Origin of the sequence: Mesorhizobium sp. M0239 (assembly GCF_040321815.1) — a bacterium.
GTDB lineage: Bacteria > Pseudomonadota > Alphaproteobacteria > Rhizobiales > Rhizobiaceae > Mesorhizobium.
Genome location: NZ_JAMYSG010000010.1, coordinates 1 through 54,594 on the forward strand (window position 1 = coordinate 1; position 54,594 = coordinate 54,594).

At 63.5% G+C, this 54,594-nt stretch carries 58 protein-coding genes and 1 pseudogene; 27 read left to right on the forward strand and 32 right to left on the reverse strand.

Annotated elements, in window-relative coordinates; translation table 11 throughout:
- Positions 1–231: 231 nt before the first annotated feature.
- Complete coding sequence (locus NKI99_RS12130) at positions 232–792, forward strand: fasciclin domain-containing protein (protein WP_352440596.1); 561 nt, start codon at positions 232–234, stop codon at positions 790–792.
- Positions 793–975: 183 nt separating this feature from the next.
- Here the strand turns inward: NKI99_RS12130 and NKI99_RS12135 are convergent, their stop codons facing one another.
- From NKI99_RS12135 to NKI99_RS12145, 3 genes and pseudogenes are all read right to left on the reverse strand, one after another.
- Complete coding sequence (locus tag NKI99_RS12135; protein ID WP_352440597.1) at positions 976–2,517, reverse strand: DHA2 family efflux MFS transporter permease subunit; 1,542 nt, start codon at positions 2,515–2,517, stop codon at positions 976–978.
- On the reverse strand, positions 2,514–3,806 hold the full coding sequence (locus NKI99_RS12140) for an HlyD family secretion protein (RefSeq protein ID WP_023810787.1): 1,293 nt from the start codon (positions 3,804–3,806) through the stop codon (positions 2,514–2,516). Before NKI99_RS12140 ends, NKI99_RS12135 begins: the two co-directional genes overlap by 4 nt.
- 258 nt (positions 3,807–4,064) lie before the next feature.
- Positions 4,065–4,262: pseudogene (locus NKI99_RS12145) on the reverse strand (MarR family winged helix-turn-helix transcriptional regulator); the annotation flags it as partial.
- A 178-nt stretch (positions 4,263–4,440) separates the two neighbouring features.
- Here NKI99_RS12145 and NKI99_RS12150 point away from each other — a divergent pair.
- The 3 genes from NKI99_RS12150 (at position 4,441) to yihA (ending at position 6,174) form a co-directional block, all read left to right on the forward strand.
- A complete protein-coding gene (locus NKI99_RS12150) occupies positions 4,441–4,755 on the forward strand; it encodes a hypothetical protein (RefSeq protein WP_352610946.1) in 315 nt (104 codons plus the stop codon).
- A 124-nt stretch (positions 4,756–4,879) separates the two neighbouring features.
- Positions 4,880–5,518 (forward strand): CatB-related O-acetyltransferase, encoded by a 639-nt coding sequence (locus NKI99_RS12155; RefSeq protein WP_352610947.1) that lies wholly within the window; start codon positions 4,880–4,882, stop codon positions 5,516–5,518.
- Positions 5,515–6,174, forward strand: coding sequence for a ribosome biogenesis GTP-binding protein YihA/YsxC (gene yihA, locus NKI99_RS12160; RefSeq protein ID WP_352610948.1), 660 nt, complete (start codon positions 5,515–5,517; stop codon positions 6,172–6,174). Before NKI99_RS12155 ends, yihA begins: the two co-directional genes overlap by 4 nt.
- A 152-nt stretch (positions 6,175–6,326) precedes the next feature.
- Here yihA and NKI99_RS12165 read toward each other — a convergent pair whose 3' ends face one another.
- Positions 6,327–7,061, reverse strand: coding sequence for a TetR/AcrR family transcriptional regulator (locus NKI99_RS12165; protein ID WP_352610949.1), 735 nt, complete (start codon positions 7,059–7,061; stop codon positions 6,327–6,329).
- A gap of 132 nt (positions 7,062–7,193) precedes the next feature.
- Here NKI99_RS12165 and NKI99_RS12170 point away from each other — a divergent pair, with 132 nt between their 5' ends.
- Together NKI99_RS12170 and NKI99_RS12175 are read left to right on the forward strand one after the other, a co-directional pair.
- Entirely contained in the window at positions 7,194–8,393 is a 1,200-nt protein-coding gene (locus NKI99_RS12170) for an HlyD family secretion protein (protein ID WP_352610951.1), read from the forward strand.
- 22 nt (positions 8,394–8,415) lie between these two features.
- Entirely contained in the window at positions 8,416–10,011 is a 1,596-nt protein-coding gene (locus tag NKI99_RS12175) for a DHA2 family efflux MFS transporter permease subunit (protein WP_023810781.1), read from the forward strand.
- Between the two features lie 111 nt (positions 10,012–10,122).
- Here the strand turns inward: NKI99_RS12175 and msrB are convergent, their stop codons facing one another.
- The 4 genes from msrB to NKI99_RS12195 form a co-directional block, all read right to left on the reverse strand.
- On the reverse strand, positions 10,123–10,626 hold the full coding sequence (gene msrB, locus NKI99_RS12180) for a peptide-methionine (R)-S-oxide reductase MsrB (RefSeq protein ID WP_352553164.1): 504 nt from the start codon (positions 10,624–10,626) through the stop codon (positions 10,123–10,125).
- A 210-nt stretch (positions 10,627–10,836) separates the two neighbouring features.
- Positions 10,837–11,394, reverse strand: a complete 558-nt coding sequence (locus tag NKI99_RS12185) for a fasciclin domain-containing protein (protein WP_352440603.1) — start codon at positions 11,392–11,394, stop codon at positions 10,837–10,839.
- Positions 11,395–11,617: 223 nt separating this feature from the next.
- Entirely contained in the window at positions 11,618–12,346 is a 729-nt protein-coding gene (locus NKI99_RS12190; protein ID WP_023810778.1) for an anti-sigma factor, read from the reverse strand.
- Positions 12,343–12,882 (reverse strand): sigma-70 family RNA polymerase sigma factor, encoded by a 540-nt coding sequence (locus NKI99_RS12195; RefSeq protein ID WP_352611048.1) that lies wholly within the window; start codon positions 12,880–12,882, stop codon positions 12,343–12,345. The genes NKI99_RS12190 and NKI99_RS12195 overlap by 4 nt, the downstream gene beginning before the upstream one ends.
- Before the next feature lie 152 nt (positions 12,883–13,034).
- On the opposite strand from NKI99_RS12195, the gene NKI99_RS12200 reads away from it, so the two are divergent.
- Together NKI99_RS12200 and argB are read left to right on the forward strand one after the other, a co-directional pair.
- Positions 13,035–14,534 carry an amidase gene (locus NKI99_RS12200; RefSeq protein ID WP_352610952.1) on the forward strand — a complete coding sequence of 500 codons (1,500 nt, stop codon included), beginning with the start codon at positions 13,035–13,037 and terminating at the stop codon, positions 14,532–14,534.
- A gap of 159 nt (positions 14,535–14,693) precedes the next feature.
- On the forward strand, positions 14,694–15,587 hold the full coding sequence (argB, locus tag NKI99_RS12205) for an acetylglutamate kinase (RefSeq protein WP_013528489.1): 894 nt from the start codon (positions 14,694–14,696) through the stop codon (positions 15,585–15,587).
- A gap of 8 nt (positions 15,588–15,595) precedes the next feature.
- Here the strand turns inward: argB and bchE are convergent, their stop codons facing one another.
- Both bchE and NKI99_RS12215 read right to left on the reverse strand, forming a co-directional pair.
- Positions 15,596–17,164, reverse strand: a complete 1,569-nt coding sequence (bchE, locus tag NKI99_RS12210) for a magnesium-protoporphyrin IX monomethyl ester anaerobic oxidative cyclase (RefSeq protein ID WP_352610953.1) — start codon at positions 17,162–17,164, stop codon at positions 15,596–15,598.
- Positions 17,165–17,280: 116 nt separating this feature from the next.
- Positions 17,281–17,757: an Lrp/AsnC family transcriptional regulator gene (locus tag NKI99_RS12215; protein WP_128304179.1), complete on the reverse strand. Its 477-nt coding sequence runs from the start codon at positions 17,755–17,757 to the stop codon at positions 17,281–17,283.
- A 138-nt stretch (positions 17,758–17,895) separates the two neighbouring features.
- Here NKI99_RS12215 and phhA point away from each other — a divergent pair, with 138 nt between their 5' ends.
- Positions 17,896–18,732 (forward strand): phenylalanine 4-monooxygenase, encoded by an 837-nt coding sequence (gene phhA, locus NKI99_RS12220; RefSeq protein ID WP_352610955.1) that lies wholly within the window; start codon positions 17,896–17,898, stop codon positions 18,730–18,732.
- Between the two features lie 22 nt (positions 18,733–18,754).
- On the opposite strand, the gene NKI99_RS12225 is transcribed toward phhA, so the two are convergent.
- The 3 genes from NKI99_RS12225 to NKI99_RS12235 form a co-directional block, all read right to left on the reverse strand.
- The gene (locus tag NKI99_RS12225; protein ID WP_352610956.1) at positions 18,755–20,194 is read right to left on the reverse strand and encodes a GMC oxidoreductase; all 1,440 of its coding nucleotides are present in this window, start codon (positions 20,192–20,194) and stop codon (positions 18,755–18,757) included.
- The gene (locus tag NKI99_RS12230) at positions 20,191–20,367 is read right to left on the reverse strand and encodes a hypothetical protein (protein WP_023810772.1); all 177 of its coding nucleotides are present in this window, start codon (positions 20,365–20,367) and stop codon (positions 20,191–20,193) included. The genes NKI99_RS12225 and NKI99_RS12230 overlap by 4 nt, the downstream gene beginning before the upstream one ends.
- A 195-nt stretch (positions 20,368–20,562) precedes the next feature.
- A complete protein-coding gene (locus NKI99_RS12235) occupies positions 20,563–21,324 on the reverse strand; it encodes a GGDEF domain-containing protein (protein ID WP_023810771.1) in 762 nt (253 codons plus the stop codon).
- A gap of 160 nt (positions 21,325–21,484) precedes the next feature.
- Here NKI99_RS12235 and NKI99_RS12240 point away from each other — a divergent pair, with 160 nt between their 5' ends.
- Positions 21,485–22,210, forward strand: coding sequence for a pyrimidine 5'-nucleotidase (locus NKI99_RS12240; protein WP_127272323.1), 726 nt, complete (start codon positions 21,485–21,487; stop codon positions 22,208–22,210).
- A gap of 81 nt (positions 22,211–22,291) precedes the next feature.
- Here NKI99_RS12240 and NKI99_RS12245 read toward each other — a convergent pair whose 3' ends face one another.
- On the reverse strand, positions 22,292–23,137 hold the full coding sequence (locus NKI99_RS12245; protein ID WP_013528481.1) for an LOG family protein: 846 nt from the start codon (positions 23,135–23,137) through the stop codon (positions 22,292–22,294).
- Between the two features lie 226 nt (positions 23,138–23,363).
- On the opposite strand from NKI99_RS12245, the gene dapD reads away from it, so the two are divergent.
- The 5 genes from dapD to NKI99_RS12270 all read left to right on the forward strand — a co-directional run bounded on the left by dapD (position 23,364) and on the right by NKI99_RS12270 (position 25,809).
- Positions 23,364–24,218: a 2,3,4,5-tetrahydropyridine-2,6-dicarboxylate N-succinyltransferase gene (gene dapD, locus NKI99_RS12250; protein WP_023810768.1), complete on the forward strand. Its 855-nt coding sequence runs from the start codon at positions 23,364–23,366 to the stop codon at positions 24,216–24,218.
- A gap of 72 nt (positions 24,219–24,290) precedes the next feature.
- Positions 24,291–24,548 carry a DUF805 domain-containing protein gene (locus NKI99_RS12255; protein ID WP_352610957.1) on the forward strand — a complete coding sequence of 86 codons (258 nt, stop codon included), beginning with the start codon at positions 24,291–24,293 and terminating at the stop codon, positions 24,546–24,548.
- The gene (locus NKI99_RS12260; protein ID WP_245490480.1) at positions 24,479–24,652 is read left to right on the forward strand and encodes a DUF805 domain-containing protein; all 174 of its coding nucleotides are present in this window, start codon (positions 24,479–24,481) and stop codon (positions 24,650–24,652) included. Before NKI99_RS12255 ends, NKI99_RS12260 begins: the two co-directional genes overlap by 70 nt.
- Complete coding sequence (locus NKI99_RS12265; protein ID WP_023810766.1) at positions 24,645–25,022, forward strand: DUF805 domain-containing protein; 378 nt, start codon at positions 24,645–24,647, stop codon at positions 25,020–25,022. The genes NKI99_RS12260 and NKI99_RS12265 overlap by 8 nt, the downstream gene beginning before the upstream one ends.
- A gap of 13 nt (positions 25,023–25,035) precedes the next feature.
- Positions 25,036–25,809: a hypothetical protein gene (locus tag NKI99_RS12270; RefSeq protein ID WP_352553150.1), complete on the forward strand. Its 774-nt coding sequence runs from the start codon at positions 25,036–25,038 to the stop codon at positions 25,807–25,809.
- Here NKI99_RS12270 and NKI99_RS12275 read toward each other — a convergent pair.
- Positions 25,712–26,752, reverse strand: coding sequence for a 2-dehydropantoate 2-reductase (locus tag NKI99_RS12275; RefSeq protein ID WP_352440609.1), 1,041 nt, complete (start codon positions 26,750–26,752; stop codon positions 25,712–25,714). The genes NKI99_RS12270 and NKI99_RS12275 overlap by 98 nt on opposite strands.
- 127 nt (positions 26,753–26,879) lie before the next feature.
- Here NKI99_RS12275 and dapE point away from each other — a divergent pair, with 127 nt between their 5' ends.
- The gene (dapE, locus tag NKI99_RS12280; protein WP_352440610.1) at positions 26,880–28,073 is read left to right on the forward strand and encodes a succinyl-diaminopimelate desuccinylase; all 1,194 of its coding nucleotides are present in this window, start codon (positions 26,880–26,882) and stop codon (positions 28,071–28,073) included.
- Between the two features lie 5 nt (positions 28,074–28,078).
- Positions 28,079–28,714, forward strand: coding sequence for a transporter (locus tag NKI99_RS12285; protein WP_352440611.1), 636 nt, complete (start codon positions 28,079–28,081; stop codon positions 28,712–28,714).
- Here NKI99_RS12285 and truA read toward each other — a convergent pair.
- The 6 genes from truA to def form a co-directional block, all read right to left on the reverse strand.
- On the reverse strand, positions 28,681–29,451 hold the full coding sequence (truA, locus tag NKI99_RS12290; protein WP_023810761.1) for a tRNA pseudouridine(38-40) synthase TruA: 771 nt from the start codon (positions 29,449–29,451) through the stop codon (positions 28,681–28,683). The two genes, NKI99_RS12285 and truA, sit on opposite strands and share 34 nt — an antisense overlap.
- Positions 29,452–29,572: 121 nt before the next feature.
- Positions 29,573–30,079 carry a GNAT family N-acetyltransferase gene (locus tag NKI99_RS12295; RefSeq protein ID WP_023810760.1) on the reverse strand — a complete coding sequence of 169 codons (507 nt, stop codon included), beginning with the start codon at positions 30,077–30,079 and terminating at the stop codon, positions 29,573–29,575.
- On the reverse strand, positions 30,076–31,029 hold the full coding sequence (gene fmt, locus NKI99_RS12300; RefSeq protein ID WP_023810759.1) for a methionyl-tRNA formyltransferase: 954 nt from the start codon (positions 31,027–31,029) through the stop codon (positions 30,076–30,078). The genes NKI99_RS12295 and fmt overlap by 4 nt, the downstream gene beginning before the upstream one ends.
- Positions 31,030–31,072: 43 nt before the next feature.
- Positions 31,073–31,489, reverse strand: a complete 417-nt coding sequence (locus tag NKI99_RS12305; protein WP_023810758.1) for a type II toxin-antitoxin system VapC family toxin — start codon at positions 31,487–31,489, stop codon at positions 31,073–31,075.
- Between the two features lie 5 nt (positions 31,490–31,494).
- Positions 31,495–31,755, reverse strand: a complete 261-nt coding sequence (locus NKI99_RS12310; RefSeq protein WP_023810757.1) for a hypothetical protein — start codon at positions 31,753–31,755, stop codon at positions 31,495–31,497.
- A 116-nt stretch (positions 31,756–31,871) separates the two neighbouring features.
- On the reverse strand, positions 31,872–32,402 hold the full coding sequence (def, locus tag NKI99_RS12315) for a peptide deformylase (RefSeq protein ID WP_023810756.1): 531 nt from the start codon (positions 32,400–32,402) through the stop codon (positions 31,872–31,874).
- A 103-nt stretch (positions 32,403–32,505) separates the two neighbouring features.
- Between def and NKI99_RS12320 the strand changes: the two genes are divergently transcribed.
- Positions 32,506–33,777, forward strand: coding sequence for a DNA recombination protein RmuC (locus NKI99_RS12320; protein ID WP_128304190.1), 1,272 nt, complete (start codon positions 32,506–32,508; stop codon positions 33,775–33,777).
- Between the two features lie 20 nt (positions 33,778–33,797).
- Here NKI99_RS12320 and NKI99_RS12325 read toward each other — a convergent pair whose 3' ends face one another.
- From NKI99_RS12325 to NKI99_RS12335, 3 genes are all read right to left on the reverse strand, one after another.
- A complete protein-coding gene (locus tag NKI99_RS12325; RefSeq protein ID WP_023810754.1) occupies positions 33,798–34,202 on the reverse strand; it encodes a GFA family protein in 405 nt (134 codons plus the stop codon).
- 62 nt (positions 34,203–34,264) lie between these two features.
- Positions 34,265–35,230, reverse strand: coding sequence for a cation diffusion facilitator family transporter (locus NKI99_RS12330; RefSeq protein WP_352610959.1), 966 nt, complete (start codon positions 35,228–35,230; stop codon positions 34,265–34,267).
- 143 nt (positions 35,231–35,373) lie between these two features.
- The gene (locus tag NKI99_RS12335) at positions 35,374–36,183 is read right to left on the reverse strand and encodes a transglutaminase-like domain-containing protein (protein WP_023810752.1); all 810 of its coding nucleotides are present in this window, start codon (positions 36,181–36,183) and stop codon (positions 35,374–35,376) included.
- A 211-nt stretch (positions 36,184–36,394) separates the two neighbouring features.
- Here NKI99_RS12335 and NKI99_RS12340 point away from each other — a divergent pair, with 211 nt between their 5' ends.
- Complete coding sequence (locus NKI99_RS12340; RefSeq protein WP_013528464.1) at positions 36,395–36,520, forward strand: hypothetical protein; 126 nt, start codon at positions 36,395–36,397, stop codon at positions 36,518–36,520.
- A gap of 207 nt (positions 36,521–36,727) precedes the next feature.
- The gene (sugE, locus tag NKI99_RS12345) at positions 36,728–37,042 is read left to right on the forward strand and encodes a quaternary ammonium compound efflux SMR transporter SugE (protein ID WP_013528463.1); all 315 of its coding nucleotides are present in this window, start codon (positions 36,728–36,730) and stop codon (positions 37,040–37,042) included.
- Between the two features lie 139 nt (positions 37,043–37,181).
- Here sugE and NKI99_RS12350 read toward each other — a convergent pair whose 3' ends face one another.
- Positions 37,182–37,610: a DUF6481 family protein gene (locus NKI99_RS12350; RefSeq protein WP_023761392.1), complete on the reverse strand. Its 429-nt coding sequence runs from the start codon at positions 37,608–37,610 to the stop codon at positions 37,182–37,184.
- Between the two features lie 301 nt (positions 37,611–37,911).
- Here NKI99_RS12350 and NKI99_RS12355 point away from each other — a divergent pair, with 301 nt between their 5' ends.
- The 3 genes from NKI99_RS12355 (at position 37,912) to NKI99_RS12365 (ending at position 41,324) form a co-directional block, all read left to right on the forward strand.
- A complete protein-coding gene (locus NKI99_RS12355; RefSeq protein ID WP_352610960.1) occupies positions 37,912–38,967 on the forward strand; it encodes an LLM class flavin-dependent oxidoreductase in 1,056 nt (351 codons plus the stop codon).
- 117 nt (positions 38,968–39,084) lie between these two features.
- Positions 39,085–40,254, forward strand: coding sequence for an AI-2E family transporter (locus tag NKI99_RS12360; protein ID WP_352610961.1), 1,170 nt, complete (start codon positions 39,085–39,087; stop codon positions 40,252–40,254).
- A gap of 68 nt (positions 40,255–40,322) precedes the next feature.
- The gene (locus tag NKI99_RS12365) at positions 40,323–41,324 is read left to right on the forward strand and encodes an LLM class flavin-dependent oxidoreductase (protein ID WP_023810748.1); all 1,002 of its coding nucleotides are present in this window, start codon (positions 40,323–40,325) and stop codon (positions 41,322–41,324) included.
- 32 nt (positions 41,325–41,356) lie between these two features.
- Here NKI99_RS12365 and NKI99_RS12370 read toward each other — a convergent pair whose 3' ends face one another.
- Complete coding sequence (locus NKI99_RS12370; RefSeq protein WP_023810747.1) at positions 41,357–42,376, reverse strand: LacI family DNA-binding transcriptional regulator; 1,020 nt, start codon at positions 42,374–42,376, stop codon at positions 41,357–41,359.
- Positions 42,377–42,597: 221 nt separating this feature from the next.
- Between NKI99_RS12370 and NKI99_RS12375 the strand changes: the two genes are divergently transcribed.
- From NKI99_RS12375 to NKI99_RS12385, 3 genes are read left to right on the forward strand one after another with little or no spacing between them, the layout of a single operon-like run.
- A complete protein-coding gene (locus tag NKI99_RS12375) occupies positions 42,598–44,181 on the forward strand; it encodes a sugar ABC transporter ATP-binding protein (protein WP_352610962.1) in 1,584 nt (527 codons plus the stop codon).
- Positions 44,178–45,494, forward strand: a complete 1,317-nt coding sequence (locus NKI99_RS12380; RefSeq protein ID WP_352610963.1) for an ABC transporter permease — start codon at positions 44,178–44,180, stop codon at positions 45,492–45,494. Before NKI99_RS12375 ends, NKI99_RS12380 begins: the two co-directional genes overlap by 4 nt.
- Positions 45,491–46,459 (forward strand): substrate-binding domain-containing protein, encoded by a 969-nt coding sequence (locus NKI99_RS12385; protein WP_127411071.1) that lies wholly within the window; start codon positions 45,491–45,493, stop codon positions 46,457–46,459. Before NKI99_RS12380 ends, NKI99_RS12385 begins: the two co-directional genes overlap by 4 nt.
- 40 nt (positions 46,460–46,499) lie before the next feature.
- Here NKI99_RS12385 and NKI99_RS12390 read toward each other — a convergent pair whose 3' ends face one another.
- Genes NKI99_RS12390 through NKI99_RS12415 form a run of 6 tightly spaced genes read right to left on the reverse strand, consistent with a single transcriptional unit; the run spans position 46,500 to position 53,648 of the window.
- A complete protein-coding gene (locus NKI99_RS12390) occupies positions 46,500–46,961 on the reverse strand; it encodes a MarR family winged helix-turn-helix transcriptional regulator (protein WP_352440585.1) in 462 nt (153 codons plus the stop codon).
- Positions 46,958–47,542, reverse strand: a complete 585-nt coding sequence (locus NKI99_RS12395) for an amino acid synthesis family protein (RefSeq protein WP_352610965.1) — start codon at positions 47,540–47,542, stop codon at positions 46,958–46,960. The genes NKI99_RS12390 and NKI99_RS12395 overlap by 4 nt, the downstream gene beginning before the upstream one ends.
- Positions 47,535–48,419 carry a UPF0280 family protein gene (locus NKI99_RS12400; protein WP_352610966.1) on the reverse strand — a complete coding sequence of 295 codons (885 nt, stop codon included), beginning with the start codon at positions 48,417–48,419 and terminating at the stop codon, positions 47,535–47,537. The genes NKI99_RS12395 and NKI99_RS12400 overlap by 8 nt, the downstream gene beginning before the upstream one ends.
- A complete protein-coding gene (locus tag NKI99_RS12405; RefSeq protein ID WP_352610967.1) occupies positions 48,419–49,960 on the reverse strand; it encodes a 6-hydroxynicotinate reductase in 1,542 nt (513 codons plus the stop codon). The genes NKI99_RS12400 and NKI99_RS12405 overlap by 1 nt, the downstream gene beginning before the upstream one ends.
- Positions 49,957–52,791: a molybdopterin-dependent oxidoreductase gene (locus NKI99_RS12410; RefSeq protein WP_352610969.1), complete on the reverse strand. Its 2,835-nt coding sequence runs from the start codon at positions 52,789–52,791 to the stop codon at positions 49,957–49,959. Before NKI99_RS12410 ends, NKI99_RS12405 begins: the two co-directional genes overlap by 4 nt.
- On the reverse strand, positions 52,788–53,648 hold the full coding sequence (locus NKI99_RS12415) for an FAD binding domain-containing protein (RefSeq protein WP_352610970.1): 861 nt from the start codon (positions 53,646–53,648) through the stop codon (positions 52,788–52,790). Before NKI99_RS12415 ends, NKI99_RS12410 begins: the two co-directional genes overlap by 4 nt.
- Positions 53,649–53,952: 304 nt before the next feature.
- Between NKI99_RS12415 and pncA the strand changes: the two genes are divergently transcribed.
- Positions 53,953–54,567, forward strand: a complete 615-nt coding sequence (gene pncA, locus NKI99_RS12420) for a bifunctional nicotinamidase/pyrazinamidase (protein WP_023810735.1) — start codon at positions 53,953–53,955, stop codon at positions 54,565–54,567.
- Positions 54,568–54,594 lie beyond the last annotated feature (27 nt).

Genomic DNA, 54,594 nt, shown 5'->3' on the forward strand with positions numbered 1-54,594 from the left:
GGGGCGATCATGCCCCCGTGTCGTCAAAAAGCTACCAGCCAAATATCCTGTCAGAACACTGAAGGTGCCTAAGTGAACTGCATTACCGCTCGCGCGGGGCTTTTTCCGTTTAAGCAACTCCGGGATCACGTTCCCGTGATCGGCGAAACTTGCGCCTCGCCGGGGGCGTGACTGCCTGTGCGTTTCCAAAGGCTATCAATTCCGATCAGCCCTCACCCGGAGGAAGACCACATGCGCTTGCCGTCATTCAGGACCATCGCCTTTTCCGCGCTCATCGCCGGCGTGGCGATTGCCGCGCCCGCCTATGCCAAAAACCCGAATGTCGGCGGCGCGCCGATGTACACCACCAAGAACATCGTCGAGAACGCCGTCAATTCGAAGGATCACACGACGCTGGTCGCCGCGGTCAAGGCCGCCGGCCTGGTCGACACGCTGCAGGGCGCTGGCCCGTTCACAGTCTTTGCCCCGACCAATGCAGCGTTTGCGAAATTGCCCAAGGGCACCGTCGACACGCTGCTGAAGCCGGAGAACAAGGACAAGCTCACCAAGGTGCTGACCGCGCATGTCGTGGCCGGCAAGATTTCGGGCGCCGAAATGATGAAGAAGGCCAAGGCGATGGGCGGCAAGTACGAGATGAAAACCGTCTCCGGTGACACGCTGACCGCCGAAGTCAAGAAGGGCAAGCTCTACATCATGGATGAGTCAGGCGGCGAGGCGCGAGTGACGATCGCCGACGTCAACCAGTCGAACGGCGTCATCCATGTCGTCAACAAGGTGCTGTTGCCGAAGTAACGGCTTTCGGCAAAGGGGATCAAGGCAGGTCCGTTGGGGCTTTCTCGGCCTGCCGTCCCACCTCATGACGAGGTGCCATGTTTCTTGGGAAGTCGTATCGGCATCGGCCGGGGTCCTGTAGTCCCTCACAGGACCCCGGTTTCTTTTCGGCTGTTGCTTGTCCTGCCGGATGAGCTTCGACCGTCACTCCATCACGGCGCTGTGGTCGATCTTGGCCGGAGTCGCCGGCTTGCGCAGCAACAGAACCAGCGGAATGGCGGCAAGCGACAGGATCATCATCAGCTTGAAGTCGTTCATGTAGCTGATGATGGTCGCCTGCAGCGTCACCACGCCGTCGAGCGCGGCACGCCCGGCGGCGCTGTAGGGGTCCATCGCCTGGAAGATCGCCGGATTGCCGAACGCCTGGTTGTAGGGCGTCACATAGGTGGCGATGCTGGCGTGGTTGATCTGCACGTTCTCCGTCAACAGCGCGGTGACCACCGATATGCCGACGCTGGAGCCGATGTTCCGCGACAGATTGTAAAGGCCTGTGCCTTCCGCGCGCCGCTCCGGCGCCAGCGTGGCGAAGGTGATGGTGGTCAGCGGTACGAAAAGGAAGCCCAGGCCAGCGCCCTGGATGAAGCCGGTGCTGATGATCGTCCATTGCGACACATCAGGGGTCCAGCCGGTCATGTCGTACATCGCCCAGGCGGTGACCAGCAGGCCGGTCAGCAGCAGCCAGCGCGTGTCCACCTTGCCGATCAGCCTGCCGACCAGGAACATGCAAGCCATGGTCCCAAGCCCACGCGGCCCCATGACGATGCCGGCCGTCACCACCGGATAGCCCATCAGCGTCTGCAGATAAGGCGTCATCAGGGCCAGCGAGGCCAGATAGGTGATGCCGATGATGAAGATGAAGATCATGCCGACTGCGAAATTCCTGTCGAGGAACAGCCGCGGGTTCACGAAGGTGTTTTTGGCGGTGAAGGTGTGGACGAGGAAGATGTAGAAGGCCGACGCGCAGATCAGCGCCTCGACGATGATCTCGGACGACGAGAACCAGTTGAGCTGCTCGCCGCGATCGAGGAACATCTGCAGCGCGGCGATGGTTATGCTGAGCATGCCGAAGCCCAGCCAGTCCAGCCTGGCCTTGAGGTCCGTCTTGGTTTCCTGGACGAACATCGACACGCCGGCGAAAGCCAGCGCGCCGATCGGGACGTTGATGTAGAACACCCAGCGCCAGCTGACATTCTCGGTCAGCCAGCCGCCGATGACCGGTCCGAGCACCGGCCCGACCATCACCGAAACGCCGAACAGCGCCATCGCCGAGCCGCGCTCCTCGACGCTGTAGATGTCGAGCAGGATGCTCTGCGCCAGCGGCACCAGGGCCGCGCCGAACAGGCCTTGCAGCAGGCGGAAGCCGACGATCTGGGGCAGCGACTGCGCGAACCCGCACAGCACCGATGCGACGACGAAGCCGGTGATGGATATCAAAAGGATGCGCTTGCGGCCGAAACGATTGGCAAGATAGCCCGAAGGCGGCGTCATGACGGCCGCCGCGACGATGTAGGACGTCAGCACCCAGTTTATCTGGTCGGCGCTCGCCGAAACGCTGCCCTGGATATAGGGCAGCGCCACATTGGCGATGGTCGTGTCCAGCGCCTGCATGATGACGGCGAGGATCACGCAGGCGGTGATGGCGCCGCGATTGGCGACCACGCCACCTGTCGCGGACGCGCCGGTCATGACTTTTGTCCGAACCGGCCGAGGAGGTCCGTCACGAAGTCCGGCAGGCCGCGCGCATGGCCGGTATCGATGCCGACCACGACGCTCATCCCGCCACGCAACGGCGGCTTGCCCTGGAGATCGTCCAACGTCACGCGCATCGGAATGCGTTGTACGACCTTGACCCAGTTGCCGGTGGTGTTCTGCGCCGGAAGCAAGGAGAAGCTCGACGACGACGCCGGGCTGATCGAGGCGACCGTACCGTGCCAGACGGCACCCGGGTAGCTGTCGACGCTGATCGTCGCCGTCTGTCCCGGCCGCACATAGGTCAGTTCGGTTTCCTTCGGCTCCGCCGCGATCCACAGATCGGTCGCCGAAATCAGGCTGAAGGCCGGCTGCGAAGCCGGCAGGTACTTGCCGACCTGAAGCGCGTCGACATTGGTGACGATGCCGTCGAACGGCGCCTTGACGATGGAATCGGCAAGGTTGCGCTGGGCGTCGTCGACCGCCGATTGCGCCTGAAGGTAGAACGGATTCTTCTCCACCGGCTGGCTGGCGTCGCCGCCAAGCTGGGCAAGCGTCGCCTGTGCCTGCGCTTGGGCAACGGACACTTTCTGGCGGGCGGCGACGAGGTCGTGTTGGGCGCTGTCGAAGGTCGCCTTGGAGGAGGTGGAGGTCTTGAGCAGATCCTGCTGGCGTTGGAAAGCGGCCTCGTAGTAGGGGATGTCGGCCTGCGCCTGCTCGATCAGCGCCTGCGACTGCAGGTAGCTCGCCTGCAGGGTCAGCACCTGGTTGCGCACCGTGCCGAGCTGCGCCTGGGCGGCGGCAAGAGCGGTTTCGAAAGAGGCCGGCCGCAGCCGGAAAAGCACCTGGTCCTTCTTCACCGCCTCGTTCTCGTGCACGTCGATCTCGGACACAGTGCCGGAGACATCGGTGGAAACGCCGAGCGATTGCGCCTGGATGTAGGCATTGTCCGTTGTCATGACCTGGCCGCCGATGACGTAGTAGTAGCCGCCGACGACCAGGGCGACCGGAAGCAGGGCAAACAGGATCGGCCGCGTCAGGCTGCGCCTGGGCTTGACCGTCGCCGGAGGCGCCACCGCAACCCCGGCCTGGCGTGGCTCCTTGGACGGAGCCTCGAGCGCCGCCGGCTCCAGGGCGACCGGTGCTTCGAGCTCGTCATTGTCGATGAGGGTGCCGGCTCGCCTTTGCTCGCGTTCGCTGTCCAGTCGGATGACCTGATCGCGCGCCCGGTCGGCGGCGGATCCATCTTCTTCGACAGGCTTCTTTGGTGAGGTTGATTCAGCCATGTGTTTTCTCCCGGTCGGCGGCAGGCTGGGCGCAAGCCGCGAGCAGATTGGATTTGATGAGGATAGGGTTTGCAGCAGATGCAGTTGCGCATCCGCGGAAAGGCCGACGAAGGCCTCGTCACGCGTCTTCTGCCCATTGCTGCGCATGATTTCGATAAGCGGATGGGCTTGCGGCTTCAGGTAAAGCAGCCATGCCAGGCGGTCGGCGGGATTGGGCCGGCGCTCGATGAAGCTGCGTGCCTCCATCCTGTCGAGCAGCCGGGCGAGCGTGATCGGCGTGATCTCGATAAGATCGGCCAGTTTGCTCTGGTGGATGCCTTCATTCAGGCAGAGATAGGCCAGCACCTGCCACTGGGCGCGGGTCAGCCCCGATGCCCGCGACCTCTGCTCGAACCGCTTTCGAAGCAGGCGCGCGACATCGTGCAGCACGAAGCTGATGTTGGGTGACGATGGCATGGGAGGCACTGGAGTTTTTCGGCGCGACTTTTAGTGAGCATGCTTATTATCATCATGCACATAATCCCGCTGGACGCGGTGCGCAAGACGGACTAAGCCCGCCTGGAAAAAATGACGCATGGGCTGCTACGCCACAAAAGCCTCAGGTAGCAGGCAGTTGCCGGGCAAGGATACGACGATGAATTGGCTGAAGATCGCGACCGTGGCGGCCATCGCGGGATGGCCGGGCATTGCGTTCGCAAAGGACGCCGTCAGCTGCGGCGGCGCCGCCATGCTGGGTGGCGCGCAATTGAACTGCAGCCACGTCGAACCCCAGGCGCCGCCTCAGTTTTGCACCTATAGCTGGGCTCTCCACATGCCGACCGGAGACCAGAAAATCGTCGAAGGCAGCTTCATGCTGCCGCCCGGCGCCACGAATGTCACCGTCTATCAGGGCAGCGGTTTCGACAGTGCGCTGTCCGATCCGATCGTGATTTGCCGCGGCAGCAAATGAGCAAGGCCGTCAAGGAAAGCTCGCTCGTCGCCCGATTGGTGCTATAGGGCGGATCACGCTATTTTGAACGGGCGCATCCGAGTTTCGGATGGGCCTGGCTGCCATTTCTCTGACGGATTTCGACATGGACGGACCCAACCCAGACATCAAGCACCCGATCCCGATGCATACCCGCGTCGGCTTCCTCAAGGGGCTGGTGAACGCGCCGAACATCGAGGTCGGCGACTTCACCTATTATGACGACCCGAACGGGCCGGACAAATTCGCCGAGAAATGCGTCCTGCATCATTATCCGTTCATTGGCGACAAGCTGATCATCGGCAGGTTCTGCGCCATCGCCGAGGGCGCGCGCTTCATCATGAACGGCGCCAACCACGCTATGTCCGGCTTTTCGACCTATCCGTTCAATATTTTCGGCCATGGCTGGGAAAAGGGTTTTGACCCGGCGACCTGGTCCAGGGAAGTGCGCGGCGACACCATTGTCGGCAGCGACGTCTGGATCGGCATGGAGGCGGTGATCTTGCCCGGGTTAAAAATCGGCCACGGCGCCATCGTTGCCGCGAAATCGGTGGTGACGCACGACGTGCCGCCCTATGCGATCGTCGCCGGCAACGCGGCCAAGATCGTAAAGATGCGTTTCGACGACCGGACAATCAGGCGGTTGCTGGCGGTGGCGTGGTGGGACTGGCCGGTGGACAAGGTCAGCCGCAACCTCGATGCTATCCGGGGTGCCAATATTTCTCTTCTGGAGGCAGCAGCTTGAACGCTCTGAACAGCAGCATAATCGGCACCGAACTGTTCACGCGAGGATGGATCTTCATCCGCGGCGTGCCGGCCATGAAATTCTTGCCGCCGGAAGGGCCGCCGGAAATCGCCTTTGCCGGCCGCTCGAATGTCGGCAAGTCGTCGCTGATCAACGCGCTGGTCAACCAGAAGGGGCTGGCGCGCACTTCCAACACGCCGGGGCGCACCCAGGAGCTCAACTATTTCGTGCCGGATGGATTTTCGGGTGAGGGCGCCGACCTGCCGCCCTTGGCGCTGGTCGACATGCCCGGCTACGGCTACGCCACCGCGCCGAAGGAGAAAGTCGACGAGTGGACCAAGCTGGTCTTCGACTATCTCAAGGGCCGCGTCACGCTGAAGCGCGTCTATGTGCTGATCGACGCCCGTCATGGCATCAAGGCCAAGGACGATGAAGTGCTGTCGCTGCTCGACAAGGCGGCGGTGTCCTACCAGATCGTCCTGACCAAGACCGACAAGATCAAGACTGCCGGCGTGCCGAGGCTGATCGAGGATACGCTGGCAAAGATCAAGAAGCGGCCGGCGGCGTTCCCGTTCGTGCTGGCGACGTCTTCGGAAAAAGGCGAGGGCCTTCAGGAATTGCAGGCGGCCATCGTGCTTGCCGCCAATGGCGGCTAAGCTATGTCGATATTCAGGTGATGCCGGCCTGCAAACGACGGCTTTCTGCGCTTCCGGTGCTCACGGACCCGAATGTCCGCTCCGCTCCGGTTCTCGAAAGCCACCGTTTTCGGCTCGGCCTGACCTGAATCTCAACACACCTTAGAACTGGGTTAAGGCTTGGCCTCGATAGCAATCGTCTGATGGCCTTCTTCCGCCGCAAGCCTGTCGGTGCCGTATGCCTTCAGGAACATGCTGACGCCTGACCTGACGATGTGATCGATCTCGTCCTGGGTCGGGGCTTTCGTGCGATAGGCGAAGATGCACTGGCGGAACAGACCGGCCAGGCACAGTTCGGTGAACTGATAGGCGGCAAGATCGACATCGTCGATGCGCAGCAGGTCGCGCTCGATGGCGGCATTGAGAAAGGCCGCGACCTTGTCGTGGCCACGCTTGGGGCCGCGCTCGTAAAAACGCGCGCCCATGTCGGGTATCCGGTCGGATGCCCCGATCACCGTGCGCTGCGCCTGGATGACCTTGGCCGACGTGATCTTGAGGGCCAGCACCTTGCCGAACTTCACCAGCGTCTCGCGCAGGTTGTCGGCGTTGTCCAGCACGTCATACATGTTCTTGAAGATGGTGCCGCGCTCTTCCTCGATCAGCGCCTCGAACAGCTCTTCCTTGTTGGCGAAGTAAACGTAGATCGTACCCTTGGAGACGCCGGCCTCGCGGGTGATATCGTTCATCGAGGCGGCTTCGAAGCCCTTGTCGATGAAGACACGACGGGCGCCGTCGATGATCTGGCTGCGCTTGACCGGATCCTGCCCCGCGGCCGGGCGGCCACGGCGCAAGCTTTCCAACAGGTCGTCGCACGACTCGTTTTCGACATTGGGCGGGGTCTCGGCCATGAAAGTCACACCTCGAAAATAATTCGAACCAAGCAGTTCGATTGCCCTTGATATGGTCCTCTTTACGCGCTATGTCAACGGCCGGATCGAACCGAACGGTTCAGTATCATATTATAACTTTAGAGAGATGTCATGTCCTCGAACGCGCCGACCACAGCCGAAGTCCGTCCCTTCCCCAACGCCAAGGTTGCGCCGGCGACGGAAGCACCGGATATGCCTGTCCAGCCCGTCTCGTCGCCGCCGGCAGAGGCCCCGGCCAAGAAGAAGCGCTCGGTGCGTTCTTTTCTGCTGCCGATCATCGGCGTCGCCTTGCTGAGCGCCGGCGCCTGGTACGGTTACGATTACTGGACAACGGGCCGCTTCATGATCTCGACGGATGACGCCTATGTCCAGGCGGACATGGCGTTCATCTCGCCCAAGATTTCCGGCTATGTCGATCAGGTCAAGGTCAGCGAGAACCAGCTGGTCAAGGCCGGCGATCCGCTGCTCGTCGTCGATGACGGCGATTACAAGATTGCCGTCGCCCAGGCCGAGGCGCAGATCGCCACCTTGAGCAAGACGCTCGACCGTATCGACGCCCAGACCGACGCAGCCCGCGCCTCGCTGCAGCAGGCCCAGGCGCAGAAGGTCGCCGATCAGGCCGCCGCCGACAATGCAGCCAAGGTCGCGGCGCGCGCCTCGCAGCTGCTCAAGACGCATGTCGGCACGCAGGCGCAGCTGGACGACGCCCAGACGGCGGTCCAGCAGGCCGATGCCGCCCTTGTCGGCGCCGACGCACAGATCGCCGCCGCGCAGGCCAATATTGGCGTGCTGCAGGCGCAACGCGCGGAATCGGCGAGCACGCTGGCGTCCCTGCAGCTCAGCCATGACAAGGCGCTGCGCGATCTTTCCTTCACCGTGCTCAAGGCGCCTTATGACGGCATCGTCGGCAACCGCTCGGTCGAACAGGGCGACCTTGTCAGCCCCGGCCAGAAGCTCGCCGTCATCGTGCCGATGGACAAGCTCTACATCGTCGCCAACTTCAAGGAGACGCAGCTTGCCCGGCTGGTGCCCGGCGAGAAGGTCAAGATCTCGGTCGATGCGACCGACGGCCAGGACTTCGAGGGGACCGTCTCGTCGCTGGCGCCGGCTTCGGGTGCCGTGTTCTCGCTGCTGCCGCCCGAAAACGCCACCGGCAACTTCACCAAGGTCGTGCAGCGCGTTCCGGTCCGCATCGATGTGCCCGCCGATGCGCTGAAGAGCGGCAAGCTGCGCGCCGGCCTGAGCGTCGTCGTCGCCGTCGACAGCCGTACCGCCCCATCTGGTTCGGCATCAGCGGCAGCGTCGAACTGAGCGGCCGCCGGGGAGCAATGCCATGGCAACCGCAACCCTGACAGCAGGAGCGCCGCCGGCGAGGCCGGCTGTGCCTGACACCATTTCGACGCGGCGCGTCATCGCCTTCCTGGCGATGGTGTTCGGCATGTTCATGGCCATCCTCGACATCCAGATTGTCTCCGCCTCTCTGTCGGAAATCCAGGCCGGCCTGAGCGCCAGCTCCGACGAAATCCCGTGGGTGCAGACCGCCTATCTGATCGCCGAAGTGGTGATGATCCCGCTGTCGGGCTTCCTCAGCCGGATGCTGTCGACGCGCGTGCTGTTCACGATCTCGGCGGCGGGCTTCACCGCGGCCAGTGCGCTGGCGGCGACCGCCACCAACATCGACCAGATGATTGTCTACCGCGCCGTCCAGGGCTTCATCGGCGGCGGCATGATCCCGAGCGTCTTCGCCGCTGCCTTCACCATCTTCCCGCCCTCGCGCCGCGCCTTCGTCTCGCCGATGATCGGCCTGGTGGCGACGTTGGCGCCGACCATCGGCCCGACTGTCGGCGGCTACATCAGCCATGCCATGTCCTGGCACTGGCTGTTCCTGGTCAATGTCGTGCCCGGCATCCTGGTCACAGCGGCGGCCTGGACGCTGATCGACTTCGACAAACCCAACCTCAAGCTGTTCAGCAAGTTCGACTGGTGGGGCCTCGCCGGCATGGCGGCTCTCCTGGGCTGCATGGAATATGTGCTCGAGGAGGGTCCCAACAATGACTGGATGCAGGATCAGGGCGTCTTCATCTGCGCCATTGTCATGACCATCGGCGCGGTGCTGTTCTTCTGGCGGGCGTTCACCGCCGAGGAGCCGATCGTCGACCTGAAGGCCTTCACCAACATCAACTTCGCCTTCGGCTCGCTGTTCTCCTTCGTCATAGGCATCGGCCTTTACGGCCTGACCTATCTCTACCCGGTGTATCTCGGGCGCATCCGTGGCTACGATTCGATGATGATCGGCGAGGCGCTGTTCGTCAGCGGCCTGGCCATGTTCTTCACCGCGCCGATCTCGGGCATCCTGTCGAATAAGATGGACCCGCGGCTGATGATGATGATCGGCTTCTTCGGCTTCGCCACCGGCACCTGGTGGATGACGCATCTGACCGCCGACTGGGATTTCTATGAGCTGCTCATCCCGCAAATCCTGCGCGGCTGTTCGATGATGCTGTGCATGGTGCCGATCAACAACATCGCGCTCGGCACCTTGCCGCCCGAGCGGCTGAAGAACGCTTCAGGCCTGTTCAACCTCACCCGCAACCTTGGCGGTGCGGTTGGCCTCGCCCTGATCAATACCGTGCTGATCGACCGCAATGCCTTCCACTACGCAAGGCTCTCCGAACATGTGCAATGGGGCAGTGAAGCCGCGCAGACCAAGCTGCAGAACATGACGCTCAATTTCGAGCAAACCCCCGGCCTCGACGCGACAAGTGCCGCGATCTCCAAGCTGTCTGGCATGGTCCAGCAGCAGGCGGCGCTGCTGTCCTTCATGGATGTGTTCTTCATGCTGACGGTGCTGTTTGCGACGCTTGGCATGTTCACCATGCTGATCCGCAAGCCGGCCGCGGCGGGCGGAGGTGGCGGCGGCGGCCACTGACGTGGGCAGCTGTTTCGGGAAGCTCCTCCAGTCCACGCCTGAAAAAGCTCTGACCGCGCAAAAAACTCCGGGCCCGCAAGCCCGGAGTTTTTCATATCCAGTTGGAATTTGTCAGGCTGTGGCGGGCTTGAAGGTCAGCGCGACGCCGTTGATGCAGTGGCGCAGCCCGGTCGGCGCCGGACCGTCGTCGAAGACATGGCCGAGATGGCCGCCGCAACGGCGGCAATGCGCCTCGGTGCGCGTCATGCCGAGCGAGCGGTCCACGGTCGTGCCGATAGCCTTGGGGATCTCTTGCCAGAAGCTCGGCCAGCCGGTGCCGGAATCGAATTTCGTCTCCGACGAATAGAGCGGCAGGTCGCAGCCGGCACAGGCGAAGATGCCCTTGCGGTGTTCGTTGAGCAGCGGGCTGGTGCCGGGATACTCCGTGCCTTCCTTGCGCAGCACGTTGAAGGCGGCAGGCGACAGGATGGCTTTCCACTCGGCGTCGGTCTTGGTGACTTCGAATTTTTCGGCGGCCTGTGCTGCCTGCGGATCGCCCATGCGCAGCATCGTTGCCGCGATCCCGACGACGCCGATGGCGGCGGCACCGCTCAAAAGAAAGTCGCGACGGTTCATGACCAGTTCCTCCTGATGTCCTTTTGCCAAACTATACCGTCGCGCGGAAATCAAAAGCCGGTGACGGAAGCCCCTCGAACGAACACTCCGCGCCCGCCCACATCCGAATGTGGGAGGCGCGGAGTGCGCGGGTCAATTGCGGAGCACAGAGCGGGATCGTGCAATCGACGGAGGGCCCTTGCTGCCAGTTCGCCGGCAGCAAGCCCCTTGTTACATCTTCGGCAAAAGAACCTTGTCGATGACGTGGATGACGCCATTGGACTGTTCGACATCGGCGATCGTCACATTGGCGACATTGCCGTTCTCGTCTGTGACGGTGACCTTGCCGCCGTCAGCCTTGAGCGACAGCTCGCAGCCGCCGGCCGTCTTGACCTTGTGGGTGCCGCCGTCAGCCTTGGCCATCGAGGCCACGTCCGCCCCCATCGCCTTGGCACCGATGACATGGCAGGTCAGGATCTTGGTGAGCTTGTCCTTGTTTTCAGGCTTGAGCAGCGTCTCGACCGTCCCGGCCGGAAGGGCTGCGAAGGCCTCGTTGGTCGGAGCGAACACGGTGAACGGACCGGCGCCCTGTAGCGTCTCGACAAGGCCGGCGGCCTTCACGGCGGCGACCAGCGTGGTGTGGTCCTTCGAGTTCACGGCGTTCTCGACGATGTTCTTGTCGGCAAACATCGCGGCGCCGCCAACCATCGGGTTTTCGGCATAGGCGGCGGTGGCAAGGGCCGAAACGGCGATCGTACCGGCGAGCAAAAGGGTGACGTATCTACGCATGATGTCGAACTCCTCGGGTTTTTCTCTTCCCATTTTTGGGGACGCGAGGAGATACGGGACAAAATCGCCCGAGTTTCAGAAATATCGTGATTTTTTATTTTATCTAACGCGCCCGGCGGATTTCCCAAGCAATCGGTCGCGGCCGACATGCTGTCTATGGGCATGTTCAGTGAGGGATAGACTTATGATAGTCTTTTGTGATTTTTCAAGCGCGCGGAGCCGGTCAGATGCTCTTCAGGTCGCCGGCGGCGACTACCGGTCCGGTCGGCTGTCCGGTCGGCGAACCGCCTGACGGCTCGAGGCTGACGGCAAGCACTGCGCCCTGGGCAAGCTTCTGCTGGGCCGCCGGCGAGACGACAATGTGCGCCGTAGCGCCGGCCGGAATGACGCCCATCGACACCGGCGGGTTCTTGCCCTCGATCATCCACAGCTCGAAGTCCTTGCCGGAAGCACGCTCACCGGAGACATGCGACAGGCCGATTTCGTGATGCGCGGCATCATAGACGGCGAGATATCTGACGTCGCTGCCTTCGGCGGCCAGCGAAGCGACGAGGCGCGCCTGCGGCTGCTCGACCGGGGGGTTGAGGACTGGCACGGCGATGTAAATCGCCAGTGCCGCAGCCGCGGCCGCGGCAAGGCCGCGCCAGAAGGCCAGGCTGGACCACAGGCCGCCGCGCGATTCGGCGGGCGTGGTCACGGCGGCAGCGTTGGCGAACAGGCGGCGGTCGACAGCGGTCTTCACCGAAACCGACGGCTCGACTTCCCGATAGGCGGCGGCAAGCGGTGAGAGACTGACCTCCCAACTCTCGACAAGACGAGCGAAAACCGTATCCGCATCGATGCGGCGGGAGACGATCTGGCGTTCGTCGGCATCGAGCACGCCGAGAACGTATTCGGCGGCGAGCAGGTCGTCGCCTCCACGTTCCGGTCCTGTGTCTTCTGCCAGCGTCATCTTTCCAGACATTCTCTGAGTTTCAACAGGCTGCGGCGCAGCCATGTCCGCATCGTGTTCAGCGGCACGCCATGGCGCTCCGCCAGTTCGGCATAGCTCTCGCCCTTGAGATAGGCGCCCCGGACGGCGGCTGCCCGGTCATTCTCCAATTCATCGAGACAATGGTGGATACGTTCGGATTCGTCGCCCGCCACCGCCATCGCTTCAGGCCCCGGCGCCGGATCGGCCACGTCGAGCGCGGCATCGATGTCGGCGGCGGGCTTGCGTCCCGCTCGTATGCGATCGATCGCATGGTTGCGCGCGATTGCCACCAGCCAGGAGATCGGGCTTAGATCGGAGACCGCAAAACGATCCGCCTTCGTCCATATCTTGACGAAGACTTCCTGCAGCGCTTCTTCCGCGTCTCCCCGATCGTTCAAGACACGAAGGCAGACGCCAAAAAGTTTCGCGCTGGTCTGCCGGTAAAGCAGATCGAACGCGGCCCGATCCTTCATCGAAGTCCGAACGATCAGCTTGGTGATGTCCTGCGGCGTCATTGCAGGCAAGTTAGGCGATTGCGATGTATTTGCAACGGCGGAAATAATCTTGTGCACGCTTAAGCTTTTGTGTGTCGCCAGCCCGGATCCGTCGACCGATTGCCAATGGAATCGCCACTGGCTAGCTTGCCCTCAGTGATGGGGGAGCGCGCATGTCGGTCGAACGGATTCTTTGGGAAGAAGATGCCACGGGCCTCGCCAATCTGGTCCGCAAGGGCGACGTTTCGGCCGTCGAGCTGACGGACACCGCGATTGCCCGCGCCGAGGCCACCCGTCCCGACATCAATGCCACGGCCGAACCGCTCTACGATGCCGCCCGGGCCCGCGCCAAGACCATCGACCGCTCGCTGCCGCTGGCCGGTGTTCCCTTCGCCATCAAGGATCTCGGCATCGCCATCAAGGGCGTGCCGACGCATGGCGGCAGCCGCATTCCGGCATGGCTGGCCGACGTCAATTCGGTGCTGACCGACCGCTATCTCGCTGCCGGGCTTATCCCGATCGTCACCTCGACATCGCCGGAGCACGGGCTTCGATTGATGACCGAATCCAGGGCCTTCGGCATCACCCGCAATCCGTGGAACACCGGCCTTACCAGCGGCGGCTCTTCGGGCGGTTCGGCAGCCTTGGTCGCAGCCGGCGTCGTGCCGGTGGCGCATGCCTCCGATGGCGGCGGCTCGATCCGCGTGCCTGCCGCCTGCACCGGGCTTGTCGGCTTGAAAACATCGCGCGGCCGCACACCGCTGACGCCGCTGGTGAGCGAAAGCTGGTACGGCATGGTCGTCGACCATGCGCTCACCCGTTCGGTGCGCGATTGCGCGCTGCTGCTCGACCTCATCCACGGGCCCGATCCTCTGTCGCCCTATGCCGCGCCGCCGCCGAAAGGCACGTTCGCGGCTGCCGCCGCGCGCGATCCCGGCAAGCTCAGCCTGGCCGTGTACCGCAAATCCCCGCTTGGCCTGCCGATCTCGGACGAGACGCTCAAGGCGCTCGACAAGGCGGTGGCGCTTGCCCGCGAGGGCGGCCACACGGTCGAAGAGATCGACCTGCCCTTTATCGGCCGCGATTTCTTCGCCGATTTCTGCAGGACGGTTGCCTCCGCCGTTGCCGGCACGATGCGGGCCGAAGCGCTGCGTGTCGGGCGCTCCGTTACCGGCGACATCGAGCGGGCGACGCGCGTGCTCGCCCGCTTCGGCGAACTGGTGTCGGCCGGCGAGACCTATGCCGACCTGCAGCGGCTGCATGCCGCCTCGCGACGCCTGATTTCGGAGACCGTGCAGTACGACGCCGTGCTGATGCCGGTCATTGCCCACCCGCCGCTCGCCTGCGGCGCCATGGATCCGAAAGGCGCCGACGAACTCATCGAGAACCTGCTCGACAAGCTTCATCTGACGCCTTTGCTGAAGCTGAAGCCGTTCTTCGGGCAGCTGATGGACAAGAGCCTCTGGTTCACCCCTTGGCCGGCGATCCAGAATGTCAGCGGCCAGCCGTCGATCGCGCTGCCGGTCCATGTGACTGACGCCGGCCTGCCGCTCGGCGTCCAGGCGGCCGGCCGTCCGGGCGACGAGGAGACGCTTTTGTCGCTCGCCGCGCAGATGGAGAAGATCTCGGGTTGGCTGGACCGCAGGGCGCCGCTGATGGTGCCGCCACAATGACGAGGTCGTGAAGCGCTCGAATATGACTGCAAAGCTATTTGCGGGCGACGCCAATTCCCGCTAAGACGCCGCCGTCCTTACCTGATGCATGTCGCCCAAAAGTGTCCAGCGGTTTTGCGACAACGACATGCTTAAAATAAAAAGCCGGGAACCAAGCCGATGACGGAAATAACCGCCACCGCCGAAATGCAGGCAGCCCTGTTGTCGCGGGCGCTGCCCTACATGCAGCGCTACGAGCACAAGACGGTCGTGGTGAAATATGGCGGCCATGCCATGGGCGACATCGAGCTTGGCAAGGCCTTCGCGCGCGACATCGCGCTGCTCAAGCAGTCCGGGGTCAACCCGATCGTCGTCCATGGCGGCGGCCCGCAGATCGGCGCCATGCTGGCCAAGATGGGCATTGAATCGAAGTTCGAGGGCGGCCTGCGCGTCACCGACCAGAAGACGGTCGAGATCGTCGAAATGGTGCTGGCCGGTTCGATCAACAAGGAGATCGTCGCACTGATCAACGCCGAGGGCGAATGGGCGATCGGCCTGTGCGGCAAGGACGGCAACATGGTGTTCGCCGAAAAGGCCCGCAAGACCATGATCGACCCGGACTCCAACATCGAGCGCGTGCTCGATCTCGGCTTCGTCGGCGAGCCGGTCGAGGTCGACCGCACCTTGCTCGATCTTCTGGCACGCTCCGAGATGATCCCGGTGCTGGCGCCGGTGGCGCCAGGACGCGACGGCCACACCTACAACATCAATGCCGACACCTTCGCCGGCGCCATTGCCGGCGCCTGCCAGGCGACGCGCCTGCTGTTCCTCACCGACGTGCCGGGTGTGCTCGACAAGAACAAGAAGCTGATCGACGAACTGACCGTGGCCGAGGCCAAGGCGCTGATCAAGGACGGCACGGTCTCGGGCGGCATGATCCCCAAGGTCGAGACCTGCATCGAAGCGATCGAACGCGGTGTCGAAGGCGTCGTCATCCTCAACGGCAAGACGCCGCATGCGGTGCTGCTGGAACTGTTCACCGAACATGGCGCCGGCACGCTGATCGTGCCCTGAGCGGCTCGTCAGCCGGCTAACTTTTTCGCCTCGGAATCTTCAATATTGCCGATGAGGGGAATGGCCGGCTTTCTGGCCGGGCGTCGAACGGACATCGATTCCTCCTCGGCGTCCTGCGGCGCGCCCCAGAATTCGGCCAGCGTCGGGCCGTCTTTCACCCTGATGTCGCGGACCAGAAAGCCCCAGACCTCGCGGAACCAGACGCGGCGGCCCATTTGCGTGTACCAGCGCATCGAATGCCGCTGCTCGGGATCCTTGTGGAACAGGATGCGCGCCAGCGCCTTCGGCCGCGACTGCACAGCCAGCTCGATCAGCTTGACGCTGAAGAACAGCATCCACGGCTTCAGACGCGTCATGTGAAGCACCTGGTGCTTGTAGTCCCACAGGCGCGCGTCCTGCTGGATCACCTTGCGCTCCCGCGCGATCCTGAAGAACGGTGTCCAGCGATGCGGCGTCACATACAGTGCCTGGATCTGGTCCGGGTCGTAGGCGATGAGCTGCCGGAAGCCGCGCCACAGGTCGCGAAACCCCTCATCCTCGAAGCCGGCCACCCAGGTCGCCATCGACAGGATGCCATGCAGGCGCAGCAGCCGTATCGCCTCGCGGTCGGATGAGGTGCTGCCGCCCTTGCGGATCAATTGAAGCGTCTGCTCGTCGGTGTTTTCCATGCCGAGCAGCCAGCGGATGACACCGGCCTTACGATAGAGATGCAGGATGTCGGCATCGCGCACGATGTCGTCGGCGCGGGTCGAACCGACGATCAGCACCGGCACGTTCTCGGCGATAAGGGCGTCGAGGAAGACGCGCCAGGCCTTCTTCGAGACCGTCGGATTCTCGTCGGCGAGATTGATCAGCTCGACGCCGTGCTCGCGGTGCAGCCAGGCGATCTCCTTGGCGAACTTTACGGGATCGCGATGCCGCCAGCGGGTCCAGAAGCCGCGCTGGCCGCAATAGTTGCACAGATGCGGACAGCCGCGCGAAAACTGCATGACCACGGCCCGCTTGCCGCCCCAGTAACTGTACCGCGAGTGCTCAATCAGCTCCCAGCCGACGCGGTAGGCATCGAGTTCTGCGATGGTCATGGCCGGCTGCGTGGCTACGGGACGGCTGAGATCGTCGCGATAGGCGATGCCGGCCACGCTGGCCGGTGGCTGGCGCATTTCCAGCGCCTCGACCAGCGCCACGACGGTCGCTTCGCCCTCGCCGCGCACGATGAAGTCGAACGTATCCGTTGCGGCCAGGATGTCGCGCCAATGATAGGTGGGGAAAACGCCGCCATAGATGATGATGGTCGCCGGTTCGCGCTGCTTGATCTGCTCAGCGATCAGCAAGGCGGTCGGATGCGCCGAGGTCGAGCCGGAATGGCCGATCAGGACGAAGTCGGGGTGATCGTCGAGTGCATCGCAAACGACCCTGTCGAGCGGCATCGGCCCGAATTCGGCATCGACGAGCCGCACTTCATGGCCGGCATCGATCAGCGGGCCGCCGAGCGCCAGCAGGCCGAGCGGCGGCAGGTGGTCGTCGGGCACGCGGCTGCCGATGGCGGTGTGCGGTGGATTGATCAGGACGATTTTCATTGCGGACCTCTGGGCGGTTGGTCCGCGCAAGCTGGCCGGCGATGTGGACACGCGCTTGGCCCGTTTCAGCAGTTTGCGTGCAGCTTTTGCTTAAGGGGTGAGGAAAGGAGGCATTCTCACTTCCGGAGATGCCCGAGCGGCACATGGCCCGGCCCCTTGATGTTCTGCAGCACCAACTGCGTGTGGACGTCGCGCACGCCGTCGAGCCGCATCAGCCGGTGCATGACGAAAGCGTTGAGCTCGTCGACCGACGGCACCATGACATGCAGCAGGAAATCATGGTCGCCAGTCATCGTCCAGCACGACGACACCTCGTCCATGCGCTGCACGGCGGCGATGAAGCTTTCGGGCGAGCCGTCGCTGTGGCTCACCAGGCGCACCTGGATGAACACCTCGACCATCAGCCCGACCGCGCGGCGGCTGATCACCGCGGCAAAACCCTTGATGATGCCGGCATCCTGCAGCGCCTCGAAACGCCGCGCGCACGGCGTCGTCGACAGGCCGATCTCTTGCGCCAGTTCGGAAACCGGCTTGCGCCCGTCGCGCTGCAGGACATCGAGCATCTTGATCTCGAAATCGTCGAACTGAGGCATTTTCACTCCGAGAGAGGGTTTTGTGAGTGGATATTATCTCGAATATTCCGTTCGAGCCATCATCAAAACCGATTTCCCTCGGCAAATCCGGGTAGCCTTTCGGCACGTCTGCCATTCATGATTTGCGAGGAGAAAACCATGACGACGATGAGCGTTGCCGAATACGCCCGCGACTGCGCGGCGCAAGGATTGCGCGGTGACTATTCGGTCTGCCGTGCCGATTTCACCGTGTCGCAGGGTTACGATTACAGCGAAGAAGAGCAGGCGGTGTGGCGCACGCTGTGCGACCGCCAGACCAAGTTGACGCGCAAGCTCGCCCACCATTCCTATCTCGACGGCGTCGAAAAACTCGGCCTGCTCGACCGTATTCCCGATTTCGACGAGGTCAGCGCCAAGCTGCGCAAACTGACCGGTTGGCAGATCGTCGCGGTGCCGGGGCTCATTCCCGCGGCCCCGTTTTTCGATCTTCTCGCCGATCGCCGCTTCCCGGTCACCAACTGGCTGCGGACCAGGCAGGAGCTCGACTACATTGTCGAGCCCGACATGTTCCATGATTTCTTCGGCCACGTGCCGGCGCTGTCGCAACCGGTGTTCGCCGATTTCATGCAGATGTATGGCGAGAAGGCCGGCGACATCATCGCGCTGGGTGGCGACGAGATGATTTCCCGGCTCTACTGGTACACGGCCGAATATGGCCTGATGCAGGAGGCCGGCCAGCCGCTAAAGGCCTTTGGCGCCGGCCTGATGTCGTCGTTTACCGAGCTGCAGTTCGCGGTCGAAGGCAAGGACGCCCACCACGTGCCCTTCGACCTGGAAACGGTGATGCGCACCGGCTACGAGATCGACAAGTTCCAGCGCGCCTATTTCGTGCTGCCGTCCTTCGACGCCTTGCGCGATGCCTTCCAGACCGCCGATTTCGAGGCGATCGTCGCCCGGCGCAAGGACCAGCCGGCGCTTGACCCGGCGATGCTCTAGGCAGCACGTTGCCCTGCAGCCGTCAGGCGGTGACCACCTTGCTCAGATGGTCGCCGAGCCGGCAGGCCAGCGCGGTGATTGTCGTCGTCGGGTTGCATTGACCTGACGTGCAGAACACCGAGGAGCCGCCGACATAGAGATTGTCCATGCCGTGCATCTTGCAGTTGGCGTCGACAACACTTTTGGTGACGTCGGTGCCCATGCGCGTGCCGCCCATGTGATGATGGCCCGCCGTCTCGTCGTTGGTGGGATAGTCCTGGCCGTTGCTGATCCAATCGGCAATGCGCACGCGGCCGAGATTCTTCTCGATCAGTGTCTTGCCGAACAATCTGAGCCCTTCGAGCAGTGTGCGGCGCTCCATTTCCGATTTCTTCCAGTGTAGCTCGATGCGCGGCACGCCGGCGTGGTCGACATCGGTCTTCGACAACTCGATCTGGTTGGATGCCAGCGGCGCCTGTTCCCAGGCGACGTAGAGCTGGGCGGCGCAACGCAGCCTCTGGCTGAGCTTGGAGGACATCCACTCGGCCATGTCGGGCGCCGTGCAGGCGAGGTCGGCGATAAGGCTCTTGACGCCGGGATACGGCGTCTCGATCAGCCGGATGCCAAAATTCATGATCTGCAGCCGCTCCATGGCGGCAAGTGTCGGCGAGAAGAAGGCCTCGTTGACGGCATCGACCTCGAACGCGTTGTAGTCGGTCAGGATGGCATTGCCGCCCTCGAAGGTCGGATGCTCCATCCAGTAGCGGCCAAGCGCCGTCGCATTCGGCACGACGCCGCCGTTCGAGCGCTGGTTGGACCACAGAAGCAGCCGCGAATTCTCCAGCCCACCGGTGCAGACGATGAAATAGTCGGCGCTGAAGGAGCCGGCATCCTGCCCGTTCGACCACAGTCTGGCGCCAGTCACGCGTCTGCCGTCGCCGGCAAGTTCGGTGGCACAAGTGTTGAGCACCACCGCGATGTTCGTGGCCTTGTCGAGTTCATCGCCGAATTTCTCGGCGAAGCGCACGGCCGGGCTCTTGATCAGCTGCACCCAGCGAATGTCGTTCGAGATCGGCATATCGGGCCGGAGGGCCGGAAGGTCGAGAATGTCGCGCACTTCCGGCAGATAGGGTTCGATGTCGGTGCGGCGGATCGGCCAGCCCGTATCGGGCACCCAGGCCTTCGGCTCGAAATCCTGCTTGTCGAGGACGCGGCACCAGCCTGCCCAGTGGTTGGAACTGCCCCCCATGAACCGCAGCCGGGTTATGTCGAGATCGAAATAGAAATCCCCGACCGTGCTGCCCCGGTAGAAGTCCTGCGACTCGTCGCTGAATTCGCGCGGACCGGCCTCCATCACCACCACCGGAATGCCGGCCGCACCAAGCTTGCGCGCAATCGTCGTGCCGGCCGGGCCGGAGCCGAGGATGCAGACTTTTGGAGTGAAGTTCGCGGCGCGATACGCCTCGTAGCTGTCAAAGATCATGCCAGGTCGCTCCGCTTCAGGATCCAGCCATTGACCTCGACGATCTCGTTCGGGTCGGGCTCTGGATCGGCGGCATCGGCATCAGGCAGCTTGCGGAACAAAGACAGGGCAGGCAATGCGATCAACGCCTGCACGAGCGCGCGGCGTGACATTCTTTTGATGATGAAACTCATGGCTGGTTTCTCGTCTGGGCTTCGGCACTGCATGGGCGTTCCCAGAACGGCAATTCCCGGAACGACACATGCATCACCGTGGAAGCCAGTATCGTGCCAAGTCTGGCCGTGAAGCAGTGAAAACCCGGCTAAGCGGTACAACCGAGTGCAAACAGGGTTAGAGTTTGCTTAACGGGCCGGTTGCGGCAGATCGGATCACGCCGCCTCGGAAATGCCGGTATCGATGATCGTCAGATTGCGGCCCTGGTGCTTGGCCTGGTAGAGGCGCCGGTCGGCGGCGCGCATCAGCTCCGACACACTGGCTTCCTCGCCGCAGATGGTGCCGCCGATGCTGACCGTGAGCGGGATGGTCCGCTCGTCGACGGGCCGGAAGCGGATCAGCTCGACTTCGCGGCGAATGCGCTCGGCGACGCGCTTGGCCTCCTGCTCGGTGGCGCCGATCAGAAAGGCGCCGAACTCCTCGCCGCCGATGCGGCCGAGCACATCGCCGCTGCGCACGCCGCGCTGGATCGCGCTGGCGATCAAAAGCAGCGCGTCATCGCCGGTCAGGTGGCCAAAATTGTCATTGATGGTCTTGAAGTGGTCGGCGTCGATGATCAGCAGCGCGCCGCGATCGGACTTGCGGCGCGAACCGTCAAGCGCGGCAAAGAAACTTTCCCGGTTGAGCATGCCGGTCATGTCGTCGCGGCTCGCCTTTTCCGCCAGTCGGCGATGCGCGGCGGCGAGCTGGGCATGAGCGCGGGCGAGATCGCGATGCGCGTTTTTCAGCCTGTCGCTTTGCCAGAAAGTGCTTGCGCTGGCGGCCCACGCCAGCACCAGCGGACAGAGGGTGGAGGTCAGCCAGATCGTGCGGTTGACCGGAAATCCCATGGCCGGAACGATGATCAGGGTCAGCAGGAGAGAGGCCGCGACTGAGGCGAAAGCAACGGCGGCGGATCTCAGAATTATGCTGTTCATCGCTTGCTCCCACAAGACTGCCTCTCTGCCAGCAAGCCCTGAAGGCCACCTTTCCCAGATGCCTAAAATTTGAATCGTGAGGCGATTTACGCAACCTCAACGAGCAGAAGTTGTGGATAAAGTCGCTTTCGGAATGCGCGTTTCATGCCATAAGGAGCCTATGACCACGCTCCCTGACCCCGCCCGCTTCGCCCATGTCACCGACTGGGTCTTCGATCTCGACAACACGCTCTATCCGCATCATTCGAATCTGTTCTCGCAGATCGACGTCAAGATGACCGCCTATGTCGGCGAACTGTTGGCATTGCCGCGCGACGATGCGCGCAAGTTGCAGAAGGAACTCTACCGCGAATATGGCACGACGCTGAACGGCCTGATGACACGTCATGGCATCGACCCCGACGATTTCCTCGAGAAGGTCCACGACATCGACTATTCATGGCTGGTGCCCGATCCCGTTCTCGGCACCGCCATCCGCCAGCTTCCGGGCCGCAAGTTCATCTTCACCAATGGCGACCGCAGGCACGCCGAGCGCACCGCGCGCCAACTCGGCATCCTCGACCATTTCGACGACATCTTCGACATCGTCGCCGCCGGGCTCAATCCCAAGCCGGCGCGCCAGACCTACGAGAAGTTCGCCGAACTGCACGCCGTCACCGGCCACAATGCGGTGATGTTCGAAGACCTTGCCCGTAACCTGTCGGTGCCGAAGTCGCTCGGCATGACCACGGTGCTTATCGTGCCGCGCAATTTCGAGCCGACCTTTGCCGAGATCTGGGAGCGCGACCCGACCAACGAGGACGACGTCGATTTCGTCACCGACGATCTGGCGGGGTTTCTGACGGCGATTGTGGAGGGGGAAGGAAGAGGGGAATTGAAGAATTGAAGAATTGAAGAATGAAGGACGGTCTCTACGGATCAATTCCCCCAGTTCTTCAATTCGTCAGTTCTTCAATTCCCCACTCCCCTACTCCCCTAATTTGTAGAACCGGCTGATGATCCCCCAGGCTTCATCGGCGGTGTCGACGAAGTCGATGATGTCCTGGTCACCGGGACTGATCGTGCCTTGCTCGGCGAGGAAATCGAGATCGATCGCCCGCTTCCAGAAGGATTTGCCGAACAGGATCACCGGCACCCGCTCCATGCGCCCTGTCTGGATCAGGGTCAGCGTCTCGAAGAATTCGTCCATCGTGCCGAAGCCGCCCGGAAACACCGCGACCGCCTTGGCGCGCATGACGAAATGCATCTTGCGGATAGCGAAATAATGGAAGTTGAAGCAGAGCTCCGGCGTCACATAGATGTTCGGCGCCTGCTCGTGCGGCAGGACGATGTTGAGGCCGATCGACGGCGCGCCGACATCGTCGGCGCCGCGGTTTCCCGCTTCCATCACGCCGGGCCCGCCACCGGTCACCACGACATATTCGCGGTAATAGGAGGTAGCCGACTGCTGCGAGCAGAGGCGGGCGAATTTGCGCGCTTCCTCGTAGTATTTGCTGTTTTCCTCGAGGTTCTTCTTCTGCGTCTCGTTCTTGGCCGCCCAGGCCTCGCCGCCGGGTTCCGGCAGGCGCGCGCCGCCGAACAGGATCACCGTCGAACGGATGCCGCGTTCGGCCAGGATCATCTCCGGTTTCAGGAGTTCGAGTTGCAGCCGGACCGCGCGCAACTCGCGCCGCGTCATGAAGTCGGGATCGTTCCAGGCGAGCCGGTAGGTTTCGGCACGCGTCTGCGGCGTGTCCGGCACACTCTTCGACCGCTCCAGATCCTCGTCCGAATGCGGCAGTGGCGTCCAGCCCGCCTTTTCCATAGGTGTCATATGCTCTACCCGTCCAAATTCTTAACTTGCGCCGCCCCATGACGCAGCCGCGATTGACCCTCACCAAGGCTTCACATAAGCAGGTTCCGCAAAAGTGTCCCGCGGTTTTGTGACAAGAACCTGCTACATGCAAAGACCCAAGCATGCGAAGCATGCATGGGGTCCGCGCGACTTTCAAAACAGGTTAAGGCGCAGCCCCTTAACAGCTTGGTAATGGAGCGAATTCATGTCGAAGCCCGATCTGGCGAGCCTCGAAAAGACCATCGAGAAGGCCTTCGAGGAACGCGACGCGATTTCGACTGCGACGCGCGGCGAAACGCGCGATGCCATCCAGTCGGCGCTCGACCTGCTCGACCGCGGCGCCGTCCGCGTCGCCGAGCGGCAGGCCGACGGCAAGTGGCATGTCAACCAGTGGCTGAAGAAGGCCGTGCTGTTGTCCTTCCGGCTCAATCCGATGGAGATCATCAAGGGTGGTCCCGGCGAAGCGATGTGGTGGGACAAGGTGCCGTCGAAGTTCGATGGCTGGGGCGCTGTCGATTTCGAAAAGTCGGGCTTTCGTGCCGTGCCGGGGTCGATCGTGCGTCGCTCGGCCTATATCGCGCCGGGCGCCGTGCTGATGCCGTCCTTCGTCAATGTCGGCGCCTATGTCGATACCGGCACCATGATCGACACCTGGGTCGGGGTAGGCTCCTGTGCCCAGATCGGCAAGAACGTGCATCTTTCCGGCGGCGTCGGCATCGGCGGCGTGCTGGAGCCGATGCAGGCCGGTCCGACCATCATCGAGGACAATTGCTTCATCGGCGCGCGTTCGGAAGTGGTCGAAGGTTGCATCGTGCGCGAAGGCTCGGTGCTCGGCATGGGCGTCTTCATCGGCCAGTCGACCAAGATCGTCGACCGCGCCACCGGCGAGATCTTCTATGGCGAAGTGCCGCCGAATTCCGTCGTCGTCGCCGGAACGATGCCGGGCAAGTCCTTTCCTAACGGCGAGCCAGGTCCGAGCCTCTACTGCGCCGTCATCGTCAAGCGTGTCGACGCCAAGACCCGCTCCAAGACCTCGATCAACGAATTGCTGCGCGATTGATCTTTGCGCAAAGCGAGCGCACCTTCCGCCGGCGCGACAATCGGTCGCGCTGGTTCAACATGGAGGGGTGACATGGACTGGAAGGATCTGCTCACAAGTTTTGATGGTCGCATAAACCGTGGCAAGTTCTGGGCCGCGATTGGCGTTTTCATCGTCATTGGCATCGTTGCCTTTATTCTCGATGCGATTCTCGGTACACGCATCACCACCGCAGTGGCGCCCAGATCGGCATCATCGGCATTCTCATCGCTCTGGCCTCGATCTATTTCGCACTCGCAGTCTACGCCAAGCGCTGGCATGATCGCGGCAAGTCGGGCTGGTGGAGCCTGATCATGCTGGTGCCGCTCATCGGCCCGATCTGGTTTCTGGTGGAATGCGGCATTCTCGAAGGCGCCAGGGGCGCCAATCAATATGGACCGGACCCGCTTGCCTGACAGATCAGATCTCACCTGGCTTTTCTTCAAAACCTCGGGCCGCGTCAGTCGCGCGGCCTATTTTCTTGGCGGGTTGCTCGTCGCCATCATCCAGGCCTTCCCGCTCTACCGCTTCACGCTGGTGCCGGAAGGTTCGGCCGAGAGCAACATGTGGTCGTTCATCTTCTTCGTCGCCTTCATCGCCTCGCTGTGGTCGAACATCGCCCTGGCGGTGAAGCGGCTGCACGATTTGGACAAGCCGGGCATTGCCGCGCTGATCCTGTTCGTGCCGGTAGTGTCGATCGTCGCCTTCCTTGTGTTGTGCCTGTTTCCGGGGCAGCCTGGACCCAACCGCTATGGCCGGCGCACCAACGAGCCGGAACAATCCTGAGGGCCGATCGGACATGCGCTACCGCACGCTTGATCCGAAGCTGATCATCGAGACCGCGGAACGGCTGGAGACGCGTGTTGCGGAGCGTTTCCCCAAGGCCGGCCTGCGCGGCGTTGCCGCCGAACTGGTCTCGCTGTCGCGCGATCTGGCACAGGGCGCCAAGGCCCTGGAAGCGCCGATCTGGTGGCTGCGCGGCCTCATCGTCGCCGCTGTCGTTGCCGGCGCATTGATGTTCATCTTCGTCGGCACCGTCCTGCCATTCGACCGCATTTCCAAACCCGGTGATGCCGTCCAGTCGGTGCAAGGCATCGAAGCTTCGCTCAACATGTTCATCCTCGCCATTGTCGGATTTCTCGCCTTGATCCGCTCCGAGGAGCGCATCAAGCGCAAGCAGGTCTTTCGCCAGCTGCATGGCCTGCGCTCGCTGATCCACGTCATCGACATGCATCAGCTGACCAAGGATCCGGCGGCGCTGTCGGCCGATTTCAAGCCGACGTCGCATTCGCCCGCCCGCATCACCAATGCCGCCGACCTGGCCCGTTACCTCGATTATTGCTCTGAAATGCTGTCGATCACGGGCAAGATCGCCGCATTGTTCGCACAGTCGGTCAATGACGACGTGGTCATCGACGGCGTCAACGACATCGAGAACCTGGCGTCAAACCTGTCGCGGAAAATCTGGCAGAAGATCACGTTGATCGACGGCCGGCCGGTGCAACAACCTGCTCCGGCGCCAGGCCCGGCGAGCCAAGCCGCTCCGCTTCCGCCGCGCGCACCAAAGCGGTGATCCGCTGAACCGTCGGCACGGGCGTGCCGGCCTTCCCCGCCAGCTGCAAGATGGCGCCTTGCAAGTCGTCGATCTCCGTCGGCCGGCCGCGCTGAAGATCGTCCCACATCGACGAGCGCGCCTGCGCGTCGATCGCCAGCATGCGCCGCGCCAGCAGCTTGAACAGCCAGTCCGGCAGCCTGAGCACCTTCGGCAGCAGCGCCGGCCGCAGGCCGGCGATCCGCGCCGGCTCGATGCCGGACGCTCTCATCGCTCTCAGTGCCTCGTCGATCTGGCTGGCCAGGATCAGCCGCCAGCGTCGATCGGCCAGTTCGGTTGCGAGCGGCAGACCGGAAAGCGCCACCAGTGCGTTGTTCAAATTCATCAGCAGCTTGCCCCACAGCACAGCCTTCATGTCGCCACGGGTTTCGACCGCAAACCCTTCGACTCCAAGCAGGTCGGCCAAGCCGGCGTCGCCATCCTCGACCATTACCGTGCCGTCGCTGGCGCGGTGAACGCGCAGCGGCAGTTCGCTGTCCGGCGACTGCACCACATTGAACGGCACCATGCCGGCCAGCACCGTACGTCCGGCAAGTTCAGCGCGCAGCCTGTCGGCATTGCCGACACCGTTCTGCAGGCTGATCACCACGGCATCGGGGCGGGCATGGGCCTTGATGAGGTCCGCCATATCCTGGGTGGCGCCGCTCTTGACCGTGACCAGGATCACGTCCGCCGGCGGCAGGGCGACGGCCGGATCGGCGGTGACGACAAGCGCCTCGGGCTTGATCGAGCGATCGGGGCCCTGGAGGTCGCTGACCCGCAATCCACCCTGCCGCAACGCTGCCTCGATGCGAGGCCGAGCCAGCAGAATGACCTCTCGGTTGGCCAGCGCCAGGCAGCCGCCGGCATAGCAGCCGATGCTGCCGGCACCGGCTATGACGATCCGTTTGTGCTTGTCTGCCATCCTGCCGCCCGCGCCGGGTCGCAACTATAAGACATGAAAACCATAATATCGGCGGTATCGCCAGCCATGACGCTGGCCCCTATGTCTGGCCGTGACAGGCCCTGCGCTTTCGACTATCGCTTTTGCCATGACGCTGCCGACCGATCCCGCCGAAAACCTCGCCGCCCTTATCCGTTGCGCTTCGGTGACGCCCGCTGAGGGCGGCGCGCTGACCGCGCTGGAGACGATGCTCAAACCGCTCGGCTTCCTGGTCGATCGGCCGGTGTTTTCCGAAGACGGCACGCCCGATATCGAAAACCTCTATGCAAGGCGCTCCGGCAATGGCCCGCATCTGATGTTCGCCGGACACACCGACGTGGTGCCTGTCGGCGACGAAGCCGCCTGGACGCATCCGCCTTTCGCCGCCGAGATCGCCAATGGCGAGATGTATGGCCGCGGCGCCGTCGACATGAAGGGCGGCATTGCCTGTTTCATCGCCGCCGTGGCGCGCCATGTCGAGGCCAATGGCGGTCCGAAAGGGTCGGTCTCGCTGCTGATCACCGGCGACGAGGAAGGCCCCGCGATCAACGGCACGGTGAAGCTGCTCGAATGGGCGGCTTCGCGGGGCGAGAAATGGGATGCCTCTGTCGTCGGCGAGCCGACCAATCCGGACGCTCTCGGCGACATGATCAAGATCGGCCGCCGCGGCTCGATGTCCGGCGCCGTCACCGTCAATGGCCGCCAGGGCCATGTCGCCTATCCCCTGCTTGCCGACAATCCGGTGCGCGGGCTGATGAGCCTGGTCGACGCCTTGCTGCATCCGGTTTTCGACAAGGGAACCAGGGATTTCCAGCCGACCAATCTGGAGATCACCTCCATCGATGTAGGCAACCCCGCCACCAATGTCATTGCGGCCAAAGCGACCGCGACCTTCAACATCCGCTTCAACGACACCTGGACGGACGAGACCCTGCAGGCCGAGATCCACAACCGGCTCGACCAGGCGGCCAGGCGCAAGAAGTACCGGCAGGGCAAGAAGACGCCGGTCGACTACGAGCTCGTCTGGCGCGACCGGCCTAGCCATGTCTTTCTGACGCGCGACGACAGGCTTATCGAAACGCTGCGCGGCTCGATCAAGTCGGCGGTCGGCAAGGAGCCGACGCTGTCCACCTCCGGTGGAACGTCCGACGCGCGTTTCATCAAGGACTATTGTCCGGTGGTCGAGTTCGGGCTGGTCGGCAAGACAATGCACATGGTCGACGAGCGCGTCGCCATTGCCGATCTCGAAACGCTGACGCAAATTTACCAGCGCTTCATAGAAGACTGGTTCGGACAGGGCTGAACGGCATGCTTTCGGCGGACGAAACCCAAGCTTCGCTGACGGGCGCCTGGCGATTGATGCTCGGCAAGGTCGACGGCCTGCGCCTGCTCGACCTATCGGCCGACGGCTTCTGGAATTCCTTCTTCGCCATTGTCGTTGCAGCACCGGCGCTGATCGTCGGCTGGGTCGGCATCGCCAACGAAATCGGCGATCCCGACGCCTTCGCGGGGCGCTTCAGCATGCTGGTGCGCCTGGCGACGGTCGACATCGGCTCCTGGGTGCTGCCGCTGGTTGCGCTCGCTTTGATCGCGCCGCGCGCCGGCATCGGCGGCCGCTTCGTCCACTACGTCGTCGCCAGCAACTGGGCTTCGGCCATCACCGCCTGGCTGATGCTGCCCTCGGCGCTGATCCGGCTTTTCCTGTCGTCCGCAAGCCAGGCTGCGAGCCTTGTGTCGCTGTTCCTGTTTGCCCTGTCGATGGTGCTGACCTGGCGCATGACCAACGCCACGATCGGCAGGGGCGCATCGGTCGGCACCGCCGTTTTCGTCGGCATGTTCATCGCCTCGCTGCTGGTGCTGTTCGGCCTGCAGACGCTGCTCGGCATCACCGTGCCGGACGATGTCGGAGTTCAGAGCCTGTCCGGGCTCGTCTCGACTGGATAATCGACACCGGTGAGAAACAGCCCGTCGGGCGGCGCCACCTGGCCGCAGGCGGCGCGGTCGTGCGCCTCGAGCGCCGTTTTCAGGTCGGCCGCGCTCCAGCCGCCGTCGCCGACGCGCTTCAGTGAGCCGACCATCGAACGCACCTGGTTGTGCAGGAACGAGCGCGCCGAAGCCCTGACCTCGACTATGTCGCCCTGTCGGCTCACATCGAGCCGTTCCAGCGTCCTGATCGGGCTGTTGGCCTGGCACTGGGTCGAGCGGAAGGTGGTGAAGTCATGCCGTCCGAGCAGGACTTTCGCCGCTTCGTGCATGGCGCCGGCGTCGAGCCGCTTCGGCACCCACCACACCTTGCCCTTGTCGAGCGCGGCCGGGGCACGGCGGTTTAGGATGCGGTAGAGATAGTGGCGGCCGATGGCCGAGAAGCGGGCGTCGAAGCTGTCGGAAACGACCGTCGCTTTCAAGATGGCGATGCGCGCCCCGGCCGCCTGCAGATGGGCGTTGACGGCATCGCGCACCTTGTCGCCCGGCCACGCCTTGACGAGATCGACATGCGCCACCTGCGCTGTCGCATGCACGCCGGCATCGGTGCGGCCGGCGGCGCGCAGCCTGATCGCTTCGCCGCAGAATTTTTCGATCGCCCGCTCGATCGCCTGTTGCACCGAAGGCTGATCCGCCTGGTGCTGCCAGCCGGCAAACAGGCTGCCATCATATTCGATGTCGAGGCGAAAACGCGGCATTTGCGACTAGAGCTCTCGCCTCGGGCAATTCCAGGAAAAGTGTGAAACGGTTTTCCGTTCGGAATTGCGTTCAAACAAAGAGGTAGAGCAGTTCGCCGTTTCCATGAAACGGTGGACTGTTCTAGGCGGCGAGAGCGGTGAAGGCGGAGGCGTATACCAGCCTGCCGGCGTCAGGCGCGTCGCCCCAAGCCAGCGCCTGCAGCGCTTCGCCCTGGTATTCGCTCTCGAAGTTCTCGGCACGCGTGTGGCTATATCCGAAACGCCCGTAATAGGTGGGGTCGCCGAGCACCACGGCCAGCGTTTCGCCGGCATCCCTGAGGCGGATATGCGCCTCGCGGATCAGCGCGCCGCCGATGCCGCTGCCATGGAACGAGGGCTCCACCGCCAGCGGCGCGAGCGCCACGGCGGCGAAGGTCTTGCCGCCATTCTGGACGAACAGCCGCGAAAACAGGATGTGGCCGACCACCTGGCCGTCCTCTTCCGCCACCAGTTCGGCAACAGCGTTGCCGCCAGTCACCAGCGCGTCGACCAGACCGGCCTCCGCCTGCTGGCCGAAAGCGTGTTCCTCGACGAGGCGGATGGCCTCGCGATCCCGCGGCGTTGCCGCGCGTATCGACATCATGCTCATGAGAATTTCAGTCCTTTTTCGATCTTGGCCCCGCGCAGGAATTCCGACGCGGCAGCGGGCTTTCCGCCCGCCCGTTGAACTTCGACCAGCCTGATCGCGCCTGCCCCGCAGGCGACCGTCAGCCGGTCATCGAGAATTCCTCCCGACTCGCCCAACTCTTCCCAAAGCGACAGGCCTTGCGACAGCGTCGAGCGAAGCAGTTTCAGCCGCTCCCGGCGGCCGCCAATTCCTATCTCCGACCAGGCGCCGGGAAAGGGCGACAGGCCGCGAATATGATTGTGGACCTCACTTGCTGAGCGAGTCCAGTCCACGCGAGTCTCGGATTTATCGATTTTCTTGGCGTAGGTCACCCCCTCCACAGCTTGTGTGGTGAATGTCAGGGTGTTCCCTTCCAACCGCGCCAGCGCTTCCACCATCAAGGCAGCACCGACGCTCATCAACCGATCATGCAAATCGCCGGCTGTCATATCGGGTTCGATGGCGCATTTTTCAATCAGCCCGACCGGGCCGGTGTCCAGCCCCTCTTCCATGCGCATCACCATCATGCCGCTTTCCAGGTCGCCGGCCATGATGGCGCGCTGGATAGGCGCGGCACCGCGCCAGCGCGGCAGAAGCGAGGCATGGCCGTTGATGCAGCCGAGCCGGGTCGCCTCCAAAACCGCCTTCGGCAGCAGCAAGCCATAGGCGACGACCACAGCGACGTCGGCCCGCAAGGCACGGAAGGCGGTCTGCTCGGCCTCGCCTTTGAGCGAAACCGGCGCTCGCACCTCGATGCCCAGTCGCTCCGCCTCGCGCTGCACCGGCGACGGTGTCAGCTCCAGCCCGCGCCGTCCGGCAGCGCGCGGCGGCTGGGTATAGACGACTGATATCTCATGGCCAGCCTCGGCGATCGCGCGCAAAGTCGGCACCGAAAACTCCGGCGTGCCCATGAAGATGACGCGAAGGGGCATTTTTCTTCCGAGACCTTCTCTCTACCTGCGCCGGGAAGTCAGCTCAGGCTTCAAACGGGTTTACCAGCTTCAGGTCAAGTCCGTCGAAGTCTCGAACGTTGCGGGTGGCAAGCGTGGCGTCGTGCACCTGGCAGATCGCAGCTATCATCGCGTCCTTGGTTTCGACAGGTCTGCCAGCGAGTCGTCTTGCCGCGGCAATGCGGCCATAGTGTTCTGCGGGCAGATCCCCAAAAACCAGGATCCGACCCGAAAATTCGCCCCGGATCCTCGAAATGCTTTGGAGAAGACCATCCCGCCGGATGGCCTCCTGAACGAGGTAGGCTCCGAAATAGAGCTCTGCAAAAACAATGGTGGAGAGGAAAAGGGTCGCAGGCTCTTGGCCATTCAACCAGTTGAGAACGTTTTTGCTCCGTTGCCGCGATAGCACGTCCGATATGACGTTGGTGTCCAGTATAATCATTTCGGTCAACGGAAATCAGGCGGCCCACGATCGGCCTCACTTCGCGACCTCGCTATTTCCTGAATCTCGTCGCTTGTGAAACGATCATCGCCGACGAGCGAATAGAGGCGATCGCCGACTTTTTCGGCGCCAGCAAATTGTGTTGCAAAACCCTTCTGTATCAAGACGACCGCTTCCTCCGAAAGGCTGCGCCTGTTCAGCCGCGCACTTTCCTCGAGACGCCGTTTCAATTCCGGATTGATCCCACGGATCAGCATGTCACCCATAGACACCTCCTACGTGATATCACTGATATCACAGCAAGTCGGTATTTTCAATCGAAGGTTCGTGAAGCTGAACCGCCGAGGCTGATCGGAGGGGCCGTGCTCCGACAGAGCATGCCCTATCCCACCAGCTTGCCCGGCGCTTTGTCCTTGGCGAGCTTCTTGAATTTCTTCACCACCATGTCGCGCTTCAGCTTCGAGATGTGGTCGATGAACAGGACGCCATTGAGGTGGTCGATCTCATGCTGCAGGCAGGTGGCCATCAGGCCCTCGGCCTCCATCTCCTGCAGCTTGCCGTCGCGGTCGAGATACTTGACCCGTACGGCGGCCGGGCGTTCGACCTCGGCGTAATAATCCGGGATCGACAGGCAGCCTTCCTCGTAGACGGAGCGCGCATCGGCGCTCTCCAGGATTTCCGGATTGATGAAGACATGCGGCGCCGGCGTCTCGTCTTCCTTGGCGAGATCGATCACCAGCAAGCGCAGCGGCTCGCCGATCTGGATTGCCGCCAGACCGATGCCCGGTGCGTCATACATGGTCGCCAGCATGTCGTCGGCTAATTTGCGCAGGGGCGCGTCGACACGCTCCACCGGTTGGGAAACCTGGCGCAGGATGGGGTCGGGAAGGATGATGAGCGGCTTGATCGGCATGGCGTTCCACGTAAGACCTCCAGCGAAAAGCGTCAACCGGTTGGCATGAGGCTCGTTCACGTTTTGATCTGTGCTATCGCGGCGAATCGTCTATGCTGTCCACATGAATGATTTGAGCACCATCCTTTCGGAGCCTGTCGCCCGGCTTGGCGCCACAACCATCACGCTCGGCCATGCGCTGGCCTTCGGCGCTTTGCTGTTTCTGGCCCTGTTCGTGGCGCTGGTCGTTGCGCTGTGGCGGTCGGCGAAGGCGCGCGCCGTGGCGGCTGCGGAAGCCGCCGATCATGCCCGCGATGCCGAGGCGCGGATGGCCGGAATTCTGCAAAGCCAGGCCGAAATGCAGGGTCGCATGGGCGCCATTGCGGAAGTGTTCGGCGCACGGCAGGCGGAGCTGACGCAATCGATCGGCCAGCGCCTGGACGCCATGACCGGCCGGCTCGGCCAGACCATGACCGAGCAGACGAAATCCACGCATGAGAGCCTGGCCAAGTTGCAGGAGCGGCTGGCTATCATCGATGTCGCGCAGGGCAACATCCAATCGCTCGCCGGCCAGGTCGTGCAGCTGCAGGCGATCCTCTCCAACAAGCAGACGCGCGGTGCTTTCGGCCAGTCGCGCATGGAGGCGATCGTTGCCGACGGCCTGCCGCATGGCGCCTATGAATTCCAGGCGACGCTGTCGAACGGCAGCCGTCCCGACTGCCTGGTGAAGATGCCGAACGGCGCGCCGTCGCTGGCCATCGACGCCAAGTTTCCGCTCGAGGCCTGGAATGCCATCCGCGCCGCCGACGGCGCCGACCTGCAGAAGGCCGCCTCGCAGGCCTTCCGCCGCGACATCGAGATCCATGTCCGCGATATCTCGGAAAAATACCTGATCCAGGGCGAGACGCAGGACACGGCCTTCATGTTCGTGCCGTCGGAATCGGTGTTCGCCGAGATCCACGAGAATTTCGAGGCGATCGTCCATAAGGCGCACCGTGCCCGAATTGTCATCGTCTCGCCGTCGCTGCTGATGCTGTCGATCCAGGTCATCCAGGCGATCCTCAAGGATGCCCGCATGCGCGAACAGGCGCATCTGATCCAGGGCGAGGTCATTCGGCTGATGGAGGATGTCGCGCGTGTCGATGAGCGGGTGCGCAAGCTGCAGGTCCATTTCGGCCAGTCGGCCAAGGACATCGACGACATCCTGGTTTCGACGTCGAAGGTCACCAAGCGCGGCCAGAAGATCGAAGCGCTGGAGTTCGGCGCGCAGCCCGACGGCGATGCCGCCGCGGACGCAGCGTCACGGGCTCCCGCCGCGAAAGTCGATACTGGCGCGCGCGTTGCCGATTCGAAAACCGGGCAGCTCAGGCTGAGGGTCGTCGAAGGCGACGACTGAGCAGCAGCGCCGGATCCGCCCTACTGCTCTTCCTTGGTCGTCATACCCGGGAATTCCGGCAACCAGGGCAGCGCCGAGCGGTGCCAGCTTTGCCGTCTCGGGACCAGCTGTTCACGTTGCCGCGCCGTGCCGACCCGGATGCCATAAACCTTCGGCCCGTCGCCAACCGATGTCGCGTAGAGATGCGAGCCGCACTCGCCGCAAAAGCCCTGCGCGCGCTTGTCGCCGCTCGATCCTGTCTTGATATAGACCTTTGGCGCACCCTTGGTGATCCGGTAGTGGCCTTCCGGCGCGCCCACGGTCACGCGAAAAGCCGTTCCGGTCAGTTGTTGGCAATCGGTGCAGTGGCAGATTCCGGTGTTCTCCGGGTCGACCTCCGCCTCGTAGGTGATGGCGCCACAATGGCAGCCGCCGTCGATTTTCATCTTCGCTCCTCCAAAGTCCCTTTAATCCTAGCGGGGGAAGACCGTGAGGCAATGGCGCAGCGCTAGTCCAGAGCCGGATCGGATGCGTTCTCGATCAGCCTGCGCCGCTGCTCCCAGGTGCCTGACGTCTGCGGCTTGACGAACAGCCGTGTGATCTCCGGCATCTCATTCTTCAGCTGCGCCTCCAGGCGCTCGACGCAAGCTTCGATCTCGGGCGCCGTCAAATGGTCCTCGAACTCGATGCTCAGGCCGGCGACGATCTCTGCCGGCCCCATATGGACGGTCAGGACGCCGTTCGCCCGCTGCACCGCCGGATCCTGCTGGGCGATCGCCAGCACCTTCATCTGCACCTCGAGAGAGGCCGGCTCGCCGATCAGCAGGCCCTTGCTTTCGCGGGCCAGGAAGATTGCCGTCGCGCCCAGGATCAGCCCAATGCCGATGGAGGCGGCGCCGTCGAGTTCCGGCATCCCCAGAACTTCCGCCGCCAGGATGCCGGCGAACGCGACGATCAGGCCGAGAAGTGCTGCGCTGTCCTCGAACAGCACGGTGTAGACGCTCGGGTCCTTGCTCGACTGCACCGCCCGCAGCCAGCCCTGCTTGCCCTTCTGCTGGCGGAACTCTTTCAGCGCCACCCACCACGAACTGCCTTCGAACAGGAAGGAAAGGCCGAGCACGATGTAGGTCACCTCGGCGTTGGCGACCGGCTCCGGCGCCATCATATGGATCACGCCTTCGTAGAACGACACGCCGGCGCCCAGCGCGAAGACGAGGAGCGCGACGATGAAGCTCCAGAAGTAGAGTTCCCGGCCGTGACCGAGGGGATGCGTCCGGTCGGCCGGGCGGGCGGCACGGTGCATGCCGTAGAGCAGCAGGCCGCCATTGCCGGTATCGACCAGCGAATGCACGCCCTCCGACAGCATCGCCGAACTGCCGGTAAAGGCGGCGGCGGCGAACTTGGTCAGCGCGATGGCGAAATTGCCGGCGAGCGCCGCGTAGATCACCTTTTTTGAGCCGCCGTGCCCGGCCATGGTGCTGTCCCCATTCGATGCACACCCAGTCTAATGGTCAGATGGAAGAAGCTCCACAGCCACCACAACGTGTGAACCGCTGGCTCGTTCAAAAACGGCGGTCGTTAAAGAGGTCTGTCGTTAGAGACTGGTAGGCAGAACGACTACTCGATGATCTCGCTGGTCCACACCTTGAAGCCGGCAAGCGTTCCCGGCCCGAATATATGGGTCAACGGAACGTCGGCGGCGTCGCGGCCGGAGGCGATCAGGATGCGGCCGATGCGCGGTGCATTGTTGCGCGGGTCGAAGACATGCCAGCGGCCGCCGAGATAGACTTCCATCCAGGCGCAGAAATCCATGCTCGCCCATGGTTTCGGCATACCGATGTCGCTGATGTAGCCGGTGCAATAGCGCGTCGGGATGTTGAGTGCCCGGCAGAAGGTGACCGCGAGATGCGCATAGTCGCGGCACACGCCGCTCTGTTCGCGATAGGCTTCCGCGGCGGTGCGTGTCGGCCGAGCATTGCCGTAGTTGAAGACGATGTGATTGTGGACGAAGTCGCAGACCGCCTGCACGCGCGGAATGCCCAGCGGCGTGTTGCCGAACAGCCGCCACGCTTCATCAGCCAGAAGGTCGCTTTCGCAAAAACGGCTGGGCAGCAGAAACAGCAGCGTGTCCGCCGGCAGATCGCGCACCTCGTGCTGCCAGGCCATCAGGTCGCCCATCTCGAAAGTGCCGGGATCGCGGATCACCGCGTCGGTGCCGAAGGTGAAACGCCCGGGTGGCGCGACGAACCGGTTGCACCAGTTGCCGAAACTGTCGCGATAGCTTTCGATCGGCACCGGCGGGTTGGAGATCAGGAAATCCGGCCGCTCGAGATCGGAGGCACGCGAATAGTGGACATTCAGCATTGCGATGAGCGGCGTTTCCTGCGGAAAGTCGAAGCTCATCTCGCAGCCGATGTGAATTCGCATTGTCGTCCTGACGGCCTGCCTGACGATCACCGGGCGGAGGCACGGGTTGATGCTGCAGTGCGAAGACAACCATGGCATGGACCGCCATGGTTTACGAGCAAATTAGAAACCGGTTGAAAGCGAGCCGCTGACGGCGGCAGCAGTCGCTAACCCCTTGCAGTCCGGCGGTTCTCTTGTTTCACTTCGCTTCCCACATCAGGAGGAACGAATCATGGCTAAAGGTGCGATGAAGGCAGGCAAGGAAGCCCGCAAGCCGAAGAAGGACGCCAAGAAGCCCGCCCCGGCTCCGGCCCTGAAGGCGCCGCCGGTGAAGGCGATGAAGCTCAAGGACAAGTAAGTCCGGCCGATTTGCTTCGAAATGGGATTGCGACCGGCAGCGCTGTTGCCGGTCGTTGTTGATCGAGCGCTCGAAATTCCTATCTTGGCGTGGCGGGGACGACCTCGCGCTTCCCCAAAATCCGGACGGGACGACCCGCCATTGTTTGACTGATCGTCGGACGCCGAAAATCGCTTTTCGGCCCGATGCTCTGATGGAGCGTTGTCGATGTCGTGGATTCTTCTCTTTTTCGCCGGCCTGTTCGAGATCGGCTGGGCAATCGGCCTCAAATACACCGATGGCTTCTCGAAGCTGGTGCCGACCGTGCTGACCGTTGCCTCGATGGTCGTCAGCCTCACTCTGCTCGGCCTGGCGCTGAAGGCGCTGCCCGTCGGCACCGCCTATGCGGTGTGGACCGGCATCGGCACCGTCGGTACGGCACTGCTCGGCATCTGGCTGCTCGGCGAACCAGCCACCGCGATCAGGCTGGCCTGCATTGCGCTCATTGTCTGCGGCATCATGGGATTGAAGTTCGCCGCCTGACCGATAGCGCTTCTTGTTTTATGCATGTCGTCCTCCCAAAACCGGGACCACTTATGGGCGACATGCATGGGACAAACACAATCAGGGCCGCTGCGAGGCGACCCTGATTCTCGAAGCCGATTGCTTCGTAGCCTGGAGGCTAGCGGGCCGAGAAGCCCGGCGGCGTCCTGCCGGTGCGCTGCTTGCGTGCCGCATAACGCGCGTCACGCTTGGCCTTGCGCTCGGCTTCATCGGCCAGAAAACGGGCGATGCGCTCGTTCTCTTCGGATTCCCGAATCTTGGCCTCAGCCTGTGCAGCTTCCTCGGCGGCGATACGTGCCGCTTCGGCTGCTGCCTCGCGCTCGGCCTTCTCAACCGCTTCGCGTGCCAGCTTCTCCTGCTTCAGCCGGGCCTTTTCGGCCTCGCGGATTTCGCGAGCCGCAAGGATAGCCTTGCGTTCAGCCTGCCGCGCCAGCACTGCGGGATCATCCGCCGCCGGCTTTGCCTTGAAGCGCTCGAGGAGCGCCTTCTTTGCCTCGTTTGCGGCGTTGCGCCGCTCGAAAACGTCTTTTTCCCTGTAGATAGCCAAGTCCACTTCCCTGAAGTCAATTCGCGACGCTTACATACGCGCGAAAACCGAGAGTTCAAGCGCCAAAACGGCATGGCAGCCATGAAATTGTCGGCTGTTGCAGCCGGGAGACGCCTTTGGAGCAATTCCAGGAGAAGTGTGAAGCGGTTTTCCCGGGAAAAGCGCGCAGCGCTTTCCCTTGGGAATTGCGACGAAGAGATAGAGTCGAAAACGACATGCACTGTTCACCGTCGCCCCTCTGGCAGCGAGGTTGGCGGATGGCTACGTCTAGCGGCAAATTCCAACATCAGGATGACATTAGATGGAACTCGGTCTCTACACCTTCGCCGACGTCAGCCCGCAGCCGGGCCCCGGCGCAATCGGCCCGCATGAGCGGCTGCGCAACCTGATCGAGGAGGTCGAGCTGGCCGATCAGGTCGGTCTCGACGTCTTCGGCCTCGGCGAGCATCACCGGCCCGACTATGCCGCCTCCGCACCGGTCGTGGCCTTGGCCGCGGCGGCCGAGCGTTCGACGCGCATCAAGCTGACCAGCGCGGTCACCGTTCTGTCCTCCGACGACCCGGTACGCGTTTTCCAGCAATTCGCCACGCTCGATCTTCTGTCGGGCGGCCGCGCCGAGATCATGGCCGGGCGTGGCTCGTTCATCGAATCCTTCCCGCTGTTCGGTTACAACCTCGAGGACTATGACGAGCTGTTCGCCGAAAAGCTCGATCTGCTGCTTGCCATCCGCGACAGCGTGAAGGTCACCTGGTCGGGCAATCTGCGCGCGCCGATCAACGATCGCGGCGTTTATCCCCGGCCCTTCCAGGACAGGCTGCCGGTCTGGATCGCCATTGGCGGCACGCCGCAGTCTGCCGCCCGCGCTGGCGCGCTCGGCCTGCCGCTGGCGCTCGCCATCATTGGCGGCGAGCCGGCGCGTTTCGCGCCGCTGTTCGATCTCTACCGCGAAGCCGCCAAGCGCGCCGGCAGTGATCCCGCGGGCCTCGCCACCAGCATCAACGTGCACGGCTTCATCGCCGAGACGACCGAGCAGGCGGCCGACGATTTTTACGGCCCGCAGGCGGAAGTCATGAACCGCATCGGCCGCGAGCGCGGCTGGGGTCCGACATCCCAAGCGCATTTCGACCAGTCGCGTGGCCCGAACGGTGCCTTGTTCGTCGGCAGTCCCGAGCAGGTCGCCGAAAAGATCGTCGCCCAGCACAGGATCTTCAAAAACGACCGCTTCCTGCTGCAAATGGCGATCGGCACCATGCCGCATGCCAAGATCATGAAGGCGATCGAACTCTACGGCACCAGGGTGGCGCCAATCGTACGCAAGGAAACAGCTGAGCCGGCACCGGCAGCGCCGGTCGCCTGACCCGGAGTCCGGTGCGAGCGGCCTCATTCCGGAAGCCGGCTCATGGAACCTGCGCCCATAACTCTGCGTTCATGCAGGCAATAGCCGATCGCCGAGGGCGCCGGCTCGAGGGTGAGCATGAAAACCGAACCCGCTGCCTTGGCTCACGCCGTCGCCGACGAATCGGATTCGCGCGTTGCGGCCCGCGCCGACACGCATCTGATGCGTTCGCTGCTCGTCGGCATTTTCCTGTTCATGGCCATCTATGCGCTCTACTTCGCTCGCGCTTTCTTCATGCCGGTCATTCTGGCTTTCCTGCTGGCGCTGACGCTGACGCCGATCGTTAGGCTCCTGCGCAGGCACGGCATCTCCGAAGTGATTTCGGCGACCCTTCTGGTGCTGGTGTCGATCTGCATCTTTGCCAGCGTAGGCTACCTGCTCAGCGGACCGATCATCGACCTCATCAACAACACCTCTTCGATAGGCCAGCAACTTGCCGAACGGCTGGCACAATTGCGCCGCCCGCTCGAGAAGATCATGCAGATTTCGCATCAGATCGAACAGCTGACCCAGACTTCGCAGGAGCCGGGCATTCAGAGGGTGGCGGTGGCGCAGTCCGGCATCCTGTCGGCGGCCGCCAGCAACATCCTGTCGGCGGGAACAGGCCTGACCATCATCTTCGTGCTGTCGCTGTTCCTGCTCGCCTCCGGCACGATGTTTTATGAAAAGATCATCCAGTCCTTCGCCCGCCTCAGCGAAAAGAAACGGGCGCTGCGCGTCGTCTATGACGTCGAGCGCGAAATCTCGCACTATCTGCTCACCGTCACCATCATCAATGCCGGCCTTGGCACAGTCATCGCTCTCGGTCTGTGGGCGCTTGGCATGCCCAATCCGCTGGTCTGGGGAGCCGCCGCGGCGTTGCTCAACTTCTTGCCCTATGTCGGAGCGCTGATCACCATTGCGCTTGTCACGGTCATGGCGTTGATCAGCTTCGATACCATCTTCTACGCGCTTCTGGCGCCGGCCTTCGTGATCTTGTGCGACATCGTCGAAGGCCAGTTCGTGACGCCGATGGTGGTCGGCCGGCGCCTGGAGATCAACGCCGTGGCGATCTTGATCGCCATCGCCTTCTGGTCATGGCTGTGGGGCTTCGTCGGCGCCCTGATGGCGGTGCCGCTGCTGGTCGTCATCAAGGTATTCTGCGATCATTTCGACGGGCTCAGCCATGTCGGCAATTTTCTCTCCGCGCAGCACGCGATTGTCGTCGAGGAGGACGACATCGCCGACCCCGAAGCTGTCAAAGGCTGATCAATATTTTTGAATTTGCGGCGCCGCCGGATGCTTCCTACATGCGGTCCTGACACAGGATCCCACCCATGACCGCTCTTTCCGTTCTCGACCTGTCGCCGATCGTCGAAGGCAGCGATGCCTCGCAGTCGCTGGCCAACTCGCTCGATCTTGCCCGCCATGCCGAGCGCCTGGGCTACAAGCGTTTCTGGCTGGCCGAGCATCACAACATGCCGGGTATCGCCAGCGCGGCCACAGCCGTCGTCATTGCCCATGTCGCCGGCGGCACCAAGACCATTCGCGTCGGCGCCGGCGGTATCATGCTGCCCAACCATTCGCCGCTTGTGATTGCCGAGCAGTTCGGCACGCTGGCCGCCTTGCATCCGGGCCGCATCGATCTCGGCATCGGCCGGGCGCCCGGCACCGACATGGGCACCGCCCGTGCCTTGCGCCGCAATCTCGAGGCCGGGGTCGACAATTTCCCTCAGGATGTCGTCGAGCTGATGGGCTATTTCCAGCCGGCTGAGGAAGGCCAGCGTATCCGCGCCGTGCCCGGCGAAGGCCAGGACGTGCCGGTCTGGATTCTTGGCTCCAGCCTCTACGGCGCGCAGCTCGCCGCCATGCTCGGCCTGCCCTACGCCTTCGCTTCGCATTTCGCGCCGGCGGAGCTGGATCACGCGCTGGATGTCTACCGCTCGCGCTTCCAGCCGTCCGAGCAGCTCGACAAGCCGCATGTCATGCTCGGCCTCAATGTCTTCGCCGCGCCCACCGATGCGGAGGCCCGTTTGTTGTTCACCTCGCTGCAACAGGCTTTCGTCAATCTGCGCACCGGTCGGGCCGGCCGGCTGCCGCCACCTGTCGAGAACTATGACCGCGATCTCGATCCGATGGCAAAGACAATGCTCGGCCAGGCATTGTCCTGCGCCGTCGTAGGCTCCCCGGAAACGGTGCGGCAAGGCATCGATGCCTTCGTGCGCCGCACCGGCGCCGACGAACTGATGGTCACCGCGCAGATTTTTGATCATGCGGCGCGGGTGCGATCGTTCGAGATCCTGGCCGAGGCGCACAAATCCTTGTCGCAGGCGGCCTGACAAATCCTGGTACGACTTACGCCGGGGGAAGGCTACGCGCTCACGCTCTGCGCAATCGCGCCGAGCGGACGGCATGAATTGCGGATCATCAGCCGGCCCTTGAGCAAAAGCTTGCGCGGCGGCGCGTCCCTGTTGCCGGCGAGACGGTCGAGAAGCAGATTGGCCGCCTGTTCTCCGATCGCCTGCACCGGCTGGGCCACCGTGGTCAACTGCGGCTGGAACACGTCGGACCATGGAAAGTCGTCGAAGCAGGCGACCGAAATGTCTTCCGGGCAGGACAGGCCGATGTCGCGGATCGCCTTCATGGTGCCGATCACCATCGGGTTGTTGGCCGAGAAGATAGCACTTGGCCGATCATGCGAGGAAAGCATCTGCATGGTTTCGTTATAGCCGTCGATCTCATGGAAATTGCCGAAGCGGATCAGTTCTTCGGCGATCGGCAGGCCGGCGGCGTGAAGCGCCTCGCGATATCCCGCCATGCGGTCATGCATCGGCGAGATGTCCGAGGTGCCGGTGATGTAACCGATGCGCCGGTGGCCGAGATTGATCAGATAGGTGATGGCGTCGAACACCGCGCGCTGGTTGTCCAGCACCACGGCATCGGTGTCGACGCCTTTGCAGATACGATCGAGCAGCACGACCGGCACGTTGGCGTCGTCGACGATCCGCTTGAGGATCGCGCCGTCGCCGACGCGCGCCACGATCAGCCCGTCGACCATGCGGTCGAGCAGCAGCCTGATCTGGTCGTCCTGGGTGTTCAAATCCTCGTCCGTGCAGCACAGCATGACGGCATAGCCGGCCCGGTCGAAGGCCTGCTGGATGACCGAGACGACATCGGTGAAGAACGGGTTGGTGATGTGCGGCACGGTCAGTCCGATGGTGCGGGTCGTGCCCATCTTCAGGCTGCGGGCGATCGCGTTGCGCTTGTAGCCGATATCGCGGATCGCCTGCTCGATGCGCTGGCTAAGCTCCGGGCTGACCGTCGCCGTGCCATTGATCAGCGCCGAAACGGTGGCGACAGAAACACGCGCCGCTTCAGCCACATGAAGCATGGTGGGCGCGGTGGATTTGCGGTGTCTTTTTTGCCCTGACGCTGTCATTTTCGAAACGTTTCGCCACCCCTTGCTGGCCAATACGTACGGAATCCTGTCCTTTTAAGCAAGAATCGAATTGCATCAAACGCCCGGCACCTTATATCGGCTTGACATGATCGAAACGTTTAGATTAGCGTTTGCGGGAAATTGACGACGACGGAAGGGAGGCCGCCATTGTCATGCAAGAGAGCAATTCCCTTTCCCCGCAGCACGGTGCGGCTGATCGGTCGGACACCGTTCTGAGTGCCGAGCGCATTTCCAAGAGCTTCGGCGGCATCGCCGCGCTTGTCGATGTAGGCTTTGAGCTGCGTCGCGGCGAGGTTCATGCCTTGATGGGCGAGAACGGCGCCGGCAAGTCGACGCTGATGAAAATCCTCTCCGGCGTCTATACCGGCTATGAAGGCACGGTCAGCGTCGATGGCCGCCCCGTCAGCTTCGCCGGAGTGCGCGATGCCGAGGATGCCGGCATCGCCATCATTCATCAGGAACTCAACCTGGTGCCCGAACTCAGCGTCGCCGACAACATCTTCCTCGGCCGCGAGAAGCTGATCGCAGGGCTGATCGTCGACCGCAAGGCAAGCAGCCGCGCGGCGGGTGCTTTGTTGCAGCGGCTCGGCATCGAACTCGATCCGCAAGCCCGCGTCGGCGCCTTGCGTGTCGGCGAGCAGCAACTGGTCGAGATCGCCAAGGCGCTGTCGATGTCGGCGCGCATCCTGATCATGGACGAGCCGACCTCGGCGCTGTCGCCGGCCGAATGCCAGCGGCTGTTCCGCATCATCCGCCAGCTTGCCGACAGCGGAGTCGCCATCGTCTACATCTCGCACCGCATCGACGAGGTCGTGCATCTGGCCGGTCGCGTCACCGTGTTTCGCGACGGACGCCATGTGCTGACCGAGCCGATGGCCAGGCTCGACGAAGATGCGATCATTTCGGCGATGGTCGGCCGCAACCTGCTTGCTTCCTCCCAGGAAGAGCGCAACACCACTGGCATGACCGTGCTTTCGGTCGAAAACCTGTCGCTGTCGAAGCCCGATGCGCATGGCTGGCGCACGGTGATCGACGGCGTCGGCTTCGATCTTGCCGCTGGAGAAATCCTTGGCATTGGCGGGCTGCTGGGTTCGGGCCGCACCGAGATCCTGGAAGCGATCTTCGGTTCGAGCGATGGCCGCACCGGCGGCGAAATCCGTATCGACGGCCAGCGCATGGATATCCGTTCGCCGCGCGATGCAAGGCGGCTGGGCATCGCGCTGGTGACCGAGGATCGCAAGACGCAAGGGTTGCATCTGCAGGCTTCGATCGCGGACAATGTCGCGCTGCCGCTGGTCGGCTCGCTGGCCCGCTTCGGCATCCGCTCGCTGGCCGGCGAGCAGGGGCTGGCGCGGCAGGCGGTCGAGGCCCTCGGCATCCGCTGCCGGGACATCGATCAGCCCGCCGGTACGTTGTCGGGCGGCAACCAGCAGAAGGTCGTCATCGGCAAGTGGCTGGCAACCAGGCCAAGGGTGCTGCTGCTCGACGAGCCGACGCGCGGCATCGATGTCGGCGCCAAGCGCGAGATCTACGACCTGATCTTCAGGCTGGCGCGCGACGGCCTCGCCATCGCCGTCATCAGCTCCGAACTGCCGGAGCTGCTGCACCTCTCCGACCGCATCCTGGTGATGGCCGATGGCCGCCAGACAGGCATTCTTTCCCGCGACGCGGCCAGTGAGGAGGCCATCATGCGCCTCGCCGCCCCGCGCCGGACCATATCGAGACCAGCCGCATGACTGCCCTGAAACTCCTGTCCCGAACCAAGCTCTATTGGGGCCTGATCGCCATCTTCCTGATCGGCGTGCTCGGCTCGCCGATGAGCTCGAAGGGCAACAACATCTTCCTCTCCTACGGCAATCTGCTCGATGTGCTGCGCCAGGTGTCGACCACCGGCCTGATCGCCACCGGCATGACGGCTGTGATCATCACCGGCGGCATCGATCTCTCCGTCGGCTCGCTGATGGCTATCTGCTCGGTGGTCTGCGCCATGCTGCTGACGGTTCCAGGCGTGACACCAGGCGTCGTGCTGGGCGTGCCGACCGTCGCTTTGGTGGCGCTTTGCCTCGGTTTCGTCGTCACCCGTTTCATCTTCCAGAACCTGGCAAAATCCCGCGCCGGCGCCGATCTCCTCCGCGAGATCAGGCTGGACGGGATTCGTGGGGTGGTCACGCCCGCCGTCGTCGGCGTGGTCCTGTGCTGCCTGTCGCTGTGGTTTCTGCTGCCGCAGATCGAGCCGAAATTCGGCGTGCTCGGCGTGCTGCTGGTGGCGCCATGCGTCGGCTTGCTGTTCGGCGCGCTCAACGGCTTCATCATCGTTGCCGGGCGGCTGCAACCCTTCATCGTCACCTTGGCGATGATGGTGACGGCGCTCGGCATCGCACGGCTGACCGCCGGCCAGAACAATGCGGTGCTGCCGGTCTATACCGGCTCCAACGCGACCGCCGATTTCGAGATCCTGCGCTCGCTGGTGTTCGGCATCATCCCGATGCCGGGCCTGTTCTTCCTCGGCGCCATCCTGATCTATGGCGCGGTGCTGCGCTTCACGCCGTTCGGCCGCTATGTCTACGCCATCGGCGGCAACGAGGAGGCGGCGCGCCTCTCCGGCATCGCCGCCGGCCGCGTCAAGATCGCTACCTATGCTGTCTCCGGGCTGCTCGCCGGCATCGCCGCCGTGCTCTATGTCGCGCAGTACCGGCAAGGCAAGCCGGATGCCGGCGCCGGGCTGGAGCTCGATGCCATAGCCGCCGTGGTCATCGGCGGCACCAGCCTGATGGGCGGCCGCGGCAGTCTCACCGGCACGTTCTGCGGCGTGCTGATCTTCGGCCTGCTCTCCAACATCCTGCAGCTCCACAACATCAATTCGAACCTTCAGCTGGTGCTGAAGGGGATGATCATCATCGGCACCGTGCTCGTGCAGGAGCGCAATGCCGGTGATCTCCTGGCCTATCTGCGCCTGCCCGGCGGGCAATCGGCGCATAAGGAAACGGCCGCGGCAAAGCGGCCGTCGCAAGAGACACCGTCTCTCAATCTCGGAGGAAACAAAAAATGAAACGACGTGACATGCTGAAGCTTGCCGCCGTGACCGCGGCACTGCTGACCACCACCGCGCTTCTGACCACCGGCAATGCCTTCGCCCAGGACAAGAAGTGGAAGATCGGCTTCTCGCAGGTGACGACCATCGAGCCCTGGCGCGCGCAGTTCAACAAGGACATCCTGGCCGAAGCCGCCAAGCATCCCGAGGTCGAACTGATCATCACCGACGGCGAGGACAAGACCGAAAAGCAGGTCGCCGATGTCGAGAACCTGATCCGCCAGGAGGTCGATGCGCTGTTGGTGTCGCCGAAGGAATCTGCCGGCTTGACCGGCGTCGTGCAGCAGGCGATCGACGCCAAGATCCCGGTCTTCGTGCTCGACCGCAATGTCGACACCAAGGACTACACGCAGTTCGTCGGCGGCGACAACGCGCTGATCGGTCGCGCGGCCGGCGAATATGCCGTCGAACTGCTTGGCGGCAAGGGCAAGGCTGCAGGCAACGTCGTCGAGATCTGGGGCGGCATGGGCACCCAGCCGGCGCATGACCGCCACGACGGCTTCCACGAATTCACCGACAAGGAGCCGGGCATCAAATATCTGCTCGACCAGCAGTCGGGCGACTGGAAGCAGGACCAGGCCTATAATCTGATGGCCAACGCGCTGAAGAGCAACGAGAAGATCGATCTCGTTTACGGCCACAACGATCCGATGGCCTATGGCGCCTATCTCGCCGCCAAGGATGTCGGCCGCGAAAAGGACATCAAGTTCATCGGCATCGACGGCCTGCCCAACGAAGGCGTGCAGATGGTCAACAAGGGCGAGCTGACAGCCACCTTCACCTATGTCACTCCCGGCGCCGAAGGCCTGCGCCAGGCGATCAAGTTCCTCAACGGCGAGAAGGTCGAAAAGACCATCACTCTGCCGACCGAGAAGATCACCAAGGAAAACGCTGCCCAGGTGCTGAAGGACAACGGCCTCTGAGCCAAGCTTCCTGCCGGGTGCCTTTTTGGCGCCCGGCGGTCTAAGCCAGCTTCACCAGCAGCTTCATGAAGGTGGCGATCTCCTTGGCGGAGAGCGGCGCCAGCGTCTCCTGGGTGATCTCGCGCGCCAGCGGGATCAGGCGCTCGATCGCATCGCGGCCTGCCGCGGTCAGATTGACCAGAAGCCGTCTTTTGTCGACCTCGTGCTTGGAAAGCTCGACCAGGCCGCGCGCCTTCAGCCGGTCGATGACGCCCTTCACCGTCGCCGCATCCATCGCGATCAGCGTGCCGAGCTGGTTCTGCGAGGTCTCGCCGACGTCACGCAGCTTGGCCAACGCCGCGAATTGCGGCGGCGTCAGGTCGCCGATATGCGCGGCAAAGATCGCGACATGGCGCTGATGCGCCTTGCGCAGGATGAAGCCGACCTGCTCCTGCAGGAGGTAATCCTGGTCGTCCGGCGCCTCGACCTCGACCAGCTTGAGCAGATTGTCCTCGCCGCTCACCGCAAGCCATCCCAGGCTTTGATGTCATCGGCCGCGAGACCACCCATGCGATCGTGGATGCGCGGGCCGCAGGTCATGGCGAGGCAGAACAGGATCTCGTCGGGGCGCGGACCATCGGACATGCCGACTTCCATGGCGTCGAAATGGCTGCGCACATAGGCGGCGTTGATGTGGCCGAGCGGCACGTCGAGCTTCGAACCGAAAGCGCCGACCTTCTTCGCCGATGGCACGATCGCCTTGGCGTCGCCGAGCCGCTCGCGCATGGCGTAGCCGCCGGGCACATGCCACAGCGCGCCGTGTTCCAGCTCACCCGCCGTGCCGACAATGGCGCCCTTGCCGTAGCCGTCGATCTGCTTGACGTCGCCGCCGAGCGCCGCGATCAGCCGGTCGACGAGCAGCAGGCCGAGCGGCTTGAGATCGTCCATGGCGCTCTGCAGCTCCTCGACATAGCGCCCGGCGAACGGGTTTTTCACGAGCGCCATGGCGGCGGCGCGGCGGCGCGGCACCCTGGCCACCGGCCCGCCCTCGTGAAAAATCGCTTCGGTCAGCACCGCGATCTTGCGGATCGGAAACTCAGGCATGGGCAACCTCCTCCCTCGAACTTTTGTTGGGCGCGGCAAGCGCAACCGAGCCACTGATGCGGGCCTCACCGCCAAGAAACAACGCCGATCCGGCAATGAGGCCGCGCCGGCGAAAATCTTCGGCGACGGCAAGGCCATTGTCCAGCGCCTGCGTCACTTCGCCAGGTGCAAGCGTGCCGACGTGTTGGGTCACCAGCAGCGAGCCAAGATCGCTGTCGGGCGACAGTTCATGTGCGGAAATGCGTCTGATGGCGGGATTGCCAGGCAGGTCCACTGCGTTGGCAATGAGGGTCGCCGCCGCATCGGCCTCGGCGCCGGTCCGCGCGAGCACGGTGACGGCGTCGGCAATGCCAAGCGAGAAGGAGCGGCCGCGCCAGCCGCTGGTGGCAACGCCACGAACGCCATCTTCCGCGCGGATCGTGATCCGGTCGGCCATGCCGTTGCCGGTGCCGGCGACCGCCAATCCCATCGACTGTCCCCTGCCGATATGGATTGCGCAGTCGCCACCGTTGTTGACATAGGCGCGATCGAGCTTGCGACCCTCAAGCAATGCGGCGAGCATTTCGTCGGCTACCGATCCCGCGACGGCGGCCATCGGTGTTATGAAGCATTCCGCCAGGGGCATGACGGCTGCCTCCATGCGGCGCGCCGTCGGGCCGGCGAATGTGCGCGGCGCCAGGAAAAACGCCGGCAGCCGCAATTCGGGGAGTTCCTCGACCAGCTCCATCAGGATCGTCTGGAACCGCGCTACGGCTTGTTCATAGGCTCGGCGGCATTCATCCGCCTCACCAAAAACCTCGACGATCAGGTCGATCGGCCCGTGGTTGAGATGCAGCCGCCTGCCGTCCTGCAGCCAATGGGCTTGCGGACCTTGCATCACCCGGCCCCGTTCGGGCCGGCACGACGTAGCTGCGCGAGTGGCGGCCATGGATTGTTGGCTTCGGCGCCGGTGCCGCGGCGCGGATTCAGGTACTCACCGCCTTTTGCGACAATGTCCTCGACGCTGCGTATCTCGGCCTCGTAGCCGCCGAGCCTGACATAGTCGTCGCGGCGCAGCGTGAACTCGATCGGGGCCACCAGCGCCGGCGTCGGCACATAGCCGAAGGCGCCTTCCGGCACTCGTGTGACATCGACCATCAGCGTGATGCCGCCGCCCGGCCAAACATAGACCGGCGCGCCGCCGACCGTCACATAGGTCTTCAGGCCCTGAACCGAGCGGGTGAGATTGACCGGGTTTTCGGTGACGCCGGCCCGCAGCGAACCGCCGGCACCGCCGATGAACAGCACCGTGCACAAAGCCGGCTCGCAATTGTCCTCGATCAGGCCGACCGACTTTTGCAGCCGTTCGGGGAAAGGTTTTTGCACCGGTTTCAGCTCGTCATCGAGCTCGTAATAGGCGAACTGCTCGCCGGTGGTCGACACCATCAGCAGCGACAGACCCGGCCGCGCGCCTTTCTTGGCATTCCATTCGCCGAGGATCGACAGTGGGTCGGAAATGCTGGTGCCGCCCCAGCCGAGACCGGGTTCGGAGACCTTGAAATAGCGGCCCGGCGTCGAACGACGGCCGATTATTTTTATACCCGTTTCCTGCCAGTCCAGCACCTTGCCAGCCTGGTGCTCGGAAACGACGCCGGTGATGTGGTCGTCGACCACCACCACCTCGTCGACCAGACCGCGCCATTGCGTGGCGAACATGCCGATGGTGGCCGAGCCGCAGCCGACGCGCATGCGGTGTTCCTGCTTGCCGTCGATGACAGGCGCCTTGCCGGCTTCGACTGTTATGGTGGCGCCGCCGTCGATGGCCAGTTCCACCGGCTTGCGGTTGCACAGATTGAGCAGAGCGTCGCAGGTGGCGCGGCCCTCGGCCTTGGAGCCGCCGGTCAGGTGATGCACACCGCCCAGCGACAGCATCTGCGAGCCATATTCTCCCGTCGTGACATGGCCGATCGCTTCGCCTTGCGATCGCACGACAGCCGTTTCGGGTCCGATATGACGGTCGGTGTCGATCTTCACCTTGACGCCGCAATACGAAAAAATGCCTTCGGTGACCACGGTCACGAGATCGACGCCTTCGACTTCCTGGCTGACGATGAACGGGGCCGGCTTGTAGTCGGGATAGGTGGTGCCGGCGCCGATTGCCGTGACGAAGCGGCGGCCGGTGTTGACCAGTTCGCCGTCCCAGGCCTCGCCTTCGGCAATGAACGGCACGATTGCCGCGCCGGTCTCGGCCGCATGGTCGAGGATCGTCAGCGGGTCCATCCGCACGATCCTGCCGCCGACATTGCCGTAGCGGTCGCAGGCGCCCGTGCGCCCATCCGCGATGTAGCACATCACCGGACAGGCATCGCAGCGGATCTTCTCCGCCACCAGCTTCTCGCCGGGATCATGGGTTTCGAAGCGTTCGGCAAGCTCGCTCATCGGCGTGCCTCCTTTTCGCGGATGCCATCTTTTTCGCGGATGCCAGCGCGGATACGCGTCGGCGTCGCCGGTATCTTGGTGACCAGGACGCCGGTGGCGTGGCGGATGGCATTGAGGATTGCCGGTGCCGTCGGGATCAGCACATGCTCGCCCAAACCCTTGGCACCGAAGGGTCCTTCCGGGTCCGGAACTTCAATGAGAATGGTCTCGATCGGCGGCACGTCGCCAATGGTCGGGATGAGATAGTCGTGCAGATTCTCGGTGCGGCCGGGGATGTACTCTTCCATCAGCGCCATGCCGATGCCTTGCGCGATACCGCCTTCGATCTGGCCCTCGGCCAGCAGCGGGTTGATCGCCTTGCCGACATCGTGCGCGGCGGTGATTTTCAGCAGCTTCACCGTGCCGAGCTTGAGGTCGACCTCCAGTTCGGCGATCTGCGCGCCATAGCCGTAAACGGCATAGGGCTTGCCCTGTCCTTTGGCATCGAGCGGCAGTGTCGGCGGATCGTAGGTCTCCTCAGCACGGAAGACGAAGCCTTCGGTATCCACATCCAATGTCGCGAGATCGATGCGGCGCGTGGCTTCGCCTTCGCGGATGACGATCGCGGGGCCGTCGAGTTGCAGGGCTGCGTTTTCGGAAACATTGGCAAATCGCAGGATCTTTTCGCGCAAGGCGCGGCCGGCCTTTTCGGCTGCCTTGCCGGTGACGAAAGTCTGGCGCGAGGCCGAGGTCTTGCCGGCGTCGGGAGTGATGGCTGTGTCGGCGCTCTTCAGTTGGAATTTCTCCAACGGCAGGCCGAGAGCGTCGGCGCAGATCTGGGTGATGACGGTGTTGGAACCCTGGCCGATATCGACGGCGCCCTGGTGCAGGATGACCGCGCCGTCGGCCGCGATGCCGACCCGGATTGTCGACGGGTTGGGCAGCGAGGTGTTGCCGCAGCCATACCAGCAGGACGCGACGCCAACGCCGCGCTTTCTATCCCTGTTGGCACTGTTGAATGCATCCGCATCAGCCGTCGCGCGCACCCAATGCGGCTGCAGCGATTCGAGGCATTCGGCAATGCCGACGCCGGACTCCAGAAGCTGCCCGGTAACCGTTTCGGAACCGTTCCGAAGGCAGTTCCTCAAGCGGAAGTCGAGCCGGTCCATGCCGAGCTTGCCGGCCAGCTCGTCATAGAGCGTCTCCTGCATGATCGTCGCCTGCGGCACGCCGAAGCCGCGGAAGGCACCGGAAATTGGCCCATGCGTGTGAATGGCGCGGCCTTCGGCGCGGTAATTCGGCGTCGCGTAGGGTCCGGAGGCGTGCACCGGCACGCGGTTGGCCACGGTAGGGCCCCAGCTTGCATAGGCGCCGGTGTTGAAGTCACCTTCGAAGATCATGCCGGTGACAAGGCCGTCGGCATCGGCGCCGATGGTCGCTTTCATCCCGGCCGGATGGCGCTTGGTGGTCGACATCATCGATTCGTTGCGGGTGTAGGCGAGTGCCGCCGGCCGCCCCGTCTTCAGCGCCACCAGGCCGATCAGCGGCTGCAACGAAACGTCGAGTTTGGAACCGAAACCGCCGCCGGTCGCGGTCGGCACGATGCGCACCTTGTCGACGGCAAGGCCGAGCACCTTCGCCGTCTCGTCGCGGTCCATATAGGGCGCCTGGGTGCAGGCGACGACGACCAGCGTGTCGCCGTCCAGATAGGCATAGCCGGCTTCCGGTTCGATATAGGCGTGCTCGACATAGGAGGTGTCGATGGCGCCGGACACGGTGAACGCAGCGCCGGCAAGCGCCGTCTCGGGGTCGCCGCGTTCGACCAGGCCGGAGGTGAGCAGGTTCGCCGGCCGACTTTCATGGATCAGCGCCGCACCTTCGGCCTGCGCTTCGGCGGGTTGCAGAAAATGCGGCAGTTCGCTCCAGCGGATAGGAAAATCCGACAGGTCGAGATCGAGGATCGCCTCGCGCTCGCCGGCGACCAGCGCCACCGCCTCGCCGCGAAGACGAGTAAAACCTTCGGCCAGCGCCGGCTGGTCGGCGAATGGGCCGATAGCGCCGAAACAGTTCTTTCCCGGAATGTCGGCGGCGGTGAAGACCCCGGCGATGCCAGGATGCTGTTTCGCCCAGCCGTCGAGGTCGCCGAAGGCGAAAGCGGCGTGATAATGCGGCGAGCGGACCACCAGCACGGCCAGCGCATCGGCGGGGAAGGAATCGCCGCCGAATTTCTCAGCCCCGGTGACCTTCGGCACGCCGTCGAGTCGGATCGGCGAGGAGCCGATCGCGTGGCCGGATGGAGGCAAGCGGAAATCCAGGCTTACTGCCTGCACGGAGGCATCCATCACTGCGGCAATGATCTTCCGGTAGCCGGTGCAGCGGCACAGAATTCCGCCGAGCGCGTCCTGTACCTCGACCTCGGTGGGGCTCGCCTTCTTCTCCAGCAACGCCGTCGCCGCAACCAACAGGGCGGGCGTGCAGATCCCGCACTGCGCGGCGCCGTAGGCGAGGAAAGAGGCCTGCAACGCCGACAGCCGGCCGTTGGAAAGCCCTTCGACTGTCGTCACCGATGCGCCGGCAGCGGAAGCCGCCGGCATCAGGCAGGCGCAGACGGGATCGCCGTCGACCAGCACCGTACAGGCGCCGCAATCGCCGGCATCGCAGCCGACCTTGGTGCCGGTCAGCCCCAGTTCGTCGCGCAGCACCAGAGACAGCCGGCGCAGCGGCGGCACATTGACCGAGACGGCGGCGCCGTTGACCTCGAAGACGATATCGGCGCGCGCAGCGCCGAAGCCTGGCTGGGCACTGCTCGGATCGGGCAAGGCTTCACGCGCGTCAGGCTGAATTTGGCTCATGCCGCCACCTCTTCGCAAGTCGTCCGGCCCACAGCCGCGAGCACGGCGCGGGCAACAATCTCGCGCACCGCATCGAGCCGGTATTCGGCGCTGCCGCGCACATCGGCGATCGGCGACAGTTCGCTCATCGGCGCGGACAGGACCGCAAAGGCAAGTCCGCCATCCGCCGGCAGCCCGCACAACGCGGCTTCGACGCCGGCCAGCCGCCTGGCCACCACCGAGCAGGAGCCGGCGGCGACCGCCGCTTGCCGGACAAGGCCGTTTTCGACGACCAGACGTGCCGCCACCATGGCAATGGAAATGACGAGATAACGGCGCGCGCCGAGCTTGACGAAAGCCGACATGCCCGTAGCAGTGGGTCTCGGCACGCGGATGGCCGTGACCATCTCACCGGGCAGCAGAGCCGTTCGGCGGTTGCCGAGAATGAAGTCCTGCAGCGGCAGGTGCCGCGTGGCTGCCACCGAGCGCAGCTCGACCTCGGCATCGAGGACGAGCAGGGCAGGCACACCGTCGGCGGCCGGCGACGCGTTGCAGACATTGCCGGCGACCGAGGCGACGTTCTGGATCTGCACCGAGCCGACCTCGCGCGCCGCCTGTTTCAAGGCATCGAAGGCCGGCGGCAAGGGGTGGCGGACGATGTCGGTCCAGGTCGTGCGCGCGCCGATGACGAAATGGTCGCTCGTCTCGGCAATGCCGCGCAGCGAACCCAGGCCGTTAATGTCGAGAACATTGTCGCGGAAGGGTTTGCTGCCCTGTGCCGGATAGAAATCGGTGCCGCCGGCAAGGATGCGCCAGGCGCCCTCGCCAAGCAAAGCGAGCGCTTCGTCGACCGAGGTGGGTTTCGCGTAACGGATCACGCTTTGCCTTCCAGAAAAGGAACTTTCCGAATCCGGTATTTCCGGCGTTCAAGCCGAGAAATTCATTCGTATGCAAATGATATCAAGCCCGCAGGATTTGTCAAAGCCGGAGTTTGCAGCGACCCGGCCGGCACGCATTTGTTATGTCGCGAGAGGTTGACGCCGCCGGCCATCTGGTCAAGTTTCTGCGTCCGGTCTGTTATGTCGCGAGAGGTTGACGCCGCCGGCCATCTGGTCAAGTTTCTGCGTCCGGTCGCGTCAGCGGCATTTTCCACTGGAGCCTGCATACGGAAGAGGAAAGCCCATGGCCGACGAAGCGCTTGTCGTCATCGACCTGCAGAACGATTTTTGTCCGGGCGGCGCGCTGGCGATTGCTGGCGGCGATGAGATCGTGCCGCTGGTCAACGACCTGATCCGGCGAACCGACCATGTCGTGCTGACGCAGGACTGGCATCCCGCCGGTCACTCCAGCTTTGCTTCGAGCCATCCGGGCGCGCATCCCTTCACCATGATCGAGATGCCGTACGGCCAGCAGACGCTGTGGCCGGACCACTGCATCCAGGGCAGCTTGGGCTCCGATTTCCATTCCGGCCTCGCCTGGACCAAGGCCGAACTCGTCATCCGCAAGGGATTCCGGCCTGATATCGACAGCTACTCGGCCTTCTTCGAAAACGATCGCACGACACAGACCGGCCTTGCCGGCTACCTCCGGGAGCGCGGCATCGACACGCTGACCCTGGTCGGGCTGGCGACCGATTTCTGCGTTGCCTTCTCGGCGCTGGACGCCGTTAGCCAGGGCTTTAAAACCATAGTGCGGCTCGATGCCTGCCGCGGCATCGATCTCAACGGCTCGCTCCATGCCATGCTGCAGCGCATGCGCGACGCCGGCGTGACGCTCGAAGACCCTTTGTCGGATTGAACGGATCGTGGGGCAACAGGTAGAGAT

Coding starts and splice junctions, on each gene's coding strand:
- NKI99_RS12130 (WP_352440596.1), top strand. CDS start 232: ATGCGCTTGCCGTCATTCAGGACCATCGCCTTTTCCGCGCTCATCGCC.
- NKI99_RS12135 (WP_352440597.1), bottom strand. CDS start 2,517: ATGACCGGCGCGTCCGCGACAGGTGGCGTGGTCGCCAATCGCGGCGCC.
- NKI99_RS12140 (WP_023810787.1), bottom strand. CDS start 3,806: ATGGCTGAATCAACCTCACCAAAGAAGCCTGTCGAAGAAGATGGATCC.
- NKI99_RS12150 (WP_352610946.1), top strand. CDS start 4,441: ATGAATTGGCTGAAGATCGCGACCGTGGCGGCCATCGCGGGATGGCCG.
- NKI99_RS12155 (WP_352610947.1), top strand. CDS start 4,880: ATGGACGGACCCAACCCAGACATCAAGCACCCGATCCCGATGCATACC.
- NKI99_RS12165 (WP_352610949.1), bottom strand. CDS start 7,061: ATGGCCGAGACCCCGCCCAATGTCGAAAACGAGTCGTGCGACGACCTG.
- NKI99_RS12170 (WP_352610951.1), top strand. CDS start 7,194: ATGTCCTCGAACGCGCCGACCACAGCCGAAGTCCGTCCCTTCCCCAAC.
- NKI99_RS12175 (WP_023810781.1), top strand. CDS start 8,416: ATGGCAACCGCAACCCTGACAGCAGGAGCGCCGCCGGCGAGGCCGGCT.
- msrB (WP_352553164.1), bottom strand. CDS start 10,626: ATGAACCGTCGCGACTTTCTTTTGAGCGGTGCCGCCGCCATCGGCGTC.
- NKI99_RS12185 (WP_352440603.1), bottom strand. CDS start 11,394: ATGCGTAGATACGTCACCCTTTTGCTCGCCGGTACGATCGCCGTTTCG.
- NKI99_RS12190 (WP_023810778.1), bottom strand. CDS start 12,346: ATGACGCTGGCAGAAGACACAGGACCGGAACGTGGAGGCGACGACCTG.
- NKI99_RS12195 (WP_352611048.1), bottom strand. CDS start 12,882: ATGACGCCGCAGGACATCACCAAGCTGATCGTTCGGACTTCGATGAAG.
- NKI99_RS12200 (WP_352610952.1), top strand. CDS start 13,035: ATGTCGGTCGAACGGATTCTTTGGGAAGAAGATGCCACGGGCCTCGCC.
- argB (WP_013528489.1), top strand. CDS start 14,694: ATGACGGAAATAACCGCCACCGCCGAAATGCAGGCAGCCCTGTTGTCG.
- bchE (WP_352610953.1), bottom strand. CDS start 17,164: ATGAAAATCGTCCTGATCAATCCACCGCACACCGCCATCGGCAGCCGC.
- NKI99_RS12215 (WP_128304179.1), bottom strand. CDS start 17,757: ATGCCTCAGTTCGACGATTTCGAGATCAAGATGCTCGATGTCCTGCAG.
- phhA (WP_352610955.1), top strand. CDS start 17,896: ATGACGACGATGAGCGTTGCCGAATACGCCCGCGACTGCGCGGCGCAA.
- NKI99_RS12225 (WP_352610956.1), bottom strand. CDS start 20,194: ATGATCTTTGACAGCTACGAGGCGTATCGCGCCGCGAACTTCACTCCA.
- NKI99_RS12230 (WP_023810772.1), bottom strand. CDS start 20,367: ATGAGTTTCATCATCAAAAGAATGTCACGCCGCGCGCTCGTGCAGGCG.
- NKI99_RS12235 (WP_023810771.1), bottom strand. CDS start 21,324: ATGAACAGCATAATTCTGAGATCCGCCGCCGTTGCTTTCGCCTCAGTC.
- NKI99_RS12240 (WP_127272323.1), top strand. CDS start 21,485: ATGACCACGCTCCCTGACCCCGCCCGCTTCGCCCATGTCACCGACTGG.
- NKI99_RS12245 (WP_013528481.1), bottom strand. CDS start 23,137: ATGACACCTATGGAAAAGGCGGGCTGGACGCCACTGCCGCATTCGGAC.
- dapD (WP_023810768.1), top strand. CDS start 23,364: ATGTCGAAGCCCGATCTGGCGAGCCTCGAAAAGACCATCGAGAAGGCC.
- NKI99_RS12255 (WP_352610957.1), top strand. CDS start 24,291: ATGGACTGGAAGGATCTGCTCACAAGTTTTGATGGTCGCATAAACCGT.
- NKI99_RS12270 (WP_352553150.1), top strand. CDS start 25,036: ATGCGCTACCGCACGCTTGATCCGAAGCTGATCATCGAGACCGCGGAA.
- NKI99_RS12275 (WP_352440609.1), bottom strand. CDS start 26,752: ATGGCAGACAAGCACAAACGGATCGTCATAGCCGGTGCCGGCAGCATC.
- dapE (WP_352440610.1), top strand. CDS start 26,880: ATGACGCTGCCGACCGATCCCGCCGAAAACCTCGCCGCCCTTATCCGT.
- NKI99_RS12285 (WP_352440611.1), top strand. CDS start 28,079: ATGCTTTCGGCGGACGAAACCCAAGCTTCGCTGACGGGCGCCTGGCGA.
- truA (WP_023810761.1), bottom strand. CDS start 29,451: ATGCCGCGTTTTCGCCTCGACATCGAATATGATGGCAGCCTGTTTGCC.
- NKI99_RS12295 (WP_023810760.1), bottom strand. CDS start 30,079: ATGAGCATGATGTCGATACGCGCGGCAACGCCGCGGGATCGCGAGGCC.
- fmt (WP_023810759.1), bottom strand. CDS start 31,029: ATGCCCCTTCGCGTCATCTTCATGGGCACGCCGGAGTTTTCGGTGCCG.
- NKI99_RS12305 (WP_023810758.1), bottom strand. CDS start 31,489: ATGATTATACTGGACACCAACGTCATATCGGACGTGCTATCGCGGCAA.
- NKI99_RS12310 (WP_023810757.1), bottom strand. CDS start 31,755: ATGGGTGACATGCTGATCCGTGGGATCAATCCGGAATTGAAACGGCGT.
- def (WP_023810756.1), bottom strand. CDS start 32,402: ATGCCGATCAAGCCGCTCATCATCCTTCCCGACCCCATCCTGCGCCAG.
- NKI99_RS12320 (WP_128304190.1), top strand. CDS start 32,506: ATGAATGATTTGAGCACCATCCTTTCGGAGCCTGTCGCCCGGCTTGGC.
- NKI99_RS12325 (WP_023810754.1), bottom strand. CDS start 34,202: ATGAAAATCGACGGCGGCTGCCATTGTGGCGCCATCACCTACGAGGCG.
- NKI99_RS12330 (WP_352610959.1), bottom strand. CDS start 35,230: ATGGCCGGGCACGGCGGCTCAAAAAAGGTGATCTACGCGGCGCTCGCC.
- NKI99_RS12335 (WP_023810752.1), bottom strand. CDS start 36,183: ATGCGAATTCACATCGGCTGCGAGATGAGCTTCGACTTTCCGCAGGAA.
- NKI99_RS12340 (WP_013528464.1), top strand. CDS start 36,395: ATGGCTAAAGGTGCGATGAAGGCAGGCAAGGAAGCCCGCAAGCCGAAG.
- sugE (WP_013528463.1), top strand. CDS start 36,728: ATGTCGTGGATTCTTCTCTTTTTCGCCGGCCTGTTCGAGATCGGCTGG.
- NKI99_RS12355 (WP_352610960.1), top strand. CDS start 37,912: ATGGAACTCGGTCTCTACACCTTCGCCGACGTCAGCCCGCAGCCGGGC.
- NKI99_RS12360 (WP_352610961.1), top strand. CDS start 39,085: ATGAAAACCGAACCCGCTGCCTTGGCTCACGCCGTCGCCGACGAATCG.
- NKI99_RS12365 (WP_023810748.1), top strand. CDS start 40,323: ATGACCGCTCTTTCCGTTCTCGACCTGTCGCCGATCGTCGAAGGCAGC.
- NKI99_RS12370 (WP_023810747.1), bottom strand. CDS start 42,376: ATGCTTCATGTGGCTGAAGCGGCGCGTGTTTCTGTCGCCACCGTTTCG.
- NKI99_RS12375 (WP_352610962.1), top strand. CDS start 42,598: ATGCAAGAGAGCAATTCCCTTTCCCCGCAGCACGGTGCGGCTGATCGG.
- NKI99_RS12380 (WP_352610963.1), top strand. CDS start 44,178: ATGACTGCCCTGAAACTCCTGTCCCGAACCAAGCTCTATTGGGGCCTG.
- NKI99_RS12385 (WP_127411071.1), top strand. CDS start 45,491: ATGAAACGACGTGACATGCTGAAGCTTGCCGCCGTGACCGCGGCACTG.
- NKI99_RS12395 (WP_352610965.1), bottom strand. CDS start 47,542: ATGCCTGAGTTTCCGATCCGCAAGATCGCGGTGCTGACCGAAGCGATT.
- NKI99_RS12400 (WP_352610966.1), bottom strand. CDS start 48,419: ATGCAAGGTCCGCAAGCCCATTGGCTGCAGGACGGCAGGCGGCTGCAT.
- NKI99_RS12405 (WP_352610967.1), bottom strand. CDS start 49,960: ATGAGCGAGCTTGCCGAACGCTTCGAAACCCATGATCCCGGCGAGAAG.
- NKI99_RS12410 (WP_352610969.1), bottom strand. CDS start 52,791: ATGAGCCAAATTCAGCCTGACGCGCGTGAAGCCTTGCCCGATCCGAGC.
- pncA (WP_023810735.1), top strand. CDS start 53,953: ATGGCCGACGAAGCGCTTGTCGTCATCGACCTGCAGAACGATTTTTGT.